Genomic DNA, 54,507 nt, shown 5'->3' on the forward strand with positions numbered 1-54,507 from the left:
GCAGCCCCATCGAGGCGACGCCGCCAGCGAGCCCGGCGAGCACGCTGCGCCGGTTCACCCCGTCCGCGGCCGAAGTTCCGTGAGTTACCTGCTGCGACATGGCGGGGACCCTTTCGCGAGGCGAGCGCGAACAGCGTATGCCGCCGCGCCGCCCGCCGCAGTGCTCGCCGGAAGCGGGTCAGCGCCCCGGGTTCCCGGCGGTCAGCCGGGCCGTGAACCCGGTGTCGTCGCGGTGCAGCGTGACCTCGCCGCAGATCTGGTGCGTGATCCACAGCCCGCGCCCGCCGACTTCGCGGTCGGCAGGCAGCAGACCGGCGAACGGGTCGCCGGGGCCATCGCCGGTGTCGTGCACGGTCACCACCATGCAGCCGGGGCCGGCCCAGATCCGCAGGGTGACCGGTGGGCGGCCGTGGCGCAGCGCGTTGTCGGCGATCTCGCTGACCGCGAGGACGAGGTCGTCGATCTCGGCGGCGGGCAGCCCGGTCCGGTTCGCGGCCAGCACCGCCTGCCGGGCCTCGCGTGGCTGCGGATCGGTGAGCACGACCAGCGGCTCGGCGCGCTGGATCGGGTGCGGCGCCGTCGGCCGCGGGACGGCCAGGAAGGCCAGCGGGTCGACGTAACCGTCGTTGGGCCGGTACTCGCCGCCGGGCACGGCGACGAACGGGTGGGTGCGGGCGACGTCGTCGAGCACGTGGCGCGGCGTCGTCCGGGTGTCGTACGCGCACACGCTGCGCAGCGGGAACTGGCCGTAGGCGTGGTTGACCGCGGCCTCGTAGCGCGCCCACCAGTCCCACGACGTGTCGATCGCGGCACGCGGGATCTCGCCGAAGACGCGGATGCCCGTCGCCCCGGCGTCGACGAACCCGGCCAGCAGCTCGCGGTAGGACCGGATCGCGACGGCGGGCCGCGCGTAGAGGTCGTCGGTCGGCAGGAAGTGCGTGCCCGAGCCCGGCGGGAGCGCCTCGCGCAGCAGCTCGGCTCGCTCCGGCGCCAGCGAGACGGCGGTCGGTTCGCCCGCGGCGATCCCGGCGGTCAGGAACGGGACACCGACGGCGAGCAGTTCCTCGTCGGAGGCGTACTGGACAGCCGCGTGGTCGTAGCCCTTGGCGGCGGTTCCGGCCGCCGGAGAGGACAAGGGGGTCGGCAGCTGCACCATGCGAGCGTACGCCGGGGCGCCGTCCGCGCGAGAGAGGCAGGTCACCGGTTCGAGGCGGGCGGACGGGGTATCCCGTCCCGAATTCACTCGCGCACTGTGGAGGCCCTGTGCAGCCTTGGCCCGGCTCCCCCTACCCGCTCGGAGCCGACTACGACGGCGTCGGCACCAACTTCGCCCTCTTCTCCGAGGTCGCCGAACGCGTCGACCTCTGCCTGTTCGACCCCGACGGCACCGAGACCCGGATCCGGCTGCCGGAGGTCGACGGCTTCGTCCACCACGGCTACCTGACCGGCGTCGGCCCCGGCCAGGAGTACGGCTACCGGGTCCACGGGCCGCACGACCCCGGCCGCGGCCTCCGGTGCAACCCCGCCAAGCTGCTGCTCGACCCGTACGCCAAGGCCGTCACCGGCCGCGTCGACTGGGACGAGTCCGTGTTCGGCTACCGCTTCGACCGGCCCGAGGAGCGCAACGACGACGACTCCGCGGCGCACACCGTCCGCGCGGTCGTCGTCAACCCGTACTTCGACTGGGCCACCGACCGGCCGCCGAAGGTGCCGTACAACGAGACGGTGGTCTACGAAGCCCACGTCCGCGGGCTGACCAAGCTGCACCCGGACCTCCCGGACGAGCTGCGGGGGACCTACTCCGGGCTGGCGCACCCGGTGGTGATCGACCACCTCAAGACGCTCGGCGTCACGGCCGTCGAGCTGATGCCGGTCCACCACTTCCTGCACGACCACGCGCTGACCGAGCGCGGCCTGGCCAACTACTGGGGCTACAACACCATCGCGTACTTCGCGCCGCACAACGAGTACGCCGCGACGCCCGGCAGCGAGGTGCACGAGTTCAAGGCGATGGTGCGGGCGCTGCACGAGGCCGGCATCGAGGTCATCCTCGACGTCGTCTACAACCACACCGCCGAGGGCAACCACCTCGGGCCGACGCTGTCCCTGCGCGGCATCGACAACCAGGCCTACTACCGGCTGGTCGAGAACGACCCGCGGTACTACATGGACTACACCGGCACCGGCAACTCGCTCAACGTGCGCCAGCCGCACACGCTGCAGCTCATCATGGACTCGCTGCGGTACTGGGTCACCGAGATGCACGTCGACGGCTTCCGCTTCGACCTCGCCGCCACGCTCGCGCGCGAGTTCTACGACGTCGACCGGCTGGCCACGTTCTTCGACCTGGTGCAGCAGGACCCGATCGTCAGCCAGGTGAAGCTGATCGCCGAGCCCTGGGACGTCGGCCCGGGCGGCTACCAGGTCGGCAACTTCCCGCCGCTGTGGACCGAGTGGAACGGCGCCTACCGCGACACCGTCCGCGACTTCTGGCGCGGCGAACCCGCGACGCTGGGGGAGTTCGCGTCCCGCATCACCGGCTCGTCCGACCTCTACCAGAGCGACGGCCGCCGCCCGTTCGCGTCGATCAACTTCGTCACCGCGCACGACGGCTTCACCCTCGACGACCTGGTGTCCTACAACGAAAAGCACAACGAGGCCAACGGCGAGGACGGCCGCGACGGCGCCGACGACAACCGGTCGTGGAACTGCGGCGCGGAAGGCCCGACCGACGACGAGAAGGTCCTCGGCCTGCGCGCCCGCCAGCGCCGCAACCTGATCGCCACGATGCTGCTGTCCCAGGGCGTGCCGATGCTGCTGCACGGCGACGAGCTCGGCCGCACCCAGCAGGGCAACAACAACGCCTACTGCCAGGACAACGAGCTGTCGTGGGTCGACTGGTCGCTGCTGGAGCGCAACCGCGAGCTGGTCGAGTTCACCTCGGCGGTGATCGGCCTCCGCCGCGAGCACCCGGTGTTCCGCCGTCGCCGGTTCTTCGCCGGCCGGCCGATCCGCCGCGGCGACGAGCTGCGCGACATCGCGTGGTTCACCCCCGACGGCGCCGAGATGACCGACCAGGACTGGGAAGCCGGCTTCGGGCGCAGCATCATGGTCTTCCTCAACGGCACCGCGATCCCCGACCGCGACGCGCGCGGCGAGCGGGTGGTGGACGACTCGTTCCTGCTCTGCTTCAACGCCCACGAGGACGACATCACGATGACCGTCCCGGACGGCGAGTACGGCGAAGAGTGGGCGGTCGTGCTCGACTCCACCACGGGCGAGGTGTTCCACCGGTCGGTGGGCGGTGTCCTGGTCGGCGACCGGCTGACGACGCCCCGCACGGTGCGCGGCGGCGGCACGCTCGTGGTCGGCGCCCGCTCCCTCGCCGTCCTGCTCCGGACGGAGGTGTAACCGCGCTCACGCGCGGGTATGCGCGCGGAGACCGCTGTTCCGCCGGCCTCAGGTGGCGAGTTCGCATGACCGAAACCGTGAGCCGCACGACCCCGATCGCCCACCGCCCGGTGCGGCGGGGTCTTCGCGGTGCCGCGCTGCTGAAAACGATCCGCACGACCGACCACAAGACGATCGGCGTGCTGTACCTGTCGACGTCGTTCGGGTTCTTCCTGATCGGCGGGCTGACGGCGCTGCTGATGCGCGGCGAGCTGGCGCGCCCCGGCCTGCAGTTCCTCTCGCCCGAGCAGTACAACCAGCTGTTCACCATGCACGGCACGATCATGCTGCTGCTCTACGCGACACCCAACTTGTTCGGGTTCGCGAACTTCGTCCTGCCGCTGCAGATCGGCTCGCCGGACGTGGCGTTCCCGCGGCTCAACGCGTTCTCCTACTGGCTGTACCTCTTCGGCGGCCTGATCGTCCTTTCGGGCTACGTCACCCCCGGCGGCCCGCCCGATTTCGGCTGGACCGCCTACACCCCGCTGTCGAACGCGATCCACTCCCCCGGTGTGGGTGGCGACCTGTGGATCACCGGGCTGATCGTCGCCGGGCTCGGCACGATCCTCGGCGCGGTCAACATGATCACGACCGTGGTCTGCCTGCGCTGCCCGGGGATGCTCATGTGGCGCATGCCGATCTTCACCTGGAACATCCTGTTCACCGCGATCCTCATCCTGCTGGCGTTCCCGATCCTGACCGCGGCGCTGTTCGCGCTGCTGGCCGACCGGCACCTCGGCGCGCACGTGTTCGACCCGGAGAACGGCGGCGCGATCCTGTGGCAGCACCTGTTCTGGTTCTTCGGCCACCCCGAGGTCTACGTGGTCGCGCTGCCGTACTTCGGGATCGTCACCGAGATCATCCCGGTGTTCAGCCGGAAACCGCTGTTCGGCTACAAGCTCATGGTGTTCGCGACGATCGGCATCACGGCGCTGTCGGCCGCGGTCTGGGCGCACCACATGTTCGCCACCGGCGCCGTGCTGCTGCCGTTCTTCTCGATCATGACGTTCTTCATCGCGGTGCCGACCGGGATCAAGTTCTTCAACTGGATCGGCACGATGTGGAAGGGGCAGCTGACCTTCGAGTCGCCGATGCTGTGGTCGGTCGGCTTCCTCGTCACGTTCCTGCTCGGCGGGCTGACCGGGGTCATCCTCGCCGCCCCGCCGCTGGACTTCCACATCCACGACACCTACTTCGTCGTCGCGCACTTCCACTACGTGCTGTTCGGCACGATCGTCTTCGCGACCTTCGCCGGCATCTACTTCTGGTTCCCGAAGATCACCGGCCGGATGCTGGACGAGCCGCTGGCGAAGTGGCACTTCTGGACGACGTTCATCGGCTTCCACACGACGTTCCTCATCCAGCACTGGCTGGGCGACGCGGGCATGCCGCGCCGCTACGCCGATTACCTGTCCTCGGACGGGTTCACCTGGATGCACACGGTGTCCACGATCGGGGCGTTCGTGCTCGGGCTGTCGGTGCTGCCGTTCCTCTGGAACGTCGTCAAGAGCTACCGCTACGGCGAACCGGCCGGCGTCGACGACCCGTGGGGTTACGGCAACTCGCTCGAATGGGCGACCACCAGCCCGCCGCCCCGGCACAACTTCGTCGACCTGCCCCGGATCCGCTCCGAGCGCCCGGCGTTCGAGCTGCACCACCCGCACATGGCCGAGCGGATGCGCGCGGAAGGCAACGTCGGCAAGGACCATGGGACGAAGAAGTCATCTCATCGATGACTTGCCACTTGTCATCACATCGATGACATGTTAGAAAGGTAGTGCGTATTGACACCCCGATCGTGAAGGAGGAGCCCGATGTTGATGCGCACCGACCCGTTCCGCGAACTGGACCGCTTCGCCCAGCAGGCCTTCGGCACCTGGACCAAGCCGGCCGCGATGCCGATGGACGCCTACCGCGCCGGCAACGAGTTCGTCGTCTGCTTCGACCTGCCCGGCGTCTCGCCCGAGGCCATCGAGCTGGACATCGAGCGGAACGTGCTGACCGTCAAGGCCGAACGGCGCCCGCTGCCCGGCGGTGACGACGTGCAGATGCAGGTCTCCGAACGCCCCCTCGGCGTCTTCTCCCGTCAGCTGTTCCTCGGCGACAGCCTGGACACCGACCACATCGCCGCCGACTACGAGGCCGGCGTGCTGACCCTGCGCATCCCGGTGGCCGAAAAGGCCAAGCCGCGGCGCATCGAAATCAGCGGCGCGACCGACCGCAAGGAAATCCAGGCCTGACGCACGTCCCCGGCGGGCCGCGGTGGCCCGCCGGGGACCTCGCTCAGTCCGCCCGCCGCACCGAAATCCCGCCTCCGCTGCCCGCCGCCGGGCCGAACCAGTCGAGGCACACGACCATCGCGTCGTCCTCCGCCTGGCCGCCGTGCCGCCGCGTCGTCAGCTCCCGCAGGACCGCGCCCGGGACGTGCGCCGCGGGCAGGTCGGCCGTCTTGACGACCGCCTCGGCGAGCTCACGGTCGCCGTAGCGCTCGCCGTGCGTGCCGACCGCGTCGTAGACGCCGTCGCTGACGAACACGAACCGGTCGCCTTCGCCCGCCTGCAGGCTCTCGATCTCGTAGATCGTGCCGTCGAACGTACCGAGTGGCAGCTGCTCGTCGAAGACGACCCGCTCGGCCTTCCCGTCCCGCAGCCGCCACAGCCGCGGCGAGCCCGCGTCGACCACGGCCACCGCACCGGTGGCGAGGTCGAATTCCAGTAGCAGCGCCGCCACGTGCTCGGCGCCGCGGTGGTGGGCGTAGAGCGCCTGGTCGGCGAGCTCGGCCTGCGCGTCGAGCGGGATCCCGGCGCGGCGGGCGTTGCGCAGCGCGTTGATCGCGAGGTTCGTCAGCAGCGCCGCCTCGCTGCCCTCCCCCATGCCGTTGATCAGCGTGACGGCGAGCTTGCTCGCGGACGCCGACCAGTCGAAGCAGTCGCCGTAGATGGCGTAGGCGGGTTCGAGCTGGCCGCCGAGCGCGAACTCCGCCCGGGTGCAGGCGCGCCCGGGCAGCAGCTGCCACTGCATCTCCGCGGCGAGCGTCAGCCGCGAAGACCGCCGGGCCTGGATGTAGAGGTCGGTGTCGCGGTCGGCGACGAACAGCTCGTGGGCCACGGCCTCGGCGAACCGCTCGAGCTCGGCCCAGACCGGCGGCTCGGGTTCGGCGGGCAGCGTGACGGCCAGGACGCCGAGCCGGTCCCCGCGCACGCTGACCGGCAGGTAGCCGGTGACGCCGTCGCCGGCCGGCTCGAACGCCGCCGCCTGCGCGACGAACGCCGCGCCCGGGGTGGTTCCCTCGACCGGGATCGGCTCCGACGTGTAGGGCTGCTCGCCCACCTGGCACAGCTCGGTCAGGGCGTAGTCGGCCATCAGCAGTTCCACCGACTCGGCGCCGAAGTGCTCGCGCAGCGCCGAGCGCAGGGCACGGGGCAGGTCGTGCGGCGGTACGTCACGGAGGAGACGCTCCACCGCCAGGGATCTGTCCAACGCCTGCCTCCTGCTCACGGTCCCGCGCGCGGCGGCGCGGGGAAGTCTGTCGAGTCTGCGCCGCCCCGGCGTGCCGGTCTACGGCGATTCGCGTGAGCTGTGCTGCCGGTTCAGCATAGGGATGCGAGAGTGGACGCCGTGGATCGATCCCGCGAGCAGGCCGCCCCGGACGGGGTGGCCGCTCTCGCGCGCCTCTTCGAATCGGTCCTGGAAGGCGTGCGGGACGTGTCGCCGCGGCCGCTGTCGGTGTCCCAGCTGCGCGCGGTCGTCGCGCTCGACCGCCGCGACGGGATCAACCTGCGGGAGCTGGCCGAACAGCTCGATTCGACCCCGCCGCTGGTGAGCAGGCTGTGCGACCGGCTGGAGGCGGTGGGCTTCCTCGAACGCCTGCCCAGCGCGCGCAGCAGGCGCGAGCTGACGCTGCGGCTGTCCGACCGCGGCCGCGCCTACCTGCAGGACCTGCGGTCCCGGCGCCGGGACCGCGTCGAGGCGCTGCTGGCGAAGATGACGCCGGACGGCCGGGCCGCGCTCGCGACCGGCCTGGCGGAGTACCGGGACCTCGCCGACGAGACCCCGGATTTGCATCCCTGACACAACTGTTGTTATATGACAACAGTCAACCGGCGTACAACAGAGCGCGCCCCCGATCATCGGAGGAGGGCTCGGTGCTGGGCTCGGACGACGGCCAGGTCCGCGCGGTGCTGGCGCGGGTGCTGGCGGAGGACCGGGCGGCGCTCGCCCGCGAGTGGGCCGGCCAGGCACCCGGCGGGGAAGCCGGGGACCTGCTGGAAGCGCTGGGCGCCGCGATCGGCGGCACGCTCCCGGTGTCCCGGATCGTCGACCAGGACCCCGCGGTCCGCGACGCGCTGACGTCGCTTTCGGAGCGCCGGGCCCGCGCGGGTGCCGAGCCGCGGGCCACCGCCATGGCGATCCTCGCGCTCAAGCGCACGATGCTGGGCGCGATCGAGCGGCACACCGAGGACTCCGCGCTGCGCTACCGGGCCGCGCTGCTGGTCGACGAGCTGCTCGACAGCGCGGGCGTGCTGACCTTCGAGGTCTACGCGGCGGGCCGGGAACGGATCATCCGCGAGCAGCACAGCCAGGTGCTGGAGCTGTCCACGCCGGTCGTGCGGCTGTGGCGCCACGTCCTCGCGGTGCCCCTGATCGGCACCCTCGACAGCGCCCGCACGCAGGTCGTGATGAACAACCTCCTCGAGTCGATCCAGGCGAACGAGGCGCGGGTGGCGATCATCGACATCACCGGCGTCCCGACCGTCGACACCGCCGTGGCCCAGCACCTGCTGCAGACCGTCGGCGCCGTCCGGCTGATGGGCGCGGAGTGCGTGATCAGCGGCATCCGCCCGTCGATCGCGCAGACCATCACCCAGCTGGGCATCGACCTCTCCCACATCGTCACCCGCGGCTCCCTCGCCGACGCGCTCGCCACCGCGCTGCAGCTGCTCGGCGACAGCACCCGTCCGGGCGCGGTGACGGGGTGACCGCCGGCCTGCCCATCCTGCGCCTCGGCGACATCCTGCTCAGCGGGCTGATGAGCGACCTCGACGACAAGACCGCGCTCGCGTTCACCGACGAGCTGACCACGCGCATCGCGAACGAGGACATCCGCGGAGTCGTCATCGACATCTCCCGCCTGGAGATCATCGACTCCTTCGTCGCCCGCGTGCTCATGCAACTCGCCGGCACCGGACGGCTACTCGGCGCGCGGATGATCGTGGCCGGCATGCGCCCCGCCGTCGCGCTGACGCTGACCGAGCTCGGGCTGCAGCTCACCGGCGTCACGACCGCGCTCAACGCCGAGCAGGCGATGGAGCTGCTGGGCTGGCGCCGCCCCGCCGAAGAAGCGTCCCGTGCTTCCTGACGAGCGGACGGTCCCGCCCGCCGAGCACCCCGTCCGGGTGGAGGAAGACCTCCTCGCCGCCCGCCACGCCGTGCGGGCCGCCGCGGTCGCCGCCGGGTTCTCGATCGTCGACCAGACGAAGATCGTCACCGCGGCCAGCGAGCTGGTCCGCAACGCCTACCTCCACGGGGGCGGCGGCACGATGACCGTCAGCGTCGTGCGGGATCCGGCGGGCCGCACCGGGCTGCGGCTGCGGGTCCGCGACGAGGGTCCGGGGATCGCCGACGTCGAGCAGGCGATGACCGACGGGTTCAGCACCGGCGCGGGACTCGGCCACGGCCTCGGCGGCACCCGCCGCCTGGTCCACGACTTCGACCTCGACACCGGGCCCGGCCGCGGCACCACCGTCACGGTCGCGCGCTGGCAGCCGTGACCGCCACCGTCGCCGAGCCGACCCACCGCGTCCGCGTCGACCACCCGAGCGCCGGGTACGCCGCCGCCCGCGTCGCCCGCGAAACCGCGCGCGCGGCCGGGCTGCCGGACGTGCTGACCGAACGCGCCGCGGTCGTGGCCGCCGAGCTCGCGGGCAACATCGACAAGCACACCACCGGCGGCTCGGTGTTCGTGCAGCGGTCGCTCACCGGGCGCGGCGTGGAAGTGCTGGCCGCCGACGACGGTCCCGGCATGGCCGACCTCGACCACTGGCTGGTCGACGGCAACACGACCACCGCCACGCTCGGCACCGGCCTCGGCGCGGTGCACCGGATGGCGACCGGCTTCCGGATCACGTCCTCGCCCGCGGCGGGCACGCTCGCCGCCGCCCGCCTGCTCGCGCCCGCGCCGCCCCCGCCCGGCGGCGCGATCGGGCACTTCCGCCTGGCGCGCGAAGACGAGCAGCACTGCGGCGACGCCGTCGCGCTGGCCGACGTCACCGGCAGCCGGACCGCCGTCGTCGCCGACGGGCTCGGCCACGGCCCGGACGCGGCCGAAGCCGCCGAGGCGGCAGTGCGCGTGTTCGCCGAGAACCCGGACCGCCCGCTGTCCCACCAGCTCACGAACATGCACCGCGCGCTCCGCACGACCCGCGGCGCCGCGGTCGCGCTGGTGCGGGTGGCGCCGCGGCGGCTCGAGTTCTGCGGCGTCGGCAACGTCAGCGGCGCGAGCGTCGGCAGCGGCGCGTCCCGGCTGCTGCTCAGCACCCCGGGCATCGTCGGGTTCACGCTGCCCTCGGCCCCGGTCCGGCACCTGGAGCTGGCCGACGGCGACGCCGTGGTCCTGCACACCGACGGCGTCGGCACCGGCTGGCGCGTCCCCGGCCGCGTCCCGGACCTGCTGCTGCTCGCCGCGGAGCTCGCCCACCGGCACCGGAACCCGCGCGACGACGCGGCCGCACTCGCCCTGCGCGCGGACCGGCGCACCTGATGCGCCCGGACCTGGCCCGGATCCGGGCCCGGCTGCGCACCGCCTGCGGCGAAGCGGGCGTCGACCCCGGCGACCGCGCGCGGCTCGTGCTGGCCGTGACGCTGCTCGCCGAACCCGCCCTGACCGCGGGCGAAACCGTCGACGTGGCCACGGCGGCCTCGGACCGGCGGCTCGCCGTCACCGCGCGGCTCGACCACGCGGTGAGCCAGCACAGCCGCAACGCCTTGCCGCTGCTGCCCGAAACGGGCGACGACGAGACGCTCACCTGGCACCTGGCCGGCGGCGGCCCCGCGACGCCCGCCGACCTCGACGACGACCGCGCGACGCGCGAGGAGATGCTCGCGCTGATCGCCCGCGCCGACACGCTCACCCGGGAACAGCGGCAGCTCAAGCACGAGCTGGCGGAGACCAACAGCGGCGTGCTCGCGATGTACGTCGACCTCGAGCAGCGCGACGAACAGCTCCGCCGCGCGCACGCGGTGATCTTCCGCGAGCTGGAAGACGCGCTGCGCCCCCGCCCGCCGCTCGCGGCGGGCCTGGAACTGGGCGTCCACTACTCCCCGACCGACCAGGACTCCCCGACCGGCGGCGACCTGTACGACTGGTTCGTCCTGCCCGGCGGCCAGGTCCACGTGACCCTGGTCGACGCGGTCGGCCACGGCGTCACCTCGACCCGGCACGCCCTCACCGCCACCCACGCGATCCGCACCCTGGCCCTGGAGGGACACCCGTTCCCGGACCTGATCGCGCGCGCCTCCCGCACCCTGGCCCCGATCGAGCCCGACCTGATGGCCACGGTCGTCCTCGCCCGCCTCGACCCGTCGACCGGCCGCACCCACCTGGCGAACGGCGGCCACCCGGAACCGGTGCTGGTCACCCCGTCCGCCCCCGCCCGCCTCCTCCCCGCCCCGACCCCGGGCCGCGGCGTCGGCTTCCCGGACCCCGGCAGCCGCGGCCTCGTCGAACTGGACCTGGCCCCGGGCGACACGCTCCTGCTCTACACGGACGGCCTGGTGGAGAGCCGCAAGGACATCGACGAAGGCCAGGCCCGGTTGCTGAAGCTGGCGGAGACCCTCCGCACCCACCCGGCCCCGACCCTGCCCCGCGAGCTGGTGACGAGGATGCACGACATCGTCCGGCACGCCGACGACACGGTGGTCCTGGCGCTCCGCCGCCCGACTGTCCTTTCCGGACGGTAGCCGGTCTCGGCGCCGACTACGGCGCTACGCCGGTTTCAGCCCACGCCGCACCCAGCGCCGGCGTCGGCCCGCCGCCTCACCGACCACGGCGCCACTCCACCGCCCGGCCCCGCACCCCGCACCGACCGCGTTCCCGCGCCCGCACCGGCCGCGCCGCCACGGTCCCGACTAAGCCGTCGCACCGCCCACAACGCCACTCCGCTGCCCGGCCCCGCGCCCCGCACCTGCCGCACTCCCGCCGAACCCGCTCCACCGCACCAAGAACCGCACTCACCCCGGCCCATTGGTCAGCGAAAGGTTGAACGTGTACCGCGAAGCCCGGTACACGTGCCACCCGTACTCGACCACCCGCCCGGTGTCGTCGTAAGTCGTCCGCTGCATCGTCAGCAGCGCCGCACCCGGCTCCTCGCGCAGCAGCTCCGCGTCCTCCTCGGTCGCCGTCCGCGCGCCGATGTTCTGCTCCGCCGCGTGCAGCCGGACCCCCGCCGAGCGCAGCAGCTGGTAGAGGCCGCGTTCGCGCAGCTCGTCGTCGGTCGGGTCGATGACGCCGTCGGGCAGGTAGTTGTTCATCAGGGCGAGCGGTTCGCCGTCGGTGGACCGGATCCGCGTCAGGCGGCGCACGCGGGTCAGGCCGGGCGCCTCCAGCAGCTCGGCCACCTCCCCGTCGGCGTCCTCGACGCGGTTGGCCAGCACCGCCGTCCCGGGCTTGCCGCCCAGCCCGGCGAGGTCGTCGAACAGGCTGCTCAGCCGCAGCGGGCGGGCGACCTTGGTGCGGACGACCTGCGTGCCGACCCCGCGCCGCCGCACGAGCAGCCCCTGGTTGACCAGCGTCTGGATCGCCTGGCGGACGGTCGGGCGCGAGAGGCGCAGGTTCGCGGCGAGGTCGACTTCGTTGCCCAGCCGGGCGCCCGCCGGCAGCCTGCCGTCCGCGATCGCGGCGTGCAGCTGCCGCGAAACCTGGAAGTACAGCGGCTCGGGGCTGCCCGGGTCCACGACGATCTCCCGGCCGGGATCCCAGGACCCGAAGGTGACGTCCGGCTTGCTCATCCCCGGATGCTACCGCCTCGGCCGCCCACGTAGGGATGACGTGTTGTCCATATGTCTTGACAAAGTCCCGAGCCACTGGAATCGTCGATCGCGGAACGACCCTGGGAGGGGGAGCACAACCGTGACCGACATGCTGCGGCGGATCGTCGCCCAACGCGTGCGCAACCCGGAAGCGATCGCCGAAGCGGCCGCGAACCGGGTGCGGGCCGCGTCGCCGTTCAACGACAAGGGCCGCACGATGATCATCGCCGCGGACCACCCCGCCCGTGGCGCGAACGCGGTGGGCGGCGACCCGGCGGCGATGGCCGACCGCGGCGAACTCTTGGAACGGTTGTGCCTCGCACTCGAACGCCCCGGCGTCACCGGCGTGCTCGCGACCGCGGACGTCATCGACGACCTGCTGCTGCTCGGCGTGCTGGACGGCAAGACGGTGTTCGGCTCGATGAACCGCACCGGGCTGGCCGGCTCGAGCTTCGAGATCGACGACCGCTTCGCCTGCTACGACGCCGAAGCGATCGAGCGGATGCGTTTCGACGGCGGCAAGACGTTGACCCGGATCTGCCTCGACGACCCCGCCACCCCCAGCGTCCTGGAAAACACCGCGAAAGCCGTCAACGACCTGGCGGACCGCAAGCTGATCGCGCTGGTCGAGCCGTTCCTGTCGGTCTGGGCCGGCGGGCGCCTCAAGAACGACCTCTCCCCCGACGCCGTGATCAAGTCCATCACCATCGCCGCCGGGCTCGGCCGCTCGTCGGCCTACACGTGGCTCAAGCTGCCGGTGGTGGACGAGATGGAGCGCGTGCTGGCGTCCTCGACGCTGCCCGCCGTCCTGCTCGGCGGCGAGGTCAAGGACGCCGACGCGGCCTTCTCGGCGTGGCAACGGGCCCTCGCGCTGCCGACCGTGCAGGGCCTCGTGGTCGGGCGCTCGCTGCTCTACCCGCACGACGGCGACGTCGCCAAGGCCGTCGACACCGCGGTGGGCCTGCTGTGAACCTGGAGGAGCAAGCGTGAACACCATCGAACACTGGATCAACGGCACGGCCACGTCTGCGGGCTCCACTCGCAGGGCGCCCGTCTACGACCCGGCCACCGGACAGCAGCAGGCCGAAGTCCTGCTCGCCGAAGCGTCCGATGTGGACACCGCGGTCGCGGCCGCGGGCAAGGCCTTCGAGACGTGGGGCAACTCCTCGCTTTCCCAGCGCACCAAGGTGATGTTCGCCTTCCGCGAGCTGCTGGTGCGGCACGAGGACGAGCTGGCGCGGATCATCTCGAGCGAGCACGGCAAGGTGATCGAGGACGCCCGCGGCGAGGTCGTGCGCGGCCGGGAAGTCGTCGAGTACGCGTGCGGCATCGCCGACGCGCTCAAGGGCAGCTTCTCCGACCAGGTCTCCCGCGACGTCGACGTGCACGACTTCCGGCAGCCGCTCGGGGTGGTCGCCGGGATCACGCCGTTCAACTTCCCGATCATGGTGCCGCTGTGGATGCACCCGATCGCGATCGCCACCGGCAACACGTTCGTCCTCAAGCCGAGCGAGCGCGACCCCTCGGCCTCGAACTTCGTCGCGCGGCTGTACGCCGAAGCCGGTCTGCCGGACGGCGTGTTCAACGTCGTGCACGGCGACAAGACCGCGGTCGACGCGATCCTCGACCACCCGGACATCGCGGCCGTGTCGTTCGTCGGCTCGACGCCGATCGCCAAGTACGTGCACGAGCGCGGCACCGCGGCCGGCAAGCGCGTCCAGGCACTCGGCGGCGCGAAGAACCACGCGGTGGTCCTGCCCGACGCCGACCTGGACTACGCGGCCGACCACCTCACCGCGGCGGCGTTCGGCTCGGCCGGCCAGCGCTGCATGGCGATCTCGGTCGGCGTGGCGGTCGGCGCGGCCGGCGACAAGCTCGTCGAGATCCTCGAGCGGAAGGCCAACGAGGTCAAGGTCGGCCCGGGCAGCGACCCGGCGAGCGACATGGGCCCGGTCGTCACCGAAGCCGCCCGCGAGCGGGTGGTGAACTCCGTCGCGCGAGGCGCCGAGCAGGGCGCGACGGTGGTCGTCGACGGCCGCGGCCTGCGAGTCGAAGGCCACGACGAGGGCTTCTTCGTCGGACCGTCCCTTTTGGACAAGGTGACCACGGAGATGGACGCCTACCGCGAGGAGATCTTCGGCCCGGTCCTGGCGATCGTCCGCACGGACACGGTCGACGAGGCGATCGCGGTCATCAACGCCAACCCGTACGGCAACGGCACCGCGATCTTCACCGCCGGCGGCGAGGCCGCCCGCAAGTTCCAGCGCGAGGTCAAGGTGGGCATGATCGGCGTCAACGTCCCGATCCCGGTCCCGATGTCGTACTACTCCTTCGGCGGCTGGAAGGACTCCCTCATCGGCGACAGCCCCATCCACGGCCCGGCAGGCGTCCGCTTCTACACCCGCGCCAAGGTCGTCACCACCCGCTGGCCGCACACGGAAGCGGGGTTCAACTTCCCGACGTCGAACTGACTCCCGCCAGCGGGCCAGCAGCCCATGCGCCACGACGTCGGTGGCCGTGCGAGGCAGCCCGCCGTCGCGACTTCCTCGGAGTCGACCGTCCGAAGCTCCCCCGCCACCACGCCGCGGCGGAGCGCGTCCACCAGGCGGCCGTTCTGCTCGGCGACCGCCCGGACCAACCGCTCGGCCAGCTCCTTGATCGGCAACGACTCGGGCGGCGCGTACAGCCGGCTGGTGGCCGCCGACCACCCGGACCGTCTCGGGCGGTGTCGGCGCGGTACAGCCGGGCGGCTCGTCCGGGACTTCCGCCAGCCGGCGCGAGTAACCGGAACACACTTCTCCGGTTTCCGGTACGGTGGACCCCATGGGGTACCGAGGCCCGCTCCCGAAGAACGCCGTCGCCCGCGTCAACACCTGCGTGGGCGCACTCCGGACGTCACCGCGCTGGGGACGGCTGGTCCGCCGCCACCTGACCCAGGTGACCTACACCGGCCGCCGCTCCGGTCGCACCTTCACCACTCCCGTCGGCTACCGGCGCACCGGCGACGTCGTCACGATCGGCGTCCGCCTCCCGGACGCGAAGTCGTGGTGGCGCAACTTCACCGGCGACGGCGCCCCGTTGTCGCTGGAACTCGACGACACCGACCGCACCGGGCACGCCGTCGCCCGCCGCGACGAAAAGGGCCGGGTCACGGTGACCGTCCGGCTGGACGCACCCGCCTAGCGGGCCATCCCGTGCCAGAGCAGTTCGGCCAGGCTCGCGGCCTCGCCCCGCCAGTCGCCGCCCGGGTCGAGCAGCAGCAGGCCGGCCAGGCCGCGCAGCACCACCACCGGGTCGAGGCCGGGCCGCACCGTGCCCGCCGCTTCGTTCGCTTCGAGCAGTGCCGCCATCGCGCCGATCATGGACTCGTACGCGCTCGCGGGCAGCTCGCCGCGCGAGGCCGTCGCGCGGCGCAGGGCGTCGGCGAGCCCCTTCTTCGTCATCATGTAGTGCGCCAGGTGGTCGGTGACCCACACCCGGAACGCCTCGGCCGGCCCGTGCTTGTCCAGCAGCACCGGCACGATGTCCACGATGTGCCGCACCTCGCGCTGGTAGACCGCGAGGATCAGCGACTCCGGCGTCGGGAAGTGCCGGTACACCGTGCCGACGCCGACCTCGGCCTGCTTCGCGATCGCGTTGAACGAGACCTCGCCCGTCCGGGCCAGCGACTCCCCGGCCGCGACGAGGATGCGCTCGTGGTTGCGCCGGGTGTCCGCGCGCCGGGGGCTGACCGAGCCCGTCGTCATCGTCCCTCCCGTTCCTCGTTCCGCATCGGGTGTCCGTCCGAATCTAACCCAGACCTGGAGCAACTCCAGCGTGACTGGTTCGTTGCGAAGCGGATTGTAATCCGCTAGCCTCGCGACCAGGTGAAGCGGATGACTATCCGCTCCCTTGATCGCCGCCACCACCACCGCCCGCACCGGGCGAGCTGCGGAAAGAGACCAGTGGACATCTCACTCGAAGTCAACGGCAGTACCGAACACCTCACCGTCGATCCCGGCGTGACGCTCCTGGACGCGCTGCGCGAGCGCCTCGAGGTCACCGGCCCCAAGAAGGGCTGCGACCGCGGTCAGTGCGGCGCCTGCACGGTGCACGTCGGCGGGCGGCCCGTGCTGTCGTGCCTGACCCTCGCCGCCACCGTCAAGGAGCCGGTCACCACCGTCGAAGGACTGTCCACAGCGGACGAGCTGCACCCGGTGCAGCAGGCGTTCGTGGACCAGGACGCGCTGCAGTGCGGGTTCTGCACCGCCGGGCAGATCATGTCCGCGGTCGCCGCCGTCGAGCAGGGCGTCGAGGACGTGCGCGAGTTCATGTCCGGCAACCTCTGCCGGTGCGCCGCCTACCCGAACATCGTCAAGGCCGTCGAGCAGGCGAGGAGCGCCGATGCGTCCCTTTGAGCTGACCGCGCCCACCACCGTCGAAGCGGCGCTCGCGACCCCCGGCACCTTCCTCGCCGGCGGCACGACGCTCGTCGACCTCATGAAGCTCGACGTCCTCACCCCCGAGCACGTCCTCGACATCAACCAGGTCCCGCTGCGCGGCATCGACACCAGCGACGGCCTGCGCTTCGGCGCGCTCGAGCGGATGAGCGCCATCGCCGCGCACCCGCAGGTGTACCCGGCGATCTCGCGGGCCCTGCTGCTGAGCGCGTCCCAGCAGCTGCGGAACATGGCCAGCATCGGCGGGAACCTGCTGCAGCGCACGCGCTGCTCGTACTTCCGCGACGTCGCCTCGCCGTGCAACAAGCGCGTGCCGGGCAGCGGCTGCCCCGCGCTCACCAACGCGAACCGGATGCACGCGATCCTCGGCACCAGCGACTCGTGCGCCGCGACGCACGCCAGCGACGTCGCGGTCGCCCTGGTCGCGCTCGACGCCCGCGTGCAGCTGGCCGACGCCGACGGCACGCGCGAAGTCGCCCTCCGCGACTTCTACCAGCTGCCCGGCGACACCCCGGCGCTGGAGAACGACCTGCGGCCGGGCGAACTGATCACCGAGGTGATCGTGCCCCGCCTGGACTGGGCGGCGAACTCCACCTACGTCAAGGTGCGCGACCGGCAGTCCTACGAGTTCGCGCTGTGCTCGGCCGCCGTCGCGCTGGACGTCCGGGACGGCGTCGTCGCCGACGCGCGCGTCGCGGCCGGCGGCGTGGGGACCGTGCCGTGGCACCTGCCTGCCGTCGAAGCCGCGCTGCGCGGCCGCCCGGCGACCCAGGCCACTTTCGAAGAAGCCGCCGCCGCGGCGGCCGATGGCGCCCGACCGTTGTCCGACAACGGGTACAAGGTGCCGCTGCTCAAGCGGACCCTCGTCCGCGCGCTGCTCGAACTGACCGAGGAGAGCACCCGATGATCACCCGGCTGGACGCGCCGCTGAAGGTCACCGGCCGGGCCAAGTACGGCGCCGACCACCACTTCCCCGGCATGGCCTACGGCTACGTCGTGCTCAGCACGATCGCCCACGGCGAGATCGAAGCCATGGACTTCTCCGCCGCGCGGGAGGCACCCGGCGTGGTCGGGGTGTACTCGCCGTTCGACCCGCTGGAGATGCGCACCGCCACGTCGCCGCTGTTCGGCGAGACGTGGGTTCCGCTGCAGGACAAGGAAGTCACCTACTACGGCCAGCCGATCGGCTTCGTCGTCGCGGAGACGTTCGAGCAGGCCCGCGACGCGGCGTCGCTCGTGAACGTCGCCTACCGGGCGCTGCCGGCCAAGACGTCGCTGATGGACGGCCTCGCCACGGCCGAGGACGCGCCGCCGGCCCGGGACGGCGCGCCGCCGTCGCTGGAGGTCCTCGCCGACGGCGTCGAATCCATCGAAGACGCCTTCGCCGCGAGCCCGGTCGTCGTCGAGGCCACCTACGTCACCGCGACGCAGAACCACGCGGCGATGGAGCCGCACTCCGCGGTCGCGGTGTGGGACGACGGCGAGCTGACCGTCTACAGCGGAAACCAGGCGTCGGACCTGCAGGCGATGGAAATCGCCAGCGCTCTGGAACTCGAGCTGACCGCCGTCCACTGCGTGAACCCGTTCGTCGGCGGCGCGTTCGGCGGCAAGGGCCGCACGTCGGCGCCGGCGTTCCTGGCCGCCGCGGCGTCACGGGCCCTCAACCGCCCGGTCAAGGCCGCGCTCACCCGCGAGCAGGTGTTCACCGCGACCGCGGGCCGGGCCGCGACGGTCCAGACGATCAAGCTCGGCGCCGAACGGGACGGCTCGCTCGTCGCGCTCAGCCACGACTCGTGGTGCAGCACCGACACCGCCCGCTCGTTCGTCGAGCCGACGTCGCACGGCACCTCGCGCGAGTGGTACGCCACGCGGAACCTGGCCATCAGCCAGAAGATCGTGCCGCTGAACGTCCCGCCGACGACGTTCATGCGCGCCCCCGGCGAGGCACCCGGCTCGTTCGCGCTGGAAAGCGCGATCGACGAGCTCGCCGTCGCGCTCGGCATGGACCCGATCGAGCTGCGCGTCCGCAACAACTCGACCGCCCCGCCCGGCAAGGACCTGCAGTGGTCGAGCAAGCACCTCGACGAGTGCTTCCGGGTCGGGGCGCAGCGCTTCGGCTGGGCGCACCGCCCGCCCGGCTCGCGCACCGACGGCGACTGGCTCGTCGGCATGGGCGTCGCCACCGCGATGTTCCCGGCGCTGCGGTTCCCGGCCACGGCCCGCGTCACGCTGCAGGCGGACGACACCGCCGGCGTCGCCATGAGCGGCGCCGACCCCGGCACCGGCCTGCTCACCGTGCTCGCGCTGGTGGGCGCGGAATCGCTCGACATCCCGGCCGACCGGATCACGCCGCGGCTCGGCGACTCGACGTTCCCGTCGGGCGGCCTGTCCGGCGGCTCGACGGCGACGGCGAGCGCGGGCACCGCGATCATGATCGCGGCGGTCAAGGCGATCGACGAGCTGGTGGCGCTCGCGGCCGATCCGGGTGCGCCGTTCGAAGGCCACGAAGTCACCTACGCCGACGGCAAGGTGTTCGCCGACGGCCGCAGCATGACCTTCGGCGAGCTGCTGCGCGCCGTGGGCCGCGAGTCGCTCGAAGTGACCGGCTCGTCGGCGCCGGGCGAGGAGCTCACGAAGCACTCGTTCAGCTCGTGGGGCGCCCAGTTCTGCGAGGTCCGGGTGCACAAGCTGACCCGCGAAGCCCGCGTGTCGCGGATGCTGGGTGTGTTCGACTCGGGCCGGATCATCAACGACAAGGCGGCCCGCAGCCAGATCATGGGCGGCATGATCTGGGGCGTCTCGGCGGCGTTGCACGAAGGCCTGGAGATCGAGGCCAGCGGCCGGCTCGCCAACGGCGACTTCGCGAGCTACCTGCTCCCGGTGAACGCCGACATCCCGGCGGTCGACGTCCACTTCGTCGAGTACCCGGACACGCTCCACAACGCGGTCGGCGCGCGGGGCCTCGGCGAGATCGGCACGGTCGGCATGGCGGCGGCGGTGGCCAACGCCGTGTACAACGCGACTGGCACGCGGGTCCGGCACATCCCGATCACCATCGAGGACCTCCTCGAAGACTGACCGGTCGTCCCCGCCGTTATCCATCCGCGACAACGGCGGGGACGATCGACCATGACGGCGACCGGTCCGCGGTCCTAGGCTGTCGGGGCTCCTCCTCCGGTGTGCCACGAAGGGATCCCCCGCATGACCGACCCGGTCGTCCCCACCACTTCCGGCGCGGTCCGCGGTCAGGTCACCGCCGACGGCGTCGCGCTCTTCCGCGGCGTCCCGTACGCCGCCGCGCCCGAAGGCGACCTGCGCTTCGCCGAGCCGGTCCCCGCGCCACCGTGGGAAGAAGTCCGTGACGCGAGAAGACCGGGGCCGACCGCGCCGCAGCGCCGCCACGACGTCCCCGGCCTGGACCTGACCCCGCTCGCCGGCACCGGCTGGCGGCCGGGCCCGGAGTACCTGACGGTCGACGTCTGGACGCCGCAGCCGGGCGCCGCCGCGCTGCCGGTGCTGGTGTTCGTCCACGGCGGCTCGTTCCTCGGCGGCACCGGCTCGGCCGCGGCCTACGACGGCACGGCGTTCGCCCGCGCCGGCGCGGTGCTGGTGACCGTCCAGTACCGGCTCGGCATCGACGGCTTCCTCCCGCTGGACGGCGGCACCACCAACCTCGGGCTGCGCGATCAGCTCGCCGCACTGCGCTGGGTCCGGGAGAACATCGCGGGCTTCGGCGGCGACCCCGCCAACGTCACCCTCTTCGGCGCGGCCTCGGGCGCGGTCTCTGTCGCCTGCCTGCTCGGCTCCCCGCTCTCGCCGGGCCTCTTCCGGTGCGCGATCGTCCAAAGCGGACACCCCGACATGGTCCGCGACGGCGTCCAGGCCCGGCGGCTGGCCCGGGTCGTCGCCGACGAGCTGAAGGTCGAACCCACCGCGGAGGCGTTCCGGAAGGTGTCGACCGAGCAGCTCCTCGACGCCCAGGACGCGGTCCTGCGCCCCGGCGGCGCCCCCGACCTGCGCGACGCGCTGGGCTACGACCGCGGCTACGGCCTGAGCCCCTTCCTCCCGGTGATCGGCGACGACGTCCTCCCCCACCACCCGGCCAAGGCGATCCGCGCGGGCGCCGGCCGCGACGTCGACCTGATCGCCGGCAGCTGCAGCGAGGAGATGCGCCTCTACCTGGTCCCCACCGGCGCCCTGGAAGCGGTCACCGACGACCAGGCGATCGCCTCACTCGCGGTGTCCCACCCGGACCCGGCCGGCGTCCTGCACGCGTACGGCCTCGGCTCCGGCGCCCCGGCCGGCCAGGTCCTCGTCGACGCCCTCACCGACCTGGTCTTCCGCGACGGCGTCCGCGACCTGGCCGACAACCACACGGGCCGCACGTTCCGCTACGAGTTCGAGTGGGGCTCCCCGCTGCTCGACGGCAGGCTGGGAGCCTGCCACGGCCTCGAGCTCCCGTTCGTGTTCGACGCACTGGCCGCGGTCCCGGGCCCGCGCGGCCTGCTCGGCGAGAACCCGCCACAGGAACTGGCCACCGAGCTGAACACCGCGTGGCACCGCTTCGCCACGACGGGCTCGCCGGGGTGGCCGGAGTACGCGGGCGAGGACACGGTGTTCCACGCGTACTGAGTTCCGCCCGCCCGGCGCATTCCCGCGCGCCGGGCACCCGGGGCGACCGGCGCCGCCCCACCCGCACCCGGCTCGCATTCCCCCGCCCCGGGCAAGCGGCGCGCCCCACCGCCCGGCGCCGCAACCCGCCGGTCCGCCGAAGCTGCGCCGCCCCACCCGCACACCGCGAAGCCGCCCGGTCTCTCGCCCCACCCGCCCAGCCCGCGCGCCGGAACCCGCCCACGCCTGCCCGGTGCATTTCCCGCGCCCGGGCAACCGCCGCAACCCCACCGACGCGGCGCTGCCGCCCGCTCAGCGCATTCCCCCGCGCCGGGCAGCCGCGGCGACCGGCCTGCCCGGCGCCGCCCCACCCGCACACCGCGAGCCGGCCCCGCGCCCAAGCCCGCCCTACCCACGCTCGCCGACCACCCGGTGATCGAGCGCCCCAAGGTCACGAACCCGTCGCGCCCCTTGCTCCACCGGGCTGGACTCCGGCCCCGGACAGTTGACGGCTCCCCCGCCGCGCTGCCAGGCTCAGGCCGCCCGGACGGCCGGATGATTGGGGACCACCGATGCCCGAGGCGGGCTCTGCCGCACCGCCGCGCGCCTTCGTCCGCACGCTGTTGCGCAGTGGCACACCCGCGGAACCGGCCGGCCCCGTCGCCGACGACGGTGACCTCACCGCGGTCGGGGACGCGACGCTCGCGCGTGCTTCGCGCTACTGGGTCGTCGTGCCGCTCGCCTACCGGATCGCCGCGTTCGTCAAGGTGTTCATCGGGTTCGCCACCGCCAACGGCGGGCTCGGGCTCGGGCCGGTGCTGGGCGCGACCGCGTTCGCGGTGCTCTCCAACAGCGCCGCGGTGGTCTGGGTGCTGCGGTCCGGCGGGCTGCGGGCCCGCATCACGACCCGCGCCCTCGGGCTGGACCTGGCCGTCGGCGTCCTGCTGAACTTCGTCGTGGCCATGACGGCGCCGCCCGCGGTACAGCCGTTCGCGGTCGACGTGGCGTGGACCTGGCTGGTCGGCGCGGTCGCCATGTGGGCGGGCACGTCCGGGCTGCCCGCCGCGCTGTGGCTGTTCGCCGCGGCCGTGCCGTTGCGGGCCGCGCTGACCGTCGCGGGTGGTCTCCCGCTCGGCAACCAGCTCGCCATGACGCGGTCGATCGGCTGCCTGGTCGCGCTGGCGGTGGCGATCGTGCTCGCCGTCTCGATCCTCATCCTGCTCGGCGTCGGCACCCGGTTCGCGGTGGACATCGGGTTGCGGCGCGGGCGCGAGGCCGAACGCCGCCGGACCCGGCGGATCATGCACGACAGCGTGCTGCAGACGCTCGAAGCGCTGGCCATTTCGGCGCCCGGCGACCAGGCCCAGGCCGTCACCCGGCTGGCCGAACTCCGCTCGGTCGCCAAGGCGGAGGCGGCCGACCTGCGCCGCCGGATCACCGAGCCGGTGCCGACCGGCCCGACGCGCAGCTTCGCGGTCGAACTCGCCGACGTCGCCACCGAACTGGCCCGCGACGGCCTGCGCACGCAGCTGGTCGCCGCGGACTTCGCCGACGACCACAAGGTTTCCTCCGACCGCCGCACCGCGCTGGTCGAAGCGGTCCGGGAGGCGTTGCGCAACACCGTGAAGCACTCCGGGACCAAGCAGGTCGTGCTCCGGGTGGAGGAACGCGACGGCGGGATCGCCGTGGTGGCCCGCGACCAAGGCCAGGGCTTCGACGTCCGCGACCGGCCGCCGGGCTTCGGCATCAGCCAGTCCATCGTGGCCCGGCTGGCCGAGGTCGGCGGGCACGGCACCGTGGACTCGCAGCCGGGCCGCGGCACCCGCGTGACGATGTGGGTGCCGGGCTAGGCAACGGTTCTGCGCTGCGGCACAAGACTCCCGCCACGGCCGGGGCGCACCATGCCCGGACAATCCCTGCGGGAGGAGCAACCCCATGGCCGAATCGGGCTCCCTGCGCCGCGACGCGCTGGGCACACCGGGCGTCGTCTTCCTCGTCCTCGCCGCCGTCGCGCCGCTCACCGGCATCGTCGTCATCGCCTCGCTGGGCATCGCGCTCGGCAACGGCGGCGGCATGCCCGGCGCGTTCCTGCTCGCCGCGCTGATCCTCGTGCTCTTCGGCGTCGGCTACGCGCAGATGAGCAAAGTGGTCACCGGCGCGGGCGGCTTCTACGTCTACGTCACCAAGGGGCTCGGGCGCCCGATGGGCCTCGTCGCCGCCCTCATCGCGCTGCTGGGCTACAACTGCTTCGTCGCCGGCGCGGTCGGGACGAGCGGCTTCTTCACCGCGAACGTCGTCGAGCAGGTCTTCGGCCGGCACACGCCGTGGCAGCTGTGGAGCCTCGCGTCCGCCGTCGCGGTGTTCGCGCTCGGCCGCCGCGGGGTCGACGTCAGCGCCAAGGTGCTCGGGGTTTCGCTCGTCCTCGAGGTGTCGATCCTGCTCGTCCTGGACGTCGCGGTGGCGGTCCGGACCGGGTTGGACGTCCAGGCGTTCGCGCCCGGCGTCGTCTTCTCGGGCTCGATCGGGATCGCGTTCCTGTTCGCCTTCAACGCTTTCGTCGGCTTCGAGGCCACCGGGCTGTTCAGCGAAGAGGCGCGCGACCCGCACCGGACGATCTCCCGCGCGACCTACACCGCGATCGTCCTGATCGGCGTGTTCGCCGCGGTCACGACGTGGGCGATCGTCAGCGCGACGAGCGTCGCGCAGGCCGGGCGGACCGCGCAGGACCACCTCGCGACCGGGGACCTCGTCTTCTCGATCAGCCGGACGTACCTGGGCTCGTTCCTCACCGACGTGATGATGCTGCTGCTGGTCGTCAGCCTGTTCGCGGCGCTGCTCGCGCTGCACAACTCCGCGACGCGGTACCTGTTCGCGCTCGGCCGCACCCGCGTGCTGCCCGCCGTCCTCGGCCGGACGAACGCGGCGAACGGAGCACCGTACGTCGCCAGCGGGACGCAGATCGGCCTGGCGACGCTGATCGCGGCGGTGTACGCGCTGGCCGGGCTGGACCCCCTCGCCGACCTCACCGCCAGCATGACCGGCATCGGCACCCTCGGCGTGATCACCCTGCAGGCGCTGGCCGGGATCGCCGTGGTCGCGTTCTTCCGCAGGCGGCGCGACCCCCGGCTGTGGCGCACCGCGCTCGCCCCCGGCCTCGGCGGGCTCGGCCTGGTCGCCGTGACGGCGCTGGCTATCGTCAACTTCCCCACGCTCGCCGGCTCCGAAGCACCCGCGATCGCGCTGCTGCCCTGGCTGCTCGCGGTGGCGGCGATCGCCGGGCTGGCCCTCGCGGCCTGGCTGCGCCGCCGGCGTCCGGACGTCTACGCGGGCCTGGACGAGCTCGGTCTCGACACCGAACCCGTCCCGCGCTGACCCAGCCTCAAGCGCCCCAATGTGGCCTTCGGTGCGTCTCACGCACCCAAGGCGGCCTTCGGTGCGTCTGACGCAACCAAGGCCGCCTTGGGGCGCTTCCGTCAGGCCGCGCGGCGGATGTCGCGTTCGGCGGCCAGGCTCGCCCGGCAGGCGGCGGTCAGCCGGGCGGTCGCCGCGCTGGCACCGCCGCCGCAGCGCGGGCAGGACATCCTCACGGCCAGGGTCAGCTCGTCCACCGCGACGGACAGTTCGGTCCGGCAGCCGCGGCACCAGCGGTGCCGGGTGACCGGGCTGACGTGCGCCGGCGACGCGACGCACTGGTGGATCCACCGGCCGTGCACGTGGCAGGTCAGGCGGTCGTCGGGCGCCAGCAGGCCCATGTCCTCGGCGTCGTCTTCGGTGGCGAGCAGGACCGGCAGGCTGCGGACCCGGGTGGCAGGGCAGGTCGTGGTGGTCATCGTGGTCCCCTTTCGCTACCTGTTCGTCGAAGGGGAACCGCCGGATTCGACATCCCGGCGAGGTTGGCCGGAACCCGGTGGTTCTTGGCATTCCAGCCACTCCCGGGCCGCCGCGTGGCCCAGTAGGTTCTCCGCGTGTCGAAATTCCTGCTCTCGGTCCACGTCCTGGCGGCGGTGCTGGCCGTCGGGCCGGTCGCCGTCGCGGCCAGCATGTTCCCCGCCGCCGTCCGGAAGGGCGAGGCCAAGGTGACGGCGATGCTGCACCGGATCTGCCGCGTCTACGCGTACGCCGCCATCGCCGTCCCGGTGTTCGGGTTCGGTGTCGCGGGCACCATGCACGTCATGGGCGACCCGTGGCTGCTCACCTCGATCGGCCTGACCGCCGTCGCGGCCGCAGTCCTCGCGTTTCTGGTGCTGCCGCGCCAGAAACGGCTGCTGGCCGGGGAGTCCACTTCGGACAAGCTGAGCCGCCTCGCGATGGTCACGGGCGTGTTCAACCTGCTGTGGGCGGCCGTGACGGTCCTGATGATCGTGCGGCCGGGCTCCTCGACGGGTGCCTAGCCGGGCACGCGGACCGCGACGAAGTCCGGCCGGCTCCGCAGGGCGAACCCGAGTGAGAGGTACAACCGGATCGCGGCGGTGTTGCTCGCGGCGGCGTGCATCATCGGCGTCTCGCCGCGGTCGCGGATCCCCGCCGCCACGGCGAGCACCAGCCGCGTCGCCAGGCCTTCCCCGCGGTGGGCCGGGTCCGTGCAGACCGCGCTGATCTCGGTGTAGCCGGGCGGGTGCAGCCGCTCGCCTGCCATCGCGACCAGCGCGCCGCCGCGCCGGATCCCCAGGTACGTGCCGAGTTCGACGGTCCGCTTCCGGAACGGCCCCGGCTTCGTCCGCTCGACGAGGTCGAGCATCTCGGGCACGTCGGCGAGCCCCAGCCGCACGGCCTCCGGCTCCGTCGCGGCCGCGACGCCTTCGTCCACGAGCTGGACACCCGGCGTCACGCCGAGCACCTCCCAGCCGGACGGCGGCCGCGCGGTGGTCGCGGCGAGCACGACGGTCTCCCCGGGCCCGGCGAGCTCGGCGACGTCCAGCCAGTCCCGCTCGCCGGGATCGTCCGGCAGGGCGAGGAAGGGAGCGACGTCTTCGGGGTAGCGCAGCACCCGGCCGCGCTGTTCGGCGAAGCGGGCGTGCGGCCCGGTCAGGGACGCCAGCGCCGGGTTGTCGAGCGGAGAAGCCATAGCACCAGGATCCCTGCCCGGGCGGCCGCGGCGGCACCGGTCCCACATCCTGAGCGCCGCCGGTAGGGTGCGCTCGTGGGTTCCCAGGTCCCGGTGTGGATACCGATCGTCGTCGCACTGCTCGGCCTGGCCGGGGTGCTCACCACCCAGGTGCTCTCGGGCCGGCGCGAAACCAAGCGGATGGCCGAGGAAACCGCTCGTGAAGAGCGCCGGTGGCAGCGCGAGCGGGAAGCCCGCACCCACGAGACCCGCGCCGGCGCCTACGCCGAGCTCCTCGGCGTCCTGGAGGCGTTCGACATGGTCCTGTTCCGGACGCTCCGGACCCGCGAGCTCGGCAAACCCGTCGATGAGGACCAGATCGCCGAGCTGCGCGAGGTGCGGAGCGAAACCCAGCACGCGCTCGGCGCGGTCGCGCTGCACGCGCCGGAACCGATCCGGGAGCTCGTCAGCGAGGCGGTGCTGCCGCGGATGCGGCTGGCCACCCGGCTGATGGACCCCGAAAACACCGGCGCCGACGACCGCGTCCTGTGGACGGCCGGCCAGCGCGGCTACCGCCTCCTGCGCGCGAAGATGCGTCTCGACCTCGGGTTCGACGCGGAACCGCTGGCCGCGATCGAGGCGATCGGCGCTCAGCCGACGGGGGTCAGCGGCTCGTCGGACAGCACTTCGGACCCGGCCGACACGACCAGCCTGCCGCCGCCCACCTCGTAGCGGTAGGCACCGTTCACCGCGACGAAGCCGTCGCCCGAGGCCTCGGCGGGCAGCGTGATGTGGGTGTCGCCCGACGCCGCCTGCCCACGGGCCTGGCCGTCGTAGAAGACGCGGCCGTCGGGCGTCCGGCAGATCGTGATCAGCGACTTGGCCGTCTGCCCGACAAGCAGCGCGGTCCCCTGGCCGCCGGGCAGGTACCGCGCGGCGTCACCCGGGCACGGTTTCCCCTCCGGCGTGGCCGACGTGGTCGGGGTGGACGGCGGCGTGAGCGCCTCGGCGGTGGTGACGACGGTCTTGGTCGTGGGCAGTGAGGGCGTCGTGTACGCCGGGAACGGCCCGGACGCGGCCGGCTCGGGTTTCGGGTGCCCGGTGAACAGCAGGACGCCGCCCACCGCGACGCCCGCGACCACCATCAGCGTCAGCAGCACCCACAGCGCCCGCGCGCGGGCGCGGCCCGGAGCCAGGCCCGAGCAGGTGCCGCAGCGCCCGGCGCCGGGGTCGTTGACCGCGCCGCACTGCGCGCACATCCACGGGGTACCCGCCATCGGGCCTCCTTCGGCCCGGCGCCTCGCAGGCGCCGTCACCTCATCGTCACCGACGACGGCGCCCGCTGCAACGGTCCGCTACGACCCCTGGACCACGTTGACCATCCAGGGAATGCCGAACTTGTCGACGAGCGCGCCGAATTCGTCGCCCCACATCTGCTTTTCGAACGGAACCGTCACGGTCGCGCCGTCGCTCAGCTGTTCCCAGTAGCCGCGCAGGTCGTCGGCGTCGTCGCCGCTGAGGCTGACCGTGATGTTCGTGCCCGGCTTGTGCTCCATCCCGGCCGGGGTGTCCGCCGCCATGAGCGTGAAGCCCTTGTCGGTCTCCAGCTGGGAATGCATGATCTTGTCCGCGTCCGCCCCTTCGGGTGAACCGAATTCCCCGAACGTGTTCACCGTCAGCGTGCCGCCGAAGACGCTCTTGTAGAACTCCATCGCCTGCCGCGCGTCGTCGCGGAAGCTCAGGTACGGGTTGAGACGAGAAGCCACGGCCATCTCCTTCGCTCGGCAGAGAGCAGCATCCTCGCAGAACCCGGGGACAGCGCCAATCGGCGGATTTTCAGCGTCACCCGTCAGAGCACGAACCGGCGCTGCGCATCGGGTTCGAGCGGCAACGCGCCGTGCAGCGCGGCCCGCGCGCGCAGTTCCAGCGCGCGGTCGAGGGGCCGGGTGCCCGGGGCAGGCGCGGTGTGGAACGTGCCGCGGTCGAACAGGTACACCAGGGCGAGCTTCCGGTCGAGGCGGCCGGTCTGCTCGCCGAACTCGACGGTCGCGAAGCGCAGGCAGCCGCCGTAGCCGGCCCGCGAGAGGCGGTCCGCGACGTCGACCAGGTCACCGGTCAGCACGCGCAGGTCGCGGTTGCGGCGCCAGCACCGCACCGTCGACCGGCCGTTCAGGTCCTGGGTCACCAGCGGGTGCACCGGCAGCCGGGCCGACGTCGCGGCCAGCAGCTCCGCTTCGGTGCGGGCCAGCGCGTCCCCGTCCACCTTGAAGCCGACCGTGCCGCCGCCGGTGGGCGCGAGGCCCAGGGCGGCGCGCATCCGCGGGGCCGCGGCGGCGAGGGTGTAGAGGGACTGCAGGTGCGGGCGGGACGTCCAGCACCGGACGAGCTTGCTGTCCAGCAGGGTCACGACGATGTGTCCTATCTCCGGTCGAGAAGGGACCGCCGGGCCGGGCGCACTGGCAGTGTCCACAGTGGACGTCAGGCGCGGGGACACCGGGGTCGGAAAGGACAGCATGCGCCCGCGCCGCGGGGTTCCGGCCCGGAACCCCGCGGTCACGCGGCGAACGGCAGCACTTCGCCGCCGAACGGTCACTCCGGGTCAGGTTCAGCCGATCAGCGGTACCCCTTTCACCTCACGCCACGGAAATGACGACCTTCCCGAGGTTCCGGCGGCTCCGGAACCGCTCGAACGCCCCGTCCGCGTCGTCGAACGGGTGAACGCTGTCGACGACCGGTTCCAGCGGTCGCACGGCGAGCCACCGGAGGAGGTCTTCGGTGTCCTCGCGGCTGCCGACCCAGATCTTCCGGAGACTCGCCCCGCTGCGGAACAGGTCCATGAAGCCGACCGGCGGCCCGTCCGCGCCGACGAACCCGACGAGCGCGATCTCGGCGTGGTGCGTCCCGGCCGCGACGAGCGACTGCGCGAACGTGCCCGGCCCGCCGACCTCGACGATCCGGTCCGCGCCCCGGCCGCCGGTAGCGTCGAGGACGGCCTGGCCCCACTCCGGCGTCGCGCGGTAGTCGATCACCGCGTCCGCACCGAGTCCGGTCAGCTTGGCCGCCTTCGCCGCGCTCGACGTCGTCGCGACCACGCGCGCACCGAACTGCTTGGCGAGCTGCAGGGCGAACAGGGAGACACCGCCGGTGCCGAGGGTCAGCACGACGTCGCCCGGCCGCACGCCGGCGAGCGACGTCCACGCGGTGACCGCGGCGCACGGCAGCGTCGCGCCTTGTTCGTAGGTGAGCGAATCGGGCAGCGCGACGAGCGCGTGTTCCGGCACGGCACGGTATTCGGCGAGCCAGCCGTCCTGGCCGTTCCCGTAGCCGACGAGGGTCTCCGGCAGCCGTCCGGCGATCCAGTGCGAGTGGAAGTTCCCGAGCACCCGGTCGCCGGCCGCGAACCGCGTGACGCCCGCCCCCACCGCCACGACGTCGCCCGCGGCGTCGGACAACGGGATCAGCCCGCCCGGCCCGGTGGTGAAGTGCTCGCCGTCGAGGATGAGCAGGTCGCGGTAGTTCAGCGACGTCGCCCGCACGCGGACGAGCACTTCCCCGCGCTGCGGTTCGGGCTCCGGTTCGTCGCGGCGGACCAGCTTGCCCGTCTCGGGACGGTAGACGCGCACCAGGGAACCTCCCTCATGTTAACCAAATGGCTAACATCGACCATGGCACAGGCCCGCGCGTCCCGGCAACCAAGGGATACTCGGAGCATGGCCAGCCGCACCGCGACCCCGTTGGACCACCCGGCCCTCGACGACGTCCCGTTCAGCGCGGCCCTCGAAGCCCTCCGCGACCCGCACCGGCTGGCCATGGTCGCCGCCCTCGCCCGCGAGCCCGGCCAGTCGTGCGGCGCGATCATGCCCCCGGTCAGCAAGCCAGCGGCGTCCCGGCACTTCAAGATCCTCCGCGCGGCCGGCCTGCTGAAGCAGTGGGACAGCGGCACGCAGCGGCTGAACGCGCTGCGCCGCGAGGAGTTCGACGCCCGCTTCCCCGGCCTGCTCGACCTGGCCCTCGCCGAAGCCGCCCGCTGATCATGCCGTGAACGACCCTTTCACCTCACCAGACGACATGAATGGCCCTTTCACGACATCCCGGAGACGCGGGCAGACCACGCGGCCAGGCGCTCTGCCACCGGCCGGTCCGGCATCTTCGCGGAACCGCCCGCCGGCGGGCGTCGCGAAAGGACCCTTCGCGACGCGAAGCAGGCTTACCTCGGCTCCCGAAGCCGCGCGCTGATCCGGGAGCATCCGCCCCAACCAGACATTTAGCGTTGCTAACAGCTCTGAGTCAGAGCTACTTTGGCGGCATGACCGAACTCGCCGACCGGCTGCTGGGCGCCGTCCAGGGGATCCGCCGCGTGGTGCGCCGCCGGGTGCGCGCCGAAGTGCCCGGCTTCCCGCTGCCCGGCGCGCAGGTCGAAGTCCTGCGCGTGGTGGCCGACCACCCCGGCATCGGCGTCGCCGCGGCCGCGCGCGAGCTGCACCTGGCCGGCAACTCGGTCAGCACGCTGGTCAACCAGCTCGCCGACGCCGGGCTGCTGCGCCGCGAACCCGACCCCGCCGACCGGCGCGCGGCCCGGCTGGAGATCACCGATGCCGCGCGCGACCGGATGGCGTCGTGGCGGCGCGCCCGGACCGGGCTCGTCGCCGAAGCCCTCACCGCGCTATCCGAAGAGGACCTCGAAGCCATCGAGAACGCGTTGCCGGCGCTGGAAAAACTCATGGGCGTCCTGAAGGAGCAGCCATGACCGAACCCGCGGTGCGCTGCACCGGGCTGAGCCACTCGTTCGGCACCACCCGCGCGGTCGACGGCGTCGACCTGGAGATCCGCGCGGGCGAGGTGTTCGGCCTGCTCGGCCCGAACGGCGCGGGCAAGACCACCACCCTCCGGATGATCACCACGCTGCTGCCCACGGCGCCGGAACGGATCACGGTCTTCGGCGTCGACGTCGCCCGCCGCCGGATGGCCGTGCGGCGGCTGATCGGCTACGTCCCGCAGCAGCTGTCCGCCGACGGCGCGCTGACCGGCCGCGAAAACGTCGCGCTGTTCGCCCGGCTCTTCGACGTCCCCCGGGCGCAACGCCCGCGGCAGGTGCGGAGCGCGTTGGAGCTGGTCGGGCTGGACGCCGACGCCGACCGCACGGCCAAGACGTACTCCGGCGGCATGATCCGCCGCCTCGAGCTGGCCCAGGCCCTGGTCAGCTCGCCGCGGCTGCTCGTCCTCGACGAGCCGACGATCGGCCTCGACCCGGTCGCCCGCTCGTCGGTGTGGGACCGCATCGCCGAAATCCGCGCGGCGACCGGCATGACCGTGCTCGTCACGACCCACTACATGGACGAGGCCGAGCAGTACTGCGACCGCGTCGCGCTGATGCACGCCGGGCGGATCCGCGCGCTGGGCACCCCGGCGGAGCTGGAGGCGGACCTCGGTCCGGAGTCCACTTTGGACGACGTGTTCCGCGCCGCGACCGGGAACCGCCTCGAAAGCGACGAAGGAGGGATCCGAGGTGTCCGTGCCACTCGCCGCACCGCCCGCCGTCTCGGCTGACCCCGGCCCGCTCGGCCGGCTGCGCGTGCTCGCCGCCCGCGTCGGCGCGATGTGCCTGGTGGAGCTGCAGAAACTGCGCCGCGACCAGACCGAGCTGCTCACCCGCGCGATCCAGCCCGCGCTGTGGCTGCTGATCTTCGGGGAGACGTTCACCCGGCTGAAGGCGATCCCGACCGGCTCGACGCCGTACCTGGACTACCTCGCGCCGGGCATCCTCGCGCAGTCGGCGCTGTTCATCGCGATCTTCTACGGCATCCAGATCATCTGGGAGCGCGACGCGGGTGTGCTCGCCAAGCTCCTGGTGACGCCCACCCCGCGGGCGGCGCTCGTGGCCGGGAAGGCGTTCGCCGCCGGGGTCCGCGCGCTGGTGCAGGCGCTGATGGTGCTGGTGCTCGCCGCGGTGCTCGGCGTCGGGCTGACCGCGAACCCGCTGAAGCTGCTCGCGATGGCCGTCGTGCTCGTGCTGGGGTCGGCGTTCTTCTGCTGCCTGTCCATCGTGATCGCCGGGATCGTGCTGTCGCGCGAACGGCTGATGGGCATCGGGCAGGCGATCACGATGCCGTTGTTCTTCGGCTCCAACGCGTTGTACCCGGTGGACCTGATGCCGTCTTGGCTGAAGGTGCTCAGCCACGTCAACCCGCTGAGCTACCAGGTGGACGCGCTGCGCGGCCTGCTGATCGGCACGCCCGCCCACCTCGGCCTCGACTTCGGCGTGCTGGCCGCGGCGACGGCGGTGGCGATTTCGGTCGCTTCGGCTTTGCTCGGCAGGTTGGCCCGGTGAGGCCCATCTCTCACCGAACGGAAGCTTCATTCCCGGCTGGCTAACCTCGGTTTCGTGAATGGTCGCCCAGGCGTGTTCTCTTTGGCCGGATTGTGCGTTCTCGCCGGAATACTGGTGGCGGGCACGGTGGCGCCCGCCGCCATCGGCGCGGGACTGCTGTCGAATCAGGTGAGCGATTCGGTGGACACCATTTCCGCGCAGCTCGCGGCGGCCGATCCCCCGCTCACCACGACCGTGACCGACCGCGACGGCACCCCGATCGCGACGCTCTACGCGCAGTACCGCCTCCCGGTCACCGCGGCCGGGATCGCGACGACGATGAAGGCCGCGATCATCGGCGTGGAGGACCGCCGCTTCTACGCCGAAGGCGGCGTCGACCTGCAAGGAACCCTGCGCGCGGCGATCAACGACAGCACCGGCGGCGCGCTGCAGGGCGCGTCGACGCTCACCCAGCAACTGGTCAAGAACTACCTGATCAACGTCGTCGACCGAACCGATCCGGCGGCCCAGCAGGCCGATCGCGAGGATTCACTCGCCCGCAAGCTGCGCGAAGCGAAAATGGCCGTCCAGCTCAACGACACGATGAGCAAGGACGACATCCTGGCCGATTACCTCAACGTGGTCGAATTCAGCGGAACCGTGTACGGGGTGGGCGCGGCGGCGAAAGCGTATTTCGGGACGACAGCGGACAAACTGACCGTGCCGCAGGCCGCGCTGCTCGCCGGAATGGTGAACAACCCCACCGTCTACAACCCGTACACGCACCCGGAAAAGGCGCTGCAGCGGCGCAACCTCGTCATCGACGACATGGTCACCAACGGCTCCATCCCCGCGTCCTACGCGGCGACGGCGAAAACGGCACCGCTCGGGCTGCTGCCGGACGGGCCGGTGACACCGTCCGGCACCTGCCTGGGCGCGGCGCCGGACGCGGGGTTCTTCTGCGCCTACACGGAAAGCTACCTCGTGCGCGCCGGGTTCACCGCGGACCAGCTCGCCACCGGCGGGTACACGATCAAGACGACGCTCGACCCGCGTGTCTCGCAGGTGGCGAAGGACGCCGTCGACGCGAACGTGCCGACCACGCAGGACGGCGTCGCGAACACCTTCGCCGTGGTGCAGCCGGGTTCGGCCGGGCACCAGGTGCTCGCGATGGTCGCCAACCGGAACTACGGCACGGATCCGGCGCGCGGCGAGACGTCCACCGACATCGTCGCGGACGCGAGCAACGAGTTCGGCGCCGGCTCGTCGTTCAAGATCTTCACCTCGGCCGCGGCGCTCGTCACCGGCAAGGCAGGCCTGGACACGCCGCTGCCGAACCCGGACAGCCAGTGCTTCCCGGTCCCGGACTCGCGTTCGTCGTGCTACACCGTCCACAACGACGGCCACTACGCCGACCCGATCAGCCTCGCCGACGGGCTGGCGACGTCACCGAACGTCGCGTTCGTCGGGCTGGAGAGCCAGGTCGGGATGCCCGCCGTGCTCGACATGGCGTACAAGCTCGGGCTGCGCAACACCCTCGCGACCAACGACGCCGGCGCGGTGCCGGATCCGAGTTCGAGCAACCCGCAGTACAGCGAGCCGCAGTCGAAGTACTTCCAGAACCTGCTGTCGTTCACCCTCGGCAACAGCCCGGTCAGCCCGCTGGAGATGGCGAACGTCTCGGCGACCCTGATGAGCGGCGGCGTCTGGTGCCCGCCGGACCCGATCCTGTCGGTGACCGACCGGAACGGGAACGCCGTGCCGGTGCGGCAGCAGGCGTGCGAGCAGGTCATCCCGACGGGTGTGGCGAACACCCTCGAAGCCGGCCTGAGCAAGGACACCACGGACGGCACGTCGGCCCAGGCCGCCCGCGCGGCCGGCTGGACCCGCCCCGACATCGGCAAGACGGGCACGACCCAGCAGAGCGAATCGGTCGCGTTCGTCGGCGGCGTGGACGGCTACGCGGTGTCGTCCATGGTCTTCGCCGACGGGCCGCACCCGCGCGAGATCTGCCCGGGCACCCCGGTCCACCTCGGCGACTGCGGCCACGGCGCGTTCGGCGGCACGGTCGCCGCGCCGCCCTACTTCCACGCCATGAACCAGCTGCTGGCCGGCGTGCCCGACCAGCCGATCCCCGGCCCGGACCCGGCGTACCTGCAGGCGCGCGGCTAGCGCGGTTCGAGGAAGACGAGCGGGATCTCGCGCTCGGTCTTCGTCTGGTACTGCGCGTAGTTCTTGAAGTCACCGGCGATCTTCGGCCAGAGCTTCGCGCGCTCCTCGGCGTTCGCGACCCGCGCGCGCATCGGCCGCTTCGGCGCGCCCTTGAGCGACACCTCGACGTCCGGCTGGTCGCGCAGGTTGAGGAACCACGCCGGGTGCGTGTCGTCCCCACCGCGCGAAGCCACGACGACGAGCACGTCGCCCTCCTGGTGCGGCGAGGTCAGCAGCACGGTCCGCGGCTGCCCGCTCTTGCGCCCGACCGTGGTCAGCTCCAGGACGGGCATGCCGGCCTGCCACCCGACCCGCCCGCCGGTGAGCTTGATCAGGCCGCGGTGCACGGCGTTCATCGTCTTCAGGACGCGGTCGCTCGGCATGCGCCCAATCTAGCCCGCCGAGCCACCCGGCACCCTTCGGCCCCGATGTCCCCTTTGCCCGCTCCTGGTCCGGACCAGTTCCCGAAAACCGCCACGCGGCGCGGGACCGGTGTGCGAGGCTGCGGCGAACACGGACCGAAAGAGAGAGAACACCGATGCTGATCTGGGGCTGGCGAACACGGATCTACGTGCTGGCGATGACGACGTTCTTGTGCGGCCGCTGCGGCAACCCCGCCTCGCACGCGGTCCGCAAGGCGGTCACGAAGTTCACGCTGTTCTTCATCCCGCTCTTCCCGATCGGCGTCAAGTACACCGCGCAGTGCACCTTCTGCGGCATCGAGAACCGCATCCCGAAGGAGGACGCGGTCCGCCTGCAGGCGCAGGAGGAGAGCCAGTCCCAGCCGCCGTCGGGGTACCCGCCGCACCCGTCGCAGGGTTTCCCGCCGGGGCAGGACTCCGGGCAGCAGGGATTCCAGTCCCCGCACCCCTCCCAGCCCCAGGGTTTCCCGGCACCGCAGGGCTTCCAGCCACCGCACCCGTCGCAGCCGCAGGGCTTCCCGCAGCCGGGCCAGTTCCCCCAGCAGGGCCAGTAAGCCGTCCGCGGACGCGGGCCTGCCGGACACCGGCAGGCCCGCCCGTCATCCGCCGCGGCCAGCGCGAACCACCAGCCCGCCGGGCAACACCGCCGCGCCTAAACCCCGACCGACGCGAACCCGGCAGCCTGCCACGCAACACCACCGCACCCGCCCGCCACCCGCCGCAGCTAAGCCCCGACCGGCGCGAACCCAACGGCCCAACGGCCCACCGGGCAACACCGCCGCGCCCGCTCGTCACCCGCCGCAGCTAAACCCCGACCGGCGCGAACCCGGCAGCCCGCCGGGCCACGCGAGCCGCCACCGCCACGAACCGCGCGTAGACGGCCCCGAGCAGCACGACATCCACCGCGGCCCGCACCCCGTACGGCCACTCCGGCCCACCGGCCCACTCCCGCAGCTCCCGCTCGGCCACCCCGGCCAGCGCGACCGCGTCCCCGACCCCGCCACCAAGCAACTCCCGCAGCGCCCGAGCGACCGAAGCAGCCTGCGCCCCAACCGCGCCACCGCGGGCCGCACCGGTTCCGGCACCACTCCCCGCGCGTCCGCGACCTCCCGCGCAAGTCCACCCATAAGAGTGAGTTCTCCGGCGACGTGCACAGCGGCGAGCACCGCCTTCACCTCCTCCTCCCGCGGCGCGTGCAGCGCCAGCAGCGCCCCCGCCTGCTCCTCGCACGCGGCCCCGAGCGCGGCCACCACCGCCACCTCTTCGCGAGCGCGTCCGCCCAGCGTGTGGTCACTTTCCAGCACCGAGCGCGTGGCCTCTTCGAGCGCGATCGCGACGAGCGCGCACAGGTCCGCCAGCCGGTGGGCGAGCGTGACCAGCTCCTTCTGAAACGCCGTCGGCATGGCGGCAGCAAACCAGCCCGGCCGGGCCCCGGCACCTCGTCGCCCGGCCCGGAATTGTCGGACCCCCGTGCTCTCCTCGACGGCAAGAGCGGTGCACCCCGCACCCCGAGCGGAAGGAGAGCCCGATGGCGGGCGAAACGATGGTCACGGTGGTCGGAAACCTGACGGCGGACCCGGAACTGCGGTTCACCCCGGCCGGCGCGGCGGTCGCGAACTTCACGATCGCGTCCACCCCGCGGCAGCTCGACCGCGAGTCCGGCGAATGGCGCGACGGCGACCCGGTGTTCCTGCGCTGCAGCGTGTGGCGGCAGTACGCGGAAAACGCGGCGGAGTCCCTCCTGCGCGGCACGCGCGTGATCGCGCACGGCCGGCTGAGACAGCGGTCGTACGACACGCAGGAAGGCGAGAAGCGCACGGTGATGGAGCTGGACGTCGACGAGCTCGGCCCGTCGCTGCGCTACGCGACGGCCAAGGTGACCAAGCTCAGCCGCCAGACCGGCACCGGGGGCAGCAGCACGTGGACCCCGGAACCGGTGGCCGCGGGAAGCCCGCCGTTCTGACCCCATCCGTTCGCGCCCGGCGTCCGAACGCCCGTCGACGGGGTTTCGAGCCGAACTGGATCAGCGGCGGTGACGATGAAGGTGCGCTCAGGCCGGACCGAACCCGGGTGTGTTGTCGAAATCCGCTCCCCCGGTTCGACGCACAGGTAGGACGAGGCCGAACCACGAGCGGGAGGGACCGAGATGAGCGGCGACGAGAACACCGGATCACCGGAGGCACGCCCCGAGCTCAACCACCGGATGCGCGCGATGCTGAGAGCGGTGGCCGCGGGCCGGGGCCTGGTGTCGTGCAGCAGCGAACCGGACCTGTTCATCGACGGCCTCTCGTGCGGCGACCAGTTCTCCGCCCACGCACTGGCCCACCAGGGCCTGGTCCGCCCGTCCCGCCCCGGCCGCCCCGGCGAGCTGGTCCCGGCCATCCTGACGACGGCGGGCCAAGCCGTCCTGACCGAGAAGCACCGCCCGGCCGCCTGACGGCGCTCGGGTAGCTGTTTGACAACTCCAGAAAGCAAACGCCCCCGCCCCGGCGGGCAGCCGGCCGCCGCACCCCATCCGGCGACCCGGCACCAGCCCACCCACACCCGGCGCCACCCACGGCCACCGCGACTACCGTGGCGGACATGAGCAACACCGAGGCCACCCCGGCCGAGCTCGCCTGCGCCGACCGCCCCACGGCCACCGACCCCGACAGCCCCGCTGTCGAGGTCCTCACCCCGCGCGATGTCCCCCTCGGCGGCCCCCGCGCGATGCGCGTCCGGCGCACCCTCCCCCAGCGCTCCCGCTCCCTCATCGGAGCCTGGTGCTTCGCCGACCACTACGGCCCCGACGAAGTCGCCAAGATGGACGTCGCCCCGCACCCGCACACCGGCCTCCAGACGGTGAGCTGGCTCTTCGCCGGCGAAATCGAGCACCGCGACAGCCTCGGCACGCACGCGATGGTCCGCCCCGGCGAGCTGAACCTGATGACCGGCGGCAACGGCATCTGCCACTCGGAGGTCTCGACCCCGGCCACGAAAACCCTGCACGGCGTCCAGCTCTGGGTGGCGCTGCCGGAGCGGCACCGGCACACGGCCCGCGCCTTCGACCACTACGTGCCCTCGGTGAACCGGATCGAAGGGGCCGAGATCCGGGTGTTCCTCGGCTCGCTGGCCGGGCGCACGTCCCCGATCCCGACGTTCACCCCGCTGCTCGGAGCGGAGATCGTCCTGAGCCCGGACGCCCACATGTCCCTCGGCGTCGACCCCCGCTTCGAGCACGGCGTCCTCGTCGACACCGGCGACGTCGACGTGGCCGGCACCCGTGTCCGCGCGGCCGAGCTGGGCTACGTGGGCATCGGCGTCCGCAGCCTGACCCTCAGCAACCGCGGGGCCACCCCGGCCCGGTTCCTCCTGCTCGGCGGCACCCCGTTCGAGGAAGAAATCCTCATGTGGTGGAACTTCGTGGGCCGCACCCACGAAGAGATCGCGACCTTCCGCGAGGCCTGGGAAGCGGGCTCGGACCAGTTCGGCAGCGTCACGGGCTACCCGGGCGAGCGGCTGCCCGCGCCGGCGCTGCCCGCGGTCCGCATCAAGCCGCGCCGCAACCCGGCGTCAGGCCAGGAAACCGCCCACGGCTGAGGCGAACGCGGCCGCGTCGTCCAGCCACGGGTAGTGCGCCGCACCGGGCAGCACGACGGTCCGGCCGTGCGGGAAGAGCGCGGCGATGTCGGCGGCGACGGCGGGGCTGACGATCCAGTCCAGTTCGCCGGCCAGCACGAGCACCTCGGCGGTGACGGAGCCGAGCGCGGCACGGGTCACCGGGGGTTCGAAGGCGCCGGGGGCGTTGTACAGCCGGGCGGCCGCGCCGTTGCGCTGACCGGGTTCGGTGGCCTGGTGCCGCCGGGCCGCATCGTCCCAGCGGCCGTAGTACAGCGGGGCGAAGGCGGCCCAGTGGGCGCGGGTCGCCGTCCGGGTGGCGATGGACTCGTAGGCGGCGGCCGCGGCCTCGAACCACGGCGCGCCGGCCCGCCGCGCCATGATCCGCCGTCGTTCGGCGACCGGCAGCTCGAAGCCGACGGCCCGCGGGCTCGGCGTGATGAGCGCGAGCCGCTGCACGCGCTCCGGGTACCGCTCGGCGTAGCGGACGGCGAGGCTCGCCCCGGCCGAGTGCCCGAGCAGGTCGAAGCGGTCGAGGCCGAGGTGCTTGCGCAGCGCCTCGACGTCCTCGACCTGGCGGTCGCACCGGTACGTGCCCGGGTCCACCGGCTCGGCGGAGTCGCCGGTGCCGCGCAGGTCCAGCACGGCGGTCCGCCGGTACGCGCTCAGCCCGCCGAGATCGCCGAGGTAGGCGCCGGCCCGCATCGGCCCGCCGGGCAGGCACACCACCGGCGGCTCGGCCCCGCTGCCGGACAGGTGGACGGCGAGCGCGGTCCCGTCCGGCGCGGCGAAGCCGTGCGAAGCCATCAGCGGGTCCGGGCGAGGTAGGCCTCCAGCGTGGCCAGCCGGTGCTCGCGGGCGAAGCGCTCGACCTCGTCCGGCCCGGCACCGCCCTCGATCAGCGCGAGCAGCCGATCGTGCTCTTCGACCGACTCCGGCGCCCGCCCCGGCACGGAGGCGAACGTGCTGTCGCGGACGGCGGCGAGCCGGGTCCAGCAGCGCTGAACCAGGTCGACCAGGTTCGGGTTGGGGCACGCGCCGAACAGCACCTCGTGGAACTCGGCGTTCAGCGCGGTGAACGCCAGCGGGTCGAACTCGGCGAGGCTGCGGCGCATCCGGTCGTTGAGCGCGCGGGCCCGCGCCAGCGCGTCCGGCGTGAGCAGCGGCGCGGCGAGGCCGGTGGCGGCGCCCTCGACGATGGCGACCGTCTGCATCGCGTGCTGGTAGGCGACGGGATCGATGGCGGTCACCCGGGCGCCGACGTTGCGCTCGAACTGGATCAGCTCTTCGGCCTCGAGCCGGCGCAGGGCTTCCCGGACGGGCACCGCGCTGACGTCGAGTTCCCGGCCGATCTGGTCCAGCACCAGCCGGTAGCCCGGGCCGTAGCTCCCGTCGAGGATCCGGGCTTTGATCGTCTCGTAGGCCAGCTGGGACTTCGTGACCGGTCTTCCCGAGGACGCGCTGATCATGTAGGAAACAATATATGGTCTCCCCTGCGCCTCCGTCCCCGACCGCGGCCGACCTGATCGTCGACGGGCTGCGCGCCCACGGCGTGGACACCGTCTTCGGGCTGCCCGGTGTGCAGACCTACGACCTGTTCGACAGCCTCGCCCGCACCGAGGGGGAAATCCGGGTCATCGGCGCCCGGCACGAGCAGACCGTCGCCTACATGGCCTTCGGGTACGCGCAGGCGACCGGCCGGACGGGCGTCTGCACCGTGGTGCCGGGTCCCGGCGTCCTCAACGCGTCGGCCGCGCTGCTCTCGGCGCACGGGGCGAGCGCGCCAGTGCTGTGCCTGACCAGCGAGATCCCGCGCGCCTACCTCGGCCGCGGGCTCGGGCACCTGCACGAGATGCCCGACCAGCTGGCGACCCTGCGCACGTTGACGAAGTGGTCGGCGCTGGTCGAGCACCCGGCCGGGGTCCCGGACGCGCTGGCGACCGCGTTCCGGGAAGCGGCGGGCGGGCGGCCGCGGCCGGTTTCGCTGGCGGTGCCGTGGGACGTGCTGGGGATGCGCGCCCCGGCGGACGCCGCCGGCCCGCTGCCGCTGCCCCGCCCGGCGGTGGACCCGGTCGCGGTGGAGCGGGCCGCGGAGCTGCTGAGCGGCGCGAAGCACCCGATGATCATGGTGGGCGGCGGCGCCCGGCACGCGGCCGCCGAGGTCCGGGCGCTGGCCGAGCGGCTGCAGGCACCGGTGGTCGCGTTCCGCGGCGGGCGCGGCATCGTCGGCGACGACCACCCGCTCGGCCTCACGTGCGCCGCCGGCTTCGAGCGGTGGGCCGAGACGGACGTCGTGATCGGCATCGGGTCGCGGCTGGAGCTGTCCTGGTTCCGCTGGCCGGACAAGCCGCCCGGCTTGAAGACGATCCTGCTCGACATCGACCCGCGCCAGGCGACCCGGCTCGAAGCGGACGTCGCGGTCATCGCCGACGCGGCCGACGCCACGGCCGCGCTCACCGAGGCCGCCGGCCCGCGGCGGGCGGACCGGACGGCGGAGTTCGCCGCGCTCAAAGCCGAAGTGGCGCAGCGTTTCACCGACGTCGGGCCGGAGCTGGAGTACCTGCGGGCGATCCGCGACGTGCTGCCCCGCGACGGCTTCTTCGTCGAGGAGATCTGCCAGGTCGGCTTCGCGTCCTACTTCGGGTTCGAGGTCTACGCGCCGCGCACCTTCATCACCTGCGGCCACCAGGGCACGCTCGGCTTCGGCTACCCGACGGCGCTGGGCGTGCAGGCCGCCTTCCCGGGTCGCCCGGTCGTTTCAGTGGCCGGCGACGGCGGCTTCATGTTCGCGGCGCAGGAGCTCGCCACCGCTGTCCAATATGGACTCAACGTGGTCGCGGTGGTGTTCGACAACGGCTTCTACGGCAACGTCCACCTCGACCAGGAGCGCCTGTTCGAGGGCCGGGCACTGGGCGGCAGGCTGCGGAACCCGGACTTCGCCCGGCTGGCCGAGACGTTCGGCGCGCTCGGCCTGACCGCACGCACCCCGGACGACCTGCGCACCGCGCTGGACAAGGCGTTCGCGTCGGGCCGCCCGGCGCTGGTGCACGTGCCGTGCGAACTGGGCACCGGCGCCTCGCCGTGGAAGTACCTGATGCCGAAGTCGGACCGCGGCTAGCCGGCCGCCACGCGGTCCAAGGCGGCGAAGACCCGTTCGACGTCGGCCGGGGTGGTCCGCCAGTTGCTGAACGCCGCCCGCAGCGCCGGGCGGCCGTCGTACACCGTCGGCGTGAGGAACGTGGTCCCGTCCTCGGCGATGGCCCGGACAAGGGCGTCGACGCGGTCCTGGGTGACGTCCCCGGCCGGGGCGAAGCAGACGACGTTGAGCCGTACGGGCGCGAGCAGCTGCCAGCGGGGCGAAGCGTCGATCCGCGCGCCGAGGTCGCGTGCCAGCGAGACGCAGCGCTCGACGATCTCGCGGTGCCCGTCGCGGCCGTAGGCCGTGAGCGAGAACCACGCCGGGAGCGCGCGCAGCCGCCGGGAGTTCTCCGGTGTCAGGTGCAGGAAGTCCGGCGTCTCGCCGATTTCGCCGAGGTAGGCGGCGTTGTTGCTGAACACCCGCAGCTGCAGGTCACGGCGCCGGGTGAACTGGACGGCCGAGTCGTAGGGCACGTTGAGCCACTTGTGCAGGTCGACGACGACCGAGTCGGCCTGGTCGAGGCCCGCGGTCAGCGCCGCGTGGTCCGGTGCCAGCGCGGCGAACCCGCCGAACGCGGCGTCGACGTGGAGCCAGAAGTCGTGCCGCCGCTTGAGCCCGGCGATCGCGCGCAGGTCGTCGAAGTCGACGGTGTTGACGGTCCCGGCGTTGGCGACGACGATGGCCGGCCCGTCGAGGGTCTCGAGCACTTCGGCGAGCTTCCCGACGTCGACGGCCTCACGCCCGGGGAGCAGCGGCACCTTGCGCAGCGCCGAGCGGCCCATCCCGAGGAACGACAACGCCTTCAGCACACTCGAATGCGGCGCCCCGGACAGCACGGTCACCGGCCCGAGCGCGGCGGCGCCGTCCTCGGAAACCGGCACCCCGGCCCGCTCGCCGAGCCACTCGCGGGCGATGGCCAGCCCGGTCACCGTCGACATGGTGGCCCCCGTGACGAACGCGCCGGAGAACTCCGCGCCCAGCCCGAAGAGCTCGGCCAGCCAGCCGACGGTCTCGCGCTCGAGGTCCTGCGCCGAGGAGTCCATGCCACTGGCGGGATTCTGGTCGTGCGCCGAGGTCAGCCAGTCCCCGGCGAGCGCGGCCGGCGTCGCGCCCCCGGTGACGAACCCGAGGTACCGAGGCCCCGCGCTGGCCGCGAACCCGGGTTCCCACCGCCGCGAAAACTCTTCCAGCGCACCGCGAGCCCCCACCCCACCGCCCGGCAGCGGCGCCGGCACGGCGGCCACCGGCGGCACCGCGGCCGCCCGCTCCCCCACCCCGGCCAGCGCGCCGGCGGCGAGCTTGCTCGCGGCGTCGAGCAGATCGGGCAGCGAGTCCAGGTCTTCGGCGAGCCTCGGGTGCATTTGCCCGACGCTAGGCGGCTCCTCGGCCGCTGTCGCGGGCCAATCCGCCGAAACTGGCCCGGTCAGTGCCGCCGGAGCCGGCGGACGCGGCCCTCCGCCGGGTCGAACGTCACCCGGCGCAGGGGGCCCGCCAGCAGCAGCACCACCGCCATCGCCGACAGCGCGGCCAGCACCATCGCGGCGACGAACTGGGCCGCGCCGGACGTCGCCGTCCCGAGCACCGCGTACCCGGTCAGCACCAGGGCCGGCGGTGCCAGCAGCCCGGCCAGCACCGGCACCAGCGGGACGCGGTCACCGTCGGGGCGGCGGGCGGACACCACCGCCGCCCCGGCGCAGGTGACCGCGGCGACCAGGAGGCAGCCGCCGACGGTGTCGCTCAACCGGTGCCAGCCCAGCGCCACGGCCGCGGCCGAGACCCAGGCGACGACGATGCCGCCGGTCGCCAGGACCGGCAGGCGGAAGCGGCGGGGCAGGACGATCGCGAGGGCCACGAGCATGGCCATCGCCGCGCTCACGTGCCCGCTCGGGAAGCTGTTGTGGCTCGCGACGCCGAACCGGTCGCCGGTGCTCGGGCGGTCCAGGACGTACAGCTTGAGCAGCTGCGCGACCACCAGCGGCGCCGCCAGCAACGCGAGGGCCGTGACACCGAGCGCGAGGCGACGGCGCAGCAGGGCGATCACCACCACCAGCAGCGCGATGCCGCCGAGCACCACCACCTGGTCCGACTGCCGGAGCGGGTCGGCCCACTCCACCACGTGGCCCGCGGACTGGGCGCTGCGGACGACGCCGTTCTCGACGCCGCGGCCGGCTTCGGTGCGAACGAAGAGGAGGTAGGCCGCGATGAAGGCGAGGGCGAACCCGGCCGCGCTCGCGGCGAGCACGGTGGTGCGGGACGCGGCCCGCGTCACGAGCGCGTGGCGTCCGGCCGGCGGGGTCACAGGGCGTACCTCGGAACTGATCACTGCCATGACCCCGAGTCTGGATCCGGTGTTTCGAGATCCCGTCAGCGTGATGTCATGGTTTTGCTACAAGATCGGCCCGGGTCGCCACGACGTGCGGTTTTCCGAATAATGGCGCCGTGGCCGAGGTACTGGTGGTGGAAGACGACGCGGCGGTGCGGGAAGGACTGCAGCTGGCCCTGCGCCGGCAGGGGCACGTGGTGCGCACCGCGGAAACGGGCGAGCTCGGCATCGAGGTGCTCGTGCACCACCGGCCCGACATCGTCGTGCTCGACCTGATGCTGCCGGGCATGGACGGGTTCGAGACGTGCCGCCGGATGCGGGCGGCCGGCCCGGTCCCGATCATCATGCTCACCGCCCGCACCGACGACTTCGACGTCGTGGCCGGGCTCGAGGCGGGCGCGGACGACTACGTGGCCAAGCCGGTCGAGCCGCGGGTGCTGGACGCGCGGATCCGGGCGGTGCTGCGGCGGGCGGTCACCGAGCGGCCGGGCGAGCCGCCGCAGCCGGACGAGCGCCACGGCGACCTCGTGATCGACCGGGCGTCGCTCGAGGTGACCAAGCGCGGCGCGCCGGTGTCTCTGACCCCGACCGAGCTGAAGCTGCTGCTGGAGCTCTCGCGCACGCCCGGGCAGGTCTACAGCCGCCAGCAGATCCTCTCCGCGGTGTGGGACCACGACTACCTCGGGGACTCCCGGCTCGTCGACGCGTGCGTGCAGCGGCTGCGCGCCAAGATCGAGGACGTGCCAGCGAAACCCGAGTACGTGCAGACGGTCCGGGGGTTCGGCTACCGGTTCGGCCGGTCGTGAGCCGGCTCCGCTCGTGGCTCACCGGGCTGCGGTTCCGGCTGGTCGCCGCGTTCGCGGTGATCATGATCCTCGGCGCCACCGCGGCGGCGGGCGCGAGCTACGTCTCCGCCCGCACCGCCATCCTCGGCGGCATCCAGGACCAGACGATGCTGAAGCTGCGCGACCAGATCACCGCGTACCTGCCGACCGTGTCGCTGCCGCCGACGCAGGGCACGCTCGACGCCTTCTCCACGGCACTGAAGTCCAGCGGCGCGCTCGTCGTCTACCACGACATGCGCGCGACGACCGGTATCGGCTACGACGACGTGCCCGCCGAGCTGCGGCAGGCGGTGGCGCACAGCACGAACATCCAGTTCCAGCGGGTCGACCTGCATGGCTTCCCGATGTTCTTCGTCGGGATCCCGGTGCAGACCGGCCGCAACGGCGGGCGGCCGAGCGGGCTCGAGGTGTACGCGACGGTTTCGCTGACCCAGCAGCAGGAAGCGATCGACGGCCTGGCGCGCACGGCGTGGGTCTACTCGGCGCTCGCGCTGCCGTTCGCGGTCGCGGTGGCCCTGCTGGCGGCGCGCCAGGTGCTGCGGCCGGTGCGCGCGCTGAACACCGCGGCCAGCCAGCTCGGCCGGGGACGGCTGGACGTGCGGCTGCGCGCCACGGGGTCCGACGAGCTGGCCCAGCTGGTCGCCACGTTCAACAACACCGCGGCGGAGCTCCAGCGCACGGTCGGCACGCTGCAGGCGATGGAAGCGGACGCGCGCCGGTTCGTCGCCGACGTCTCGCACGAGCTGCGCACGCCGCTGGCCGCGATGAACGCCGTCACCGACGTGCTCGACGAGGACGCCGGCCAGCTGCCGGCGGACACCGCGGTCGCGGCGCGGCTGGTGTCCGCCGAAACCAAGCGGCTGACGCGGCTGGTGCAGGACCTGATCGAGATCTCGCGGTTCGACGCCGGGCGCGCGGAGCTGCGGCGCGAACAGCTGGACGTCGCCTCGGCGGTCGCCGACAGCCTCGCCGCGCGCGGCTGGGAAGCCGGTGCCGACCTGGTCGTGGAGCTCCCGGTCGGCATCGTCGCCTCGCTCGACCGGCGGCGGCTCGACATCGTCGTGGCGAACCTGGTCGGCAACGCGATGCGGCACGGCGCCCCGCCGGTGGAAGTGGTCCTGCGCGCCGAGGGCGGTGACGTCGTGCTGACCGTCACCGACCACGGTCCGGGCATCCCGGAGGAGGTCCTGCCCGCCGTGTTCGACCGGTTCACCAAGGCCGACACGGCCCGCGCGCGCTCCGAGGGCAGCGGGCTCGGGCTGTCCATCGCGCGGGAAAACGCGCGGCTGCACGGCGGTGACATCACCGCGGCCAACACCGGTTCCGGTGCCCGGTTCGTGCTGCTGCTGCCCCGGGAGGCGTGGTGAAGAAGGTCCTCGTCCTGGCGGTCCTGCTGCTGGTGAGCGCGTGCGGGGTCAAGCCGACGCCGGTCATCGGCGCCGGGCCGGCCCCGACCCTGCGCAATCCGGAGGGCGACGCGCCCGGCACCGAGGTGACCCTCTACTTCGTCCTCGACGGACGGCTCACCCCGGTGGCGCGCCCGGTCACCAGCTCCATGGGCGTCAACACGACGCTGTCGCTGCTGCTGGGCGGGCCGTCCCGCGCCGAGGCGGCCGACGGCTACACGACGATGCTGCCGGCGGCCGGCGGGGAGATCGCGCTGTCCCCCGATCCGCCGCCGACGATCACGCTGCCGTTCCCGGTGCAGCAGCTCACGCCGATCGCGGTCAACCAGCTGGTCTGCACGACGTTCGCGGCGCTGGCCGCGCAGAGCCGGTACGTCATCGAGAACGCCGTCGTGCTCGCCGGGACCGACACGAAGCTGCCGCCGCAGACCTGTCAGGCGTTCTGACCGAACCCGTGCACGACCAGCCGGAGCGCCTCGGCGACCACTTCGGGTTCCGGGCGGCGGGCGCGGCCGTGCTCGTCGACGTTGGCCTGCAGGGCCGCCTGCAGGCCGCCGATCACGGCGCCGGTGATGGTCGCGGCTTCGATCTCCCCGAGTTCGGGGCGGGCCTCGCGCAGCAGGCGGGCCCAGGAGTCCGCGACGAAGGCGTTGCGCAGCAAGAATCCCGCGCGCAGGGCGGGCACGGACGCGATGAGCCGGGTGCGCACCGCGGTGAGCGGGTGGTCGAGCGGGAAGCTCCAGGCGTCGGCGGTGGCGAGCGCGCCGAGCGTGCGGAAGACGAGGTCGGCGACCGGCTCGTCCGCGGGGGCCGCGGCGAAGGCCCCGGCGAGGATTTCGTCGTAGAGGTGCTGGTCGGCGAAGACGACGTCCTCTTTGCCCGCGAAGTAGTTGAAGAAGGTCGCGGGTGAGACCCCGGCCGCGGCGGCGATCGCGGCGGTCGTGGTGGCTTCGTAGCCGTGCTCGTCGAACAGCAGCAATGCGGCCTCGATCAACGCTTTGCGCGTGCGCTGCTTCTTCGCTTCTCGCAGTCCTGGTGCCACGGGGCCGAGCTTAGCGTCACTCCAATTTTAGAGTCTCTCTAAAATTCTGTGCTACGGTCGGGCTCATGGAACGAGTGCGGTGCTGCATCGCCGGGGGCGGACCGGCGGGGGTGATGCTCGGGCTGCTGCTGGCCCGGGCCGGGATCGACGTCGTGGTGCTGGAGAAGCACCACGACTTCCTGCGTGACTTCCGGGGCGACACCGTGCACCCGTCGACCCTGCGGCTGCTCGACGAACTGGGTCTCGGCGAGCAGTTCGCCGCTTTGCCGCGCGGCTTGCTGACGAAGGCGCGGCTGCGGGTCGAGGACGAAGCGATTGTGGTCGCCGACTTCGGCGGGCTGCGCGGCCCGCACGCGCACATCGCGATGGTGCCGCAGGCGGACTTCCTGGAACTGCTCGCCGGCGCCGAGCCGGGGATGTCGCTGCGGATGGGCTGCGAGGTCACCGAACTGCTGCGGGACGGCGAGCGCGTGACCGGCGTCCGCTACCGGGACGACCGCGGCGACGTCCACGACCTGGCCGCGGACCTCACCGTCGGCTGCGACGGCCGCTGGTCGGCGGTCCGGCGCGCGGCCGGGCTGCGGCTGCGGGAGTTCGCCGTGCCGATGGACGTCTGGCAGGTCCGCGTCCCGAAGGGGCCCGAACCCGGCCCGGACGGCGCGGTCTTCATCCGCATGGCGGGCGGCCAGGCCGCGGCCACGATGGACCGCGGCGACTACTACCAGACGGCGTACCTCATCCCGAAGGGCCGCGACGCCGAACTCCGGCGGGGCGACATCGCGGAGTTCCGCACCCGCCTGGGCGCGCTGATGGACTGGGACGCCGACCGGCTCGCGGCGATCCGGTCCTGGGCCGACGTCCACCACCTGGACGTCCGGATGGGCCGCCTCCGCCGCTGGTACGCCGACGGCGTGCTGTGCATCGGCGACGCGGCCCACCCGATGTCCCCGACCGGCGGCGTCGGGGTCAACCTGGCGATCCAGGACGCGGTGGCGGCCGCGACGCTCCTGGCCGCCCCGCTGCGGCAGGGCCGCGTCCCGACGGCGAAGCTGGCGGCGGTCCAGCGTCGCCGGTCCCTCCCGACCGCGGCGGTGCAGCAGTCCCAGCGCGGCGAGCAGGCGATGCTGCTCGAACCCTGCCTGAACGGGACCCTCCGCCGGCTCCCGGCCCCGCTGCGCCTGGTCGGCCGCACCCCGCTCCTGCAACGCTTCGCGGGCTTCCTCGGCGGCGTCGGCTTCCGCCCCGAGCACGCGCCGCCCTTCGCGCGCCGGCCGTCTACTGTGGACCGGTGAGCCGGCGCACCTCAGCCGGGGTACGGGCGGGCCGCCCTGGCCTCAGTCAGGGAGCGGGCCCACCAGCCGAGCTGCTCCAGCATCGCCTTCGCCGCCACTCCCGCCGCTTCGTCGGTCGGCGTCCCGTCCGGCCCGAAGCGCGTGTGGGCGCCGTGGAAGCTGACCGTTTCGCGGATCGTCACCGCGTGGAGCTCGGCGAAGACCGCCCGCAGGTGCTCGACCGCGCGCAGCCCGCCCGAGATCCCGCCGTAGGACACGAAAGCGACCGGCTTCGCCCGCCACTCGTCGCGGTGCCAGTCGATCGCGTTCTTGAGCGAGGCCGGGTAGCTGTGGTTGTACTCCGGGGTCACCACCACGAACGCGTCCGCGGCCGCGAGGCGCGGGGTCACCTTCCCGATCTCCGCCACGACCGACGGCGCCGGCGCCGCCCCGAAGGCGGGCATCGCCAGCGGCAGATCGGGTTCGGCGAGGTCGACGACGTCGACTTCGAAGCCGCCGCTCTCCCCCGCGACGCCGGCCAGCCAGGCGGCCACCACCGGGCCGAACCGTCCCTCCCGGACACTTCCCACGATCACCGCGACCCGCACGGGTGCTTCGGACACGTTTTCCTCCTCGCCACTGCGGTGTTGTCACCGTCCGGGCCAGGATCGGACTTCAAGCTCGCTTGAAGTCAAGCGTGCGACTGTGGTTGCATGACCGGCATGGCGAACGCGACGCTGCCCGACCTGACGGTCGGCGAACTTTCCCGGCGCAGCGGGGTTCCCGCGTCGGCACTGCGGTTCTACGAAGACGAAGGCCTGATCCGCAGCCGCCGCACGGCCGGGAACCAGCGCCGCTACTGCCGGGACGCCCTGCGGCGGGTGACGTTCATCAGGATGTCGCAGCGGGTCGGCATGCCGCTGTCCACCATCCGGGAAGTGCTGGCCCTGCTGCCCGACGACCGCACGCCCACGCGCGCGGACTGGGCGCGGATCTCGCAGTGCTGGCGGGAAGACCTGAACGCGCGCATCCGCCAGATGGAACAGCTGCGCGACGAGCTGACCGACTGCATCGGCTGCGGGTGCATGTCACTGGCCAAGTGCCGGCTGGCCAACCCGGGCGACCGGCTCGGCGCCGACGGCCCGGGGCCCCAGCGCCTCGCCGACCACCGCGGGGACGGCTACTACGAGGCTTGACGCTCCAGCACGCCGCGCAGGAACATCGCCTGGCCGGCGTGCTGGATGTCGTCGTCGAGGACGCTGATCAGGCGCACGCCCAGCGTCACCGGCGGGTCCCAGGCCTCGTCGACGACCCGGTCGAGCGCCGCGTCGTCGAGGCCCGTCACGTACCGGACGGTCTGCTCGTGCACGGCGTCGTAGTAGCCGGTGAGCAGGTCCGGCTTGTCGACGCGGACCGCCTCGACGTCGGCGGGGCGGTGGCCGTAGCCGGTGTCGCCGGCCGGGAACGGGAGGCCGAAGCGCGACAGCCAGTCCTGGCCGGTCCACACCTGCTCCGTGCCCGCCACGTCCGCGACGTGGTCGTCCTGCACCCGGGTCAGGTGCCACACCAGCCAGGCGATCGAGTTGGCCTCGTCGTCCAGCCGGGCCCGGAGCTGCTCGGCGGTGAGTCCTTCCACCGCCGCGTGCACCGTGCCCTGGACCCTGCTGAACCCGTCGACGAGCAGTTCGGCCACGTTCATTCGGCTGCCTCCCGTTGCTGACGCCGTTTGCCGGCGGCTACCCGATCATGCCCGCCGGCAAACGGTTCCCGCTAGCGCGGCAGCAGCTGGTCGAAGAACGAGCGGTAGCGCCGCAGCGCGATCCGCAGCTCTTCGGTGGCCGGTTCGCCCTGCTGCCACTGGCCTTCCAGCTCGCTCTTGTGCTCGGCGAACGTGGTGGCCAGCGCGCTGATCACGGCCGCGACCAGTTCGTCGGCCTCACGCACGGCCTGCTTCGGGTCGTCGACGAAGCCGGTCTGGACGTTCTGCCAGCGGTCGCGGAAGCCGGTGACCTTCTCCTCGTCGATCAACGGCGGCGTCTCGACGTCGCCACCCGACCCCTTGGACGCGGTACCGGTGTCGGAGCCCGCCGAAGCCAGGTCCGCCGTGCTCAGGCCGTGGTCCTGGCCGGTGCCCGGCTCGCGGAACTCGGCCTGCTCCTGCTCGGGGACCTCGGCGGTGCCGTCGCGGGAGTCGCGGCCGAGGTCGTCGTCCCGGTCGGTGCTGTGCCGCGTCAGGTGCTCGGTCATGGTCAGCGTCCTCCGTTCCACTCGGTCCGCGGCTGCGCGGACGCCTGGTGCTCGTGCTGCTCGGTGTCGTGCCGGTGACCGTTCCGGCGGTCGTGGTCGTGGTGCTCCTCGCCGGCGCCGTCGGTCAGCAGGTCTTCGAACACGGTCCGGTAGCGGACCATCGCGTCGCGCAAGTCCTCAGTGGACGCTCCGTCACGCTTCTGCTGCGTGGTGTGCGCGGCCCGGTAGTGCTCCAGGGTCTTGGCGTGGCGCACGGAAAGATCGGACAGCTGCTGCTCGTACCCCTCGGTCGGGTAGCCGCGTTCGGCCATCAGCGCGACGAGGAGGTGGTCCGCTTCGGCGACCGCGGCGGACGGCTGGTCGACGAACTTTTCCTGCACCTGCGCCCATTCCCGGGCGTAGCGCTCCCGCGCCGAGGCCGACAGCGGGCGGATGTCGAGCTCCTTGTGGCGGCGTTCCCGCTCGGCCAGCTCGCGTTGCGCGGCACGCGGGTTGTCGCTCTCCTCCACGGCGCGGTCGTACTCCGGCCCGAAGCGCTGTTGCAGTCGTTTTCGCTGCATCTCTTGTGTCACAAGCCAGATCACGGCGCCGAGCACCGCGATGGCCACGACGACGATCACGACGATCAGCCAGGTGGGCATCACACAACTCCTTCATGGATGTCGCCCCCGATGGGACCGGTGTGCCCGCTACCCGGACACCGAAAACCACGGCCGCCCGCGATTCGGCCGACCGGCCGCGTCGATGCCGCCGGATGCCCGGCGTAACGCAGGTAACACCGGAAAACTAGCGTTGTTACCAGCCAAGTGTTATCGTCGATAACAGAACAACGGCAGCAGCGTTACCAGGAGGCAGGCACGATGAGCACCACCACCGAACCCCGCGTCGCGATCGTCACCGGCGGCTCCCGCGGCATCGGCCGCCAGGTCGCCGAGCGGCTGGCGGCCGACGGCATGGCCGTCGTCGTCAACTACGCCGGCAACGAGCAGGAGGCCGCGGCCGCCGTCGACGCCATCACCGGACGCGGCGGGCGGGCCATCGCCGTCCGGGCCGACGTCGCCGACCCGGCCGCGGTCGCGGAGCTGTTCGACACCGCGGAACGCACCTTCGGCGGGGTGGACGTCGTCGCGCACCTGGCCGGGGTGATGAACCCGCCGACGCCGATCGCGGACATCGACTTCGAGGTCCTCGACCGGGTGCACCGCACCAACATCCGCGGCACGTTCGCGGTGGCGCAGCAGGCCGCGAGGCGGGTGCGCGACGGCGGCGCCGTGATCACCACCTCGACGTCCGTGCTCGGCCTGAACCTGCCGGGCTACGGCATCTACAACGCGACGAAGGGCGCGGTCGAGGCGATCACCATGATCCTCGCCCGCGAGCTGCGCGGCCGCGACATCACGGTCAACACGGTGGCCCCCGGCCCGACCGCGACCGCGCTGTTCCTCGACGGCAAGGACGAGGAGACGATCGCGCGGATGGCCCAGCAGCCCCCGCTGGAGCGGCTCGGCCGCCCGGAGGACATCGCCGAGGTCGTCGCCTTCCTCGCCGGCCCGGCCCGCTGGGTCAACGGCCAGGTGCTGCGCGCCAACGGCGGGATCGTCTGAGGAGGGCGGTCACCGGCCTGCTCAGCCCGGCGCCCGCGTGAACCGGGTGACGATCAGGTGGTCCTTCGCCGGGCCGCGGACCGCCCACTCCTGCCGCCAGCGCCGCGCGTCGAGCACCTCGTAACTCCCCCGGTACAGGTCGTCGCGGCACGGGTGGTCGGTGGTCCAGTGCCCGGCGCGCAGGTCGAGCTCGTGGAAGAAGCCGCCGTGGTCGAAGTGGACGTCGGCCCGGCCGGGCGCGGTGGGGCGGTAGTGCAGCGTGCGCGTGACCGGGCCGGAGTAGCCGCCGAGGCGCATCTCGCCGGCTTCGCGGTAGACGAGCTCGCCGCCCTCTTCGGTGAAGCTCGCCGTGCCCGTCACCTCGCCCGCCGCCTCGCCGTCGGCGGTGAGGATTTCGCGGTCCAGCCGCCACGCACCGGCGAAATGCGCGACGAGATCGGGAACCGGCCAGTACTCCACCCGGCCAGTCTGCCACCCGGCGGCGGGCCGGGCCGGAACTGTCGGACCCCCGCTCTATAGTCGGCCGGGTGGCAGAGACCGACCTCGCACCCGCGTCCGACGCGCTGGAGACCCTCCGGCGCGTGTTCGGCTACGACAGCTTCCGCGGCGACCAGGCGGCGATCGTCGAGCACGTGATCGCCGGCGGCGACGCGCTCGTCCTGATGCCCACCGGCGGCGGGAAATCCCTGTGCTACCAGATTCCCGCGCTCGTGCGCCCGGGCGTCGGCGTGGTGATCTCGCCGCTGATCGCCCTGATGCAGGACCAGGTCGACGCGCTGCGCAACGCCGGCGTCCGCGCCGGGTTCCTCAACTCCACCCAGGACTACGCGGCCCGCCAGGAGGTCGAGTCGGCGTTCCTGAGCGGCGAGCTCGACCTGCTCTACCTGGCGCCGGAACGGCTTTCGGTCGAGTCCACCGTGCGGCTGCTCGACCGCGGCAAGATCTCGCTGTTCGCGATCGACGAAGCGCACTGCGTCGCCCAGTGGGGCCACGACTTCCGGCCCGACTACCTCCAGCTCTCCGCGCTGCACGAGCGCTGGCCGGACGTCCCGCGGATCGCGCTGACGGCGACCGCGACCGAGGCCACCCACCGGGAGATCTCCACGCGGCTGGGGCTCGACGACGCCCGGCACTTCGTCGCGAGCTTCGACCGGCCGAACATCCAGTACCGGATCGTCGGGAAGAACTCGCCGCAGCGGCAGCTGCTCGAGCTGCTGCGCACCGAACACCAGGGTGACGCCGGGATCGTCTACTGCCTGTCCCGGAACTCGGTCGAGAAGACCGCGGAGTTCCTGGTGCAGAACGGGATCCCGGCGGTCCCGTACCACGCGGGCCTCGACGCGCGCACGCGGGCGAAGCACCAGTCGCGGTTCCTGCGGGAGGACGGGCTGATCGTGGTCGCCACGATCGCGTTCGGCATGGGCATCGACAAACCGGACGTCCGGTTCGTCGCGCACCTCGACCTGCCGAAGTCGGTCGAGGGCTACTACCAGGAGACCGGCCGCGCGGGCCGGGACGGCCT

60 protein-coding genes (2 of these 60 running past the window's edge) are annotated in these 54,507 nt (G+C 72.8%); 37 read left to right on the top strand and 23 right to left on the bottom strand.

What is annotated here, in order from left to right:
• Nucleotides 1–100: the start of a glycoside hydrolase family 3 N-terminal domain-containing protein gene (locus tag EIY87_RS24060; RefSeq protein ID WP_191984246.1), read on the bottom strand. Its footprint begins 2,156 nt before the window's first position; only the first 100 of its 2,256 coding nucleotides appear in the window; the start codon lies at nt 98–100; the stop codon falls past the left edge of the window.
• Between the two features lie 78 nt (nt 101–178).
• Entirely contained in the window at nt 179–1,153 is a 975-nt protein-coding gene (locus EIY87_RS24065) for a sensor histidine kinase (RefSeq protein WP_225440012.1), read from the bottom strand.
• Nucleotides 1,154–1,263: 110 nt separating this feature from the next.
• On the opposite strand from EIY87_RS24065, the gene glgX reads away from it, so the two are divergent.
• The 3 genes from glgX to EIY87_RS24080 all read left to right on the top strand — a co-directional run bounded on the left by glgX (nt 1,264) and on the right by EIY87_RS24080 (nt 5,690).
• Nucleotides 1,264–3,411: a glycogen debranching protein GlgX gene (glgX, locus tag EIY87_RS24070; protein ID WP_125312021.1), complete on the top strand. Its 2,148-nt coding sequence runs from the start codon at nt 1,264–1,266 to the stop codon at nt 3,409–3,411.
• 65 nt (nt 3,412–3,476) lie between these two features.
• Nucleotides 3,477–5,186, top strand: a complete 1,710-nt coding sequence (gene ctaD, locus EIY87_RS24075) for an aa3-type cytochrome oxidase subunit I (RefSeq protein WP_125312023.1) — start codon at nt 3,477–3,479, stop codon at nt 5,184–5,186.
• A 78-nt stretch (nt 5,187–5,264) separates the two neighbouring features.
• A complete protein-coding gene (locus tag EIY87_RS24080; protein ID WP_125312026.1) occupies nt 5,265–5,690 on the top strand; it encodes an Hsp20/alpha crystallin family protein in 426 nt (141 codons plus the stop codon).
• A 43-nt stretch (nt 5,691–5,733) separates the two neighbouring features.
• On the opposite strand, the gene EIY87_RS24085 is transcribed toward EIY87_RS24080, so the two are convergent.
• Complete coding sequence (locus EIY87_RS24085) at nt 5,734–6,930, bottom strand: PP2C family protein-serine/threonine phosphatase (protein ID WP_125312028.1); 1,197 nt, start codon at nt 6,928–6,930, stop codon at nt 5,734–5,736.
• A 129-nt stretch (nt 6,931–7,059) separates the two neighbouring features.
• Between EIY87_RS24085 and EIY87_RS24090 the strand changes: the two genes are divergently transcribed.
• The 6 genes from EIY87_RS24090 to EIY87_RS24115 all read left to right on the top strand — a co-directional run bounded on the left by EIY87_RS24090 (nt 7,060) and on the right by EIY87_RS24115 (nt 11,409).
• The gene (locus EIY87_RS24090; RefSeq protein ID WP_404800092.1) at nt 7,060–7,521 is read left to right on the top strand and encodes a MarR family transcriptional regulator; all 462 of its coding nucleotides are present in this window, start codon (nt 7,060–7,062) and stop codon (nt 7,519–7,521) included.
• Nucleotides 7,522–7,595: 74 nt separating this feature from the next.
• Complete coding sequence (locus EIY87_RS24095; protein WP_125312031.1) at nt 7,596–8,429, top strand: STAS domain-containing protein; 834 nt, start codon at nt 7,596–7,598, stop codon at nt 8,427–8,429.
• Nucleotides 8,426–8,809: an STAS domain-containing protein gene (locus EIY87_RS24100; protein WP_125312033.1), complete on the top strand. Its 384-nt coding sequence runs from the start codon at nt 8,426–8,428 to the stop codon at nt 8,807–8,809. Before EIY87_RS24095 ends, EIY87_RS24100 begins: the two co-directional genes overlap by 4 nt.
• Nucleotides 8,799–9,221 carry an ATP-binding protein gene (locus EIY87_RS24105; RefSeq protein ID WP_125312035.1) on the top strand — a complete coding sequence of 141 codons (423 nt, stop codon included), beginning with the start codon at nt 8,799–8,801 and terminating at the stop codon, nt 9,219–9,221. The genes EIY87_RS24100 and EIY87_RS24105 overlap by 11 nt, the downstream gene beginning before the upstream one ends.
• Nucleotides 9,218–10,210 (top strand): SpoIIE family protein phosphatase, encoded by a 993-nt coding sequence (locus tag EIY87_RS24110; RefSeq protein ID WP_125312037.1) that lies wholly within the window; start codon nt 9,218–9,220, stop codon nt 10,208–10,210. Before EIY87_RS24105 ends, EIY87_RS24110 begins: the two co-directional genes overlap by 4 nt.
• Nucleotides 10,210–11,409 carry a PP2C family protein-serine/threonine phosphatase gene (locus EIY87_RS24115; protein ID WP_125312039.1) on the top strand — a complete coding sequence of 400 codons (1,200 nt, stop codon included), beginning with the start codon at nt 10,210–10,212 and terminating at the stop codon, nt 11,407–11,409. Before EIY87_RS24110 ends, EIY87_RS24115 begins: the two co-directional genes overlap by 1 nt.
• Before the next feature lie 270 nt (nt 11,410–11,679).
• Here EIY87_RS24115 and EIY87_RS24120 read toward each other — a convergent pair whose 3' ends face one another.
• Nucleotides 11,680–12,456 (bottom strand): GntR family transcriptional regulator, encoded by a 777-nt coding sequence (locus EIY87_RS24120; protein ID WP_125312041.1) that lies wholly within the window; start codon nt 12,454–12,456, stop codon nt 11,680–11,682.
• Nucleotides 12,457–12,577: 121 nt separating this feature from the next.
• Between EIY87_RS24120 and EIY87_RS24125 the strand changes: the two genes are divergently transcribed.
• The 3 genes from EIY87_RS24125 to EIY87_RS24140 all read left to right on the top strand — a co-directional run bounded on the left by EIY87_RS24125 (nt 12,578) and on the right by EIY87_RS24140 (nt 15,660).
• Nucleotides 12,578–13,447, top strand: a complete 870-nt coding sequence (locus tag EIY87_RS24125; protein WP_125312043.1) for a Cgl0159 family (beta/alpha)8-fold protein — start codon at nt 12,578–12,580, stop codon at nt 13,445–13,447.
• Nucleotides 13,448–13,463: 16 nt separating this feature from the next.
• Complete coding sequence (locus tag EIY87_RS24130; protein ID WP_125312045.1) at nt 13,464–14,948, top strand: CoA-acylating methylmalonate-semialdehyde dehydrogenase; 1,485 nt, start codon at nt 13,464–13,466, stop codon at nt 14,946–14,948.
• Between the two features lie 352 nt (nt 14,949–15,300).
• A complete protein-coding gene (locus EIY87_RS24140; RefSeq protein WP_125312048.1) occupies nt 15,301–15,660 on the top strand; it encodes a hypothetical protein in 360 nt (119 codons plus the stop codon).
• Here EIY87_RS24140 and EIY87_RS24145 read toward each other — a convergent pair.
• Complete coding sequence (locus EIY87_RS24145) at nt 15,657–16,223, bottom strand: TetR/AcrR family transcriptional regulator (protein WP_125312050.1); 567 nt, start codon at nt 16,221–16,223, stop codon at nt 15,657–15,659. The two genes, EIY87_RS24140 and EIY87_RS24145, sit on opposite strands and share 4 nt — an antisense overlap.
• Nucleotides 16,224–16,421: 198 nt before the next feature.
• Here EIY87_RS24145 and EIY87_RS24150 point away from each other — a divergent pair, with 198 nt between their 5' ends.
• From EIY87_RS24150 to EIY87_RS24175, 6 genes are all read left to right on the top strand, one after another.
• Nucleotides 16,422–16,874, top strand: a complete 453-nt coding sequence (locus EIY87_RS24150; protein ID WP_125312053.1) for a (2Fe-2S)-binding protein — start codon at nt 16,422–16,424, stop codon at nt 16,872–16,874.
• On the top strand, nt 16,861–17,823 hold the full coding sequence (locus EIY87_RS24155; protein ID WP_125312056.1) for an FAD binding domain-containing protein: 963 nt from the start codon (nt 16,861–16,863) through the stop codon (nt 17,821–17,823). Before EIY87_RS24150 ends, EIY87_RS24155 begins: the two co-directional genes overlap by 14 nt.
• On the top strand, nt 17,820–19,994 hold the full coding sequence (locus EIY87_RS24160; RefSeq protein WP_125312058.1) for a xanthine dehydrogenase family protein molybdopterin-binding subunit: 2,175 nt from the start codon (nt 17,820–17,822) through the stop codon (nt 19,992–19,994). Before EIY87_RS24155 ends, EIY87_RS24160 begins: the two co-directional genes overlap by 4 nt.
• A 123-nt stretch (nt 19,995–20,117) precedes the next feature.
• Nucleotides 20,118–21,548, top strand: a complete 1,431-nt coding sequence (locus tag EIY87_RS24165) for a carboxylesterase/lipase family protein (RefSeq protein ID WP_125312060.1) — start codon at nt 20,118–20,120, stop codon at nt 21,546–21,548.
• Nucleotides 21,549–22,099: 551 nt separating this feature from the next.
• Entirely contained in the window at nt 22,100–23,377 is a 1,278-nt protein-coding gene (locus EIY87_RS24170) for a sensor histidine kinase (RefSeq protein WP_125312063.1), read from the top strand.
• Between the two features lie 85 nt (nt 23,378–23,462).
• Nucleotides 23,463–24,899 carry an APC family permease gene (locus EIY87_RS24175; RefSeq protein WP_125312065.1) on the top strand — a complete coding sequence of 479 codons (1,437 nt, stop codon included), beginning with the start codon at nt 23,463–23,465 and terminating at the stop codon, nt 24,897–24,899.
• A 101-nt stretch (nt 24,900–25,000) separates the two neighbouring features.
• Here the strand turns inward: EIY87_RS24175 and EIY87_RS24180 are convergent, their stop codons facing one another.
• Nucleotides 25,001–25,357 (bottom strand): hypothetical protein, encoded by a 357-nt coding sequence (locus EIY87_RS24180; protein ID WP_125312067.1) that lies wholly within the window; start codon nt 25,355–25,357, stop codon nt 25,001–25,003.
• A gap of 135 nt (nt 25,358–25,492) precedes the next feature.
• Here EIY87_RS24180 and EIY87_RS24185 point away from each other — a divergent pair, with 135 nt between their 5' ends.
• Nucleotides 25,493–25,918: a DUF2269 family protein gene (locus tag EIY87_RS24185; RefSeq protein ID WP_125312069.1), complete on the top strand. Its 426-nt coding sequence runs from the start codon at nt 25,493–25,495 to the stop codon at nt 25,916–25,918.
• Here the strand turns inward: EIY87_RS24185 and EIY87_RS48090 are convergent.
• Nucleotides 25,915–26,592, bottom strand: coding sequence for a GNAT family N-acetyltransferase (locus EIY87_RS48090; protein ID WP_191984247.1), 678 nt, complete (start codon nt 26,590–26,592; stop codon nt 25,915–25,917). The genes EIY87_RS24185 and EIY87_RS48090 overlap by 4 nt on opposite strands.
• Before the next feature lie 75 nt (nt 26,593–26,667).
• Here EIY87_RS48090 and EIY87_RS48095 point away from each other — a divergent pair, with 75 nt between their 5' ends.
• Nucleotides 26,668–27,303 carry a hypothetical protein gene (locus tag EIY87_RS48095; protein ID WP_191984248.1) on the top strand — a complete coding sequence of 212 codons (636 nt, stop codon included), beginning with the start codon at nt 26,668–26,670 and terminating at the stop codon, nt 27,301–27,303.
• Here EIY87_RS48095 and EIY87_RS24200 read toward each other — a convergent pair.
• From EIY87_RS24200 to EIY87_RS24215, 4 genes are all read right to left on the bottom strand, one after another.
• Nucleotides 27,222–27,848, bottom strand: a complete 627-nt coding sequence (locus EIY87_RS24200; RefSeq protein WP_125312077.1) for a hypothetical protein — start codon at nt 27,846–27,848, stop codon at nt 27,222–27,224. The two genes, EIY87_RS48095 and EIY87_RS24200, sit on opposite strands and share 82 nt — an antisense overlap.
• Nucleotides 27,849–27,926: 78 nt before the next feature.
• Entirely contained in the window at nt 27,927–28,337 is a 411-nt protein-coding gene (locus EIY87_RS24205; protein ID WP_125312079.1) for a VOC family protein, read from the bottom strand.
• 83 nt (nt 28,338–28,420) lie between these two features.
• On the bottom strand, nt 28,421–28,978 hold the full coding sequence (pspAB, locus tag EIY87_RS24210; RefSeq protein ID WP_125312081.1) for a PspA-associated protein PspAB: 558 nt from the start codon (nt 28,976–28,978) through the stop codon (nt 28,421–28,423).
• Nucleotides 28,979–29,204: 226 nt separating this feature from the next.
• Entirely contained in the window at nt 29,205–30,194 is a 990-nt protein-coding gene (locus EIY87_RS24215; RefSeq protein WP_125312083.1) for a zinc-dependent alcohol dehydrogenase family protein, read from the bottom strand.
• A gap of 87 nt (nt 30,195–30,281) precedes the next feature.
• Between EIY87_RS24215 and EIY87_RS24220 the strand changes: the two genes are divergently transcribed.
• From EIY87_RS24220 to EIY87_RS24240, 5 genes are all read left to right on the top strand, one after another.
• Nucleotides 30,282–30,602 carry an ArsR/SmtB family transcription factor gene (locus EIY87_RS24220; protein WP_125312085.1) on the top strand — a complete coding sequence of 107 codons (321 nt, stop codon included), beginning with the start codon at nt 30,282–30,284 and terminating at the stop codon, nt 30,600–30,602.
• Between the two features lie 275 nt (nt 30,603–30,877).
• Nucleotides 30,878–31,318, top strand: coding sequence for a MarR family winged helix-turn-helix transcriptional regulator (locus tag EIY87_RS24225; protein WP_125312087.1), 441 nt, complete (start codon nt 30,878–30,880; stop codon nt 31,316–31,318).
• On the top strand, nt 31,315–32,118 hold the full coding sequence (locus EIY87_RS24230) for an ABC transporter ATP-binding protein (RefSeq protein ID WP_158641347.1): 804 nt from the start codon (nt 31,315–31,317) through the stop codon (nt 32,116–32,118). Before EIY87_RS24225 ends, EIY87_RS24230 begins: the two co-directional genes overlap by 4 nt.
• Nucleotides 32,078–32,899 (top strand): ABC transporter permease, encoded by an 822-nt coding sequence (locus EIY87_RS24235; RefSeq protein WP_125312089.1) that lies wholly within the window; start codon nt 32,078–32,080, stop codon nt 32,897–32,899. The genes EIY87_RS24230 and EIY87_RS24235 overlap by 41 nt, the downstream gene beginning before the upstream one ends.
• 54 nt (nt 32,900–32,953) lie before the next feature.
• Nucleotides 32,954–35,050, top strand: a complete 2,097-nt coding sequence (locus EIY87_RS24240; protein ID WP_158641348.1) for a transglycosylase domain-containing protein — start codon at nt 32,954–32,956, stop codon at nt 35,048–35,050.
• Here the strand turns inward: EIY87_RS24240 and EIY87_RS24245 are convergent.
• Nucleotides 35,047–35,472 carry a nitroreductase/quinone reductase family protein gene (locus EIY87_RS24245; RefSeq protein ID WP_125312092.1) on the bottom strand — a complete coding sequence of 142 codons (426 nt, stop codon included), beginning with the start codon at nt 35,470–35,472 and terminating at the stop codon, nt 35,047–35,049. The two genes, EIY87_RS24240 and EIY87_RS24245, sit on opposite strands and share 4 nt — an antisense overlap.
• A 155-nt stretch (nt 35,473–35,627) precedes the next feature.
• Here EIY87_RS24245 and EIY87_RS24250 point away from each other — a divergent pair, with 155 nt between their 5' ends.
• On the top strand, nt 35,628–36,065 hold the full coding sequence (locus EIY87_RS24250; protein ID WP_125312094.1) for a zinc ribbon domain-containing protein: 438 nt from the start codon (nt 35,628–35,630) through the stop codon (nt 36,063–36,065).
• A gap of 250 nt (nt 36,066–36,315) precedes the next feature.
• On the opposite strand, the gene EIY87_RS48430 is transcribed toward EIY87_RS24250, so the two are convergent.
• The gene (locus EIY87_RS48430; RefSeq protein ID WP_225440013.1) at nt 36,316–36,522 is read right to left on the bottom strand and encodes a hypothetical protein; all 207 of its coding nucleotides are present in this window, start codon (nt 36,520–36,522) and stop codon (nt 36,316–36,318) included.
• A 517-nt stretch (nt 36,523–37,039) separates the two neighbouring features.
• On the opposite strand from EIY87_RS48430, the gene EIY87_RS24260 reads away from it, so the two are divergent.
• The 3 genes from EIY87_RS24260 (at nt 37,040) to EIY87_RS24270 (ending at nt 39,090) form a co-directional block, all read left to right on the top strand.
• The gene (locus EIY87_RS24260; RefSeq protein ID WP_125312096.1) at nt 37,040–37,474 is read left to right on the top strand and encodes a single-stranded DNA-binding protein; all 435 of its coding nucleotides are present in this window, start codon (nt 37,040–37,042) and stop codon (nt 37,472–37,474) included.
• Nucleotides 37,475–37,657: 183 nt separating this feature from the next.
• The gene (locus EIY87_RS24265; RefSeq protein WP_125312098.1) at nt 37,658–37,948 is read left to right on the top strand and encodes a hypothetical protein; all 291 of its coding nucleotides are present in this window, start codon (nt 37,658–37,660) and stop codon (nt 37,946–37,948) included.
• Nucleotides 37,949–38,094: 146 nt separating this feature from the next.
• Nucleotides 38,095–39,090: a pirin family protein gene (locus EIY87_RS24270; protein ID WP_125312100.1), complete on the top strand. Its 996-nt coding sequence runs from the start codon at nt 38,095–38,097 to the stop codon at nt 39,088–39,090.
• Here EIY87_RS24270 and EIY87_RS24275 read toward each other — a convergent pair.
• Both EIY87_RS24275 and EIY87_RS24280 read right to left on the bottom strand, forming a co-directional pair.
• Entirely contained in the window at nt 39,064–39,915 is an 852-nt protein-coding gene (locus EIY87_RS24275) for an alpha/beta fold hydrolase (protein ID WP_125312103.1), read from the bottom strand. The genes EIY87_RS24270 and EIY87_RS24275 overlap by 27 nt on opposite strands.
• The gene (locus EIY87_RS24280) at nt 39,915–40,577 is read right to left on the bottom strand and encodes a GntR family transcriptional regulator (protein WP_225440014.1); all 663 of its coding nucleotides are present in this window, start codon (nt 40,575–40,577) and stop codon (nt 39,915–39,917) included. Before EIY87_RS24280 ends, EIY87_RS24275 begins: the two co-directional genes overlap by 1 nt.
• Nucleotides 40,578–40,591: 14 nt before the next feature.
• Here EIY87_RS24280 and EIY87_RS24285 point away from each other — a divergent pair, with 14 nt between their 5' ends.
• Entirely contained in the window at nt 40,592–42,226 is a 1,635-nt protein-coding gene (locus EIY87_RS24285) for a thiamine pyrophosphate-dependent enzyme (RefSeq protein ID WP_125312107.1), read from the top strand.
• Here EIY87_RS24285 and EIY87_RS24290 read toward each other — a convergent pair.
• Both EIY87_RS24290 and EIY87_RS24295 read right to left on the bottom strand, forming a co-directional pair.
• Nucleotides 42,223–43,608 carry a pyridoxal phosphate-dependent decarboxylase family protein gene (locus EIY87_RS24290; protein ID WP_125312109.1) on the bottom strand — a complete coding sequence of 462 codons (1,386 nt, stop codon included), beginning with the start codon at nt 43,606–43,608 and terminating at the stop codon, nt 42,223–42,225. The genes EIY87_RS24285 and EIY87_RS24290 overlap by 4 nt on opposite strands.
• Nucleotides 43,609–43,670: 62 nt before the next feature.
• Nucleotides 43,671–44,576: a phosphatase PAP2 family protein gene (locus EIY87_RS24295; protein WP_125312111.1), complete on the bottom strand. Its 906-nt coding sequence runs from the start codon at nt 44,574–44,576 to the stop codon at nt 43,671–43,673.
• A 110-nt stretch (nt 44,577–44,686) separates the two neighbouring features.
• Between EIY87_RS24295 and EIY87_RS24300 the strand changes: the two genes are divergently transcribed.
• The 3 genes from EIY87_RS24300 (at nt 44,687) to EIY87_RS24310 (ending at nt 47,267) form a co-directional block, all read left to right on the top strand.
• Complete coding sequence (locus EIY87_RS24300; RefSeq protein WP_125312114.1) at nt 44,687–45,376, top strand: response regulator transcription factor; 690 nt, start codon at nt 44,687–44,689, stop codon at nt 45,374–45,376.
• 62 nt (nt 45,377–45,438) lie between these two features.
• Nucleotides 45,439–46,782: a sensor histidine kinase gene (locus EIY87_RS24305; RefSeq protein WP_125312254.1), complete on the top strand. Its 1,344-nt coding sequence runs from the start codon at nt 45,439–45,441 to the stop codon at nt 46,780–46,782.
• The gene (locus EIY87_RS24310) at nt 46,779–47,267 is read left to right on the top strand and encodes a hypothetical protein (protein WP_225440015.1); all 489 of its coding nucleotides are present in this window, start codon (nt 46,779–46,781) and stop codon (nt 47,265–47,267) included. The genes EIY87_RS24305 and EIY87_RS24310 overlap by 4 nt, the downstream gene beginning before the upstream one ends.
• Here EIY87_RS24310 and EIY87_RS24315 read toward each other — a convergent pair.
• Nucleotides 47,255–47,863: a TetR/AcrR family transcriptional regulator gene (locus EIY87_RS24315; protein ID WP_125312118.1), complete on the bottom strand. Its 609-nt coding sequence runs from the start codon at nt 47,861–47,863 to the stop codon at nt 47,255–47,257. The genes EIY87_RS24310 and EIY87_RS24315 overlap by 13 nt on opposite strands.
• A 65-nt stretch (nt 47,864–47,928) precedes the next feature.
• Between EIY87_RS24315 and EIY87_RS24320 the strand changes: the two genes are divergently transcribed.
• Nucleotides 47,929–49,155 (top strand): FAD-dependent oxidoreductase, encoded by a 1,227-nt coding sequence (locus EIY87_RS24320; protein WP_125312120.1) that lies wholly within the window; start codon nt 47,929–47,931, stop codon nt 49,153–49,155.
• 11 nt (nt 49,156–49,166) lie between these two features.
• On the opposite strand, the gene EIY87_RS24325 is transcribed toward EIY87_RS24320, so the two are convergent.
• The gene (locus tag EIY87_RS24325) at nt 49,167–49,757 is read right to left on the bottom strand and encodes an NADPH-dependent FMN reductase (protein ID WP_125312122.1); all 591 of its coding nucleotides are present in this window, start codon (nt 49,755–49,757) and stop codon (nt 49,167–49,169) included.
• A 90-nt stretch (nt 49,758–49,847) separates the two neighbouring features.
• Between EIY87_RS24325 and soxR the strand changes: the two genes are divergently transcribed.
• Nucleotides 49,848–50,330 carry a redox-sensitive transcriptional activator SoxR gene (gene soxR, locus EIY87_RS24330; protein WP_125312125.1) on the top strand — a complete coding sequence of 161 codons (483 nt, stop codon included), beginning with the start codon at nt 49,848–49,850 and terminating at the stop codon, nt 50,328–50,330.
• On the opposite strand, the gene EIY87_RS24335 is transcribed toward soxR, so the two are convergent.
• From EIY87_RS24335 to EIY87_RS24345, 3 genes are all read right to left on the bottom strand, one after another.
• Nucleotides 50,318–50,833: a mycothiol transferase gene (locus EIY87_RS24335; RefSeq protein WP_125312127.1), complete on the bottom strand. Its 516-nt coding sequence runs from the start codon at nt 50,831–50,833 to the stop codon at nt 50,318–50,320. The two genes, soxR and EIY87_RS24335, sit on opposite strands and share 13 nt — an antisense overlap.
• 71 nt (nt 50,834–50,904) lie before the next feature.
• The gene (locus EIY87_RS24340) at nt 50,905–51,381 is read right to left on the bottom strand and encodes a hypothetical protein (RefSeq protein ID WP_125312129.1); all 477 of its coding nucleotides are present in this window, start codon (nt 51,379–51,381) and stop codon (nt 50,905–50,907) included.
• A gap of 2 nt (nt 51,382–51,383) precedes the next feature.
• Complete coding sequence (locus tag EIY87_RS24345) at nt 51,384–52,022, bottom strand: hypothetical protein (protein WP_125312132.1); 639 nt, start codon at nt 52,020–52,022, stop codon at nt 51,384–51,386.
• Between the two features lie 219 nt (nt 52,023–52,241).
• Here EIY87_RS24345 and EIY87_RS24350 point away from each other — a divergent pair, with 219 nt between their 5' ends.
• A complete protein-coding gene (locus tag EIY87_RS24350) occupies nt 52,242–52,985 on the top strand; it encodes an SDR family oxidoreductase (protein WP_125312134.1) in 744 nt (247 codons plus the stop codon).
• Nucleotides 52,986–53,006: 21 nt separating this feature from the next.
• On the opposite strand, the gene EIY87_RS24355 is transcribed toward EIY87_RS24350, so the two are convergent.
• Complete coding sequence (locus EIY87_RS24355; protein WP_125312136.1) at nt 53,007–53,444, bottom strand: DUF6314 family protein; 438 nt, start codon at nt 53,442–53,444, stop codon at nt 53,007–53,009.
• Nucleotides 53,445–53,512: 68 nt separating this feature from the next.
• Here EIY87_RS24355 and recQ point away from each other — a divergent pair, with 68 nt between their 5' ends.
• On the top strand, nt 53,513–54,507 hold the 5' portion of the coding sequence (recQ, locus tag EIY87_RS24360) for a DNA helicase RecQ (RefSeq protein WP_125312138.1). It continues 841 nt past the right edge of the window; the window shows 995 of its 1,836 coding nt (coding positions 1–995); it begins with the start codon at nt 53,513–53,515; the stop codon falls past the right edge of the window.

The sequence above is a fragment of the Amycolatopsis eburnea genome (assembly GCF_003937945.1).
Taxonomy (GTDB): Bacteria; Actinomycetota; Actinomycetes; order Mycobacteriales; family Pseudonocardiaceae; genus Amycolatopsis; species Amycolatopsis eburnea.

Excerpts from the sequence above, each read along its gene's own strand:
- ctaD (WP_125312023.1), top strand. The coding sequence starts at position 3,477 with ATGACCGAAACCGTGAGCCGCACGACCCCGATCGCCCACCGCCCGGTG.
- EIY87_RS24080 (WP_125312026.1), top strand. The coding sequence starts at position 5,265 with ATGTTGATGCGCACCGACCCGTTCCGCGAACTGGACCGCTTCGCCCAG.
- EIY87_RS24115 (WP_125312039.1), top strand. The coding sequence starts at position 10,210 with ATGCGCCCGGACCTGGCCCGGATCCGGGCCCGGCTGCGCACCGCCTGC.
- EIY87_RS24120 (WP_125312041.1), bottom strand. The coding sequence starts at position 12,456 with ATGAGCAAGCCGGACGTCACCTTCGGGTCCTGGGATCCCGGCCGGGAG.
- EIY87_RS24140 (WP_125312048.1), top strand. The coding sequence starts at position 15,301 with ATGGGGTACCGAGGCCCGCTCCCGAAGAACGCCGTCGCCCGCGTCAAC.
- EIY87_RS24145 (WP_125312050.1), bottom strand. The coding sequence starts at position 16,223 with ATGACGACGGGCTCGGTCAGCCCCCGGCGCGCGGACACCCGGCGCAAC.
- EIY87_RS24155 (WP_125312056.1), top strand. The coding sequence starts at position 16,861 with ATGCGTCCCTTTGAGCTGACCGCGCCCACCACCGTCGAAGCGGCGCTC.
- EIY87_RS24160 (WP_125312058.1), top strand. The coding sequence starts at position 17,820 with ATGATCACCCGGCTGGACGCGCCGCTGAAGGTCACCGGCCGGGCCAAG.
- EIY87_RS24165 (WP_125312060.1), top strand. The coding sequence starts at position 20,118 with ATGACCGACCCGGTCGTCCCCACCACTTCCGGCGCGGTCCGCGGTCAG.
- EIY87_RS24170 (WP_125312063.1), top strand. The coding sequence starts at position 22,100 with ATGCCCGAGGCGGGCTCTGCCGCACCGCCGCGCGCCTTCGTCCGCACG.
- EIY87_RS24175 (WP_125312065.1), top strand. The coding sequence starts at position 23,463 with ATGGCCGAATCGGGCTCCCTGCGCCGCGACGCGCTGGGCACACCGGGC.
- EIY87_RS24180 (WP_125312067.1), bottom strand. The coding sequence starts at position 25,357 with ATGACCACCACGACCTGCCCTGCCACCCGGGTCCGCAGCCTGCCGGTC.
- EIY87_RS48090 (WP_191984247.1), bottom strand. The coding sequence starts at position 26,592 with ATGGCTTCTCCGCTCGACAACCCGGCGCTGGCGTCCCTGACCGGGCCG.
- EIY87_RS24200 (WP_125312077.1), bottom strand. The coding sequence starts at position 27,848 with ATGGCGGGTACCCCGTGGATGTGCGCGCAGTGCGGCGCGGTCAACGAC.
- EIY87_RS24220 (WP_125312085.1), top strand. The coding sequence starts at position 30,282 with ATGGCCAGCCGCACCGCGACCCCGTTGGACCACCCGGCCCTCGACGAC.
- EIY87_RS24225 (WP_125312087.1), top strand. The coding sequence starts at position 30,878 with ATGACCGAACTCGCCGACCGGCTGCTGGGCGCCGTCCAGGGGATCCGC.
- EIY87_RS24230 (WP_158641347.1), top strand. The coding sequence starts at position 31,315 with ATGACCGAACCCGCGGTGCGCTGCACCGGGCTGAGCCACTCGTTCGGC.
- EIY87_RS24245 (WP_125312092.1), bottom strand. The coding sequence starts at position 35,472 with ATGCCGAGCGACCGCGTCCTGAAGACGATGAACGCCGTGCACCGCGGC.
- EIY87_RS24250 (WP_125312094.1), top strand. The coding sequence starts at position 35,628 with ATGCTGATCTGGGGCTGGCGAACACGGATCTACGTGCTGGCGATGACG.
- EIY87_RS24260 (WP_125312096.1), top strand. The coding sequence starts at position 37,040 with ATGGCGGGCGAAACGATGGTCACGGTGGTCGGAAACCTGACGGCGGAC.
- EIY87_RS24265 (WP_125312098.1), top strand. The coding sequence starts at position 37,658 with ATGAGCGGCGACGAGAACACCGGATCACCGGAGGCACGCCCCGAGCTC.
- EIY87_RS24270 (WP_125312100.1), top strand. The coding sequence starts at position 38,095 with ATGAGCAACACCGAGGCCACCCCGGCCGAGCTCGCCTGCGCCGACCGC.
- EIY87_RS24275 (WP_125312103.1), bottom strand. The coding sequence starts at position 39,915 with ATGGCTTCGCACGGCTTCGCCGCGCCGGACGGGACCGCGCTCGCCGTC.
- EIY87_RS24280 (WP_225440014.1), bottom strand. The coding sequence starts at position 40,577 with ATGATCAGCGCGTCCTCGGGAAGACCGGTCACGAAGTCCCAGCTGGCC.
- EIY87_RS24285 (WP_125312107.1), top strand. The coding sequence starts at position 40,592 with ATGGTCTCCCCTGCGCCTCCGTCCCCGACCGCGGCCGACCTGATCGTC.
- EIY87_RS24290 (WP_125312109.1), bottom strand. The coding sequence starts at position 43,608 with ATGCACCCGAGGCTCGCCGAAGACCTGGACTCGCTGCCCGATCTGCTC.
- EIY87_RS24295 (WP_125312111.1), bottom strand. The coding sequence starts at position 44,576 with ATGGCAGTGATCAGTTCCGAGGTACGCCCTGTGACCCCGCCGGCCGGA.
- EIY87_RS24305 (WP_125312254.1), top strand. The coding sequence starts at position 45,439 with ATGATCCTCGGCGCCACCGCGGCGGCGGGCGCGAGCTACGTCTCCGCC.
- EIY87_RS24320 (WP_125312120.1), top strand. The coding sequence starts at position 47,929 with ATGGAACGAGTGCGGTGCTGCATCGCCGGGGGCGGACCGGCGGGGGTG.
- soxR (WP_125312125.1), top strand. The coding sequence starts at position 49,848 with ATGACCGGCATGGCGAACGCGACGCTGCCCGACCTGACGGTCGGCGAA.
- EIY87_RS24335 (WP_125312127.1), bottom strand. The coding sequence starts at position 50,833 with ATGAACGTGGCCGAACTGCTCGTCGACGGGTTCAGCAGGGTCCAGGGC.
- EIY87_RS24340 (WP_125312129.1), bottom strand. The coding sequence starts at position 51,381 with ATGACCGAGCACCTGACGCGGCACAGCACCGACCGGGACGACGACCTC.
- EIY87_RS24345 (WP_125312132.1), bottom strand. The coding sequence starts at position 52,022 with ATGCCCACCTGGCTGATCGTCGTGATCGTCGTCGTGGCCATCGCGGTG.
- EIY87_RS24350 (WP_125312134.1), top strand. The coding sequence starts at position 52,242 with ATGAGCACCACCACCGAACCCCGCGTCGCGATCGTCACCGGCGGCTCC.